The organism is Rhizobium sp. SVR5-2C (assembly GCF_056755115.1).
The window spans coordinates 1-54,808 of the sequence record NZ_JBNDHT010000008.1 but is presented as its reverse complement, the minus strand read 5'-3'; the positions used below and the strand labels follow the sequence as shown (position 1 = coordinate 54,808).

General features: G+C 61.1%; 58 protein-coding genes (1 of these 58 cut by a window edge). 27 read left to right on the top strand and 31 right to left on the bottom strand.

Annotated elements, in window-relative coordinates; genetic code table 11:
- Positions 1-726, bottom strand: partial view of an ABC transporter permease gene (locus tag ACPYOI_RS04080; protein WP_481414677.1) — the 5' end (the start) only. Its footprint begins 969 nt before the window's first position; 726 of the gene's 1,695 nt are visible here — the first part of the coding sequence; it begins with the start codon at positions 724-726; its stop codon lies off the left edge, out of view.
- Positions 727-733: 7 nt separating this feature from the next.
- Positions 734-1,711, bottom strand: coding sequence for an ABC transporter substrate-binding protein (locus ACPYOI_RS04075; protein ID WP_481414678.1), 978 nt, complete (start codon positions 1,709-1,711; stop codon positions 734-736).
- 183 nt (positions 1,712-1,894) lie between these two features.
- On the opposite strand from ACPYOI_RS04075, the gene ACPYOI_RS04070 reads away from it, so the two are divergent.
- Positions 1,895-2,950, top strand: coding sequence for an aldo/keto reductase (locus ACPYOI_RS04070; protein ID WP_481414679.1), 1,056 nt, complete (start codon positions 1,895-1,897; stop codon positions 2,948-2,950).
- Between the two features lie 25 nt (positions 2,951-2,975).
- Here the strand turns inward: ACPYOI_RS04070 and ACPYOI_RS04065 are convergent, their stop codons facing one another.
- A complete protein-coding gene (locus ACPYOI_RS04065; protein WP_481414680.1) occupies positions 2,976-4,196 on the bottom strand; it encodes an aminotransferase-like domain-containing protein in 1,221 nt (406 codons plus the stop codon).
- Positions 4,197-4,413: 217 nt separating this feature from the next.
- On the opposite strand from ACPYOI_RS04065, the gene ACPYOI_RS04060 reads away from it, so the two are divergent.
- The 3 genes from ACPYOI_RS04060 to ACPYOI_RS04050 are packed head-to-tail and all read left to right on the top strand — an operon-like array spanning position 4,414 to position 5,572.
- On the top strand, positions 4,414-4,623 hold the full coding sequence (locus ACPYOI_RS04060) for an AbrB/MazE/SpoVT family DNA-binding domain-containing protein (protein WP_481414681.1): 210 nt from the start codon (positions 4,414-4,416) through the stop codon (positions 4,621-4,623).
- On the top strand, positions 4,623-5,000 hold the full coding sequence (locus ACPYOI_RS04055; protein ID WP_481414682.1) for a PIN domain-containing protein: 378 nt from the start codon (positions 4,623-4,625) through the stop codon (positions 4,998-5,000). Before ACPYOI_RS04060 ends, ACPYOI_RS04055 begins: the two co-directional genes overlap by 1 nt.
- Positions 4,997-5,572: a class I SAM-dependent methyltransferase gene (locus tag ACPYOI_RS04050; RefSeq protein ID WP_481414683.1), complete on the top strand. Its 576-nt coding sequence runs from the start codon at positions 4,997-4,999 to the stop codon at positions 5,570-5,572. The genes ACPYOI_RS04055 and ACPYOI_RS04050 overlap by 4 nt, the downstream gene beginning before the upstream one ends.
- A gap of 37 nt (positions 5,573-5,609) precedes the next feature.
- Here ACPYOI_RS04050 and ACPYOI_RS04045 read toward each other — a convergent pair whose 3' ends face one another.
- The 6 genes from ACPYOI_RS04045 to ACPYOI_RS04020 form a co-directional block, all read right to left on the bottom strand.
- Positions 5,610-5,921 carry a hypothetical protein gene (locus tag ACPYOI_RS04045; RefSeq protein WP_481414684.1) on the bottom strand — a complete coding sequence of 104 codons (312 nt, stop codon included), beginning with the start codon at positions 5,919-5,921 and terminating at the stop codon, positions 5,610-5,612.
- A gap of 70 nt (positions 5,922-5,991) precedes the next feature.
- Positions 5,992-6,690 carry a L,D-transpeptidase gene (locus tag ACPYOI_RS04040; protein WP_481414685.1) on the bottom strand — a complete coding sequence of 233 codons (699 nt, stop codon included), beginning with the start codon at positions 6,688-6,690 and terminating at the stop codon, positions 5,992-5,994.
- Positions 6,687-7,613, bottom strand: a complete 927-nt coding sequence (locus ACPYOI_RS04035; protein WP_481422566.1) for an ABC transporter substrate-binding protein — start codon at positions 7,611-7,613, stop codon at positions 6,687-6,689. Before ACPYOI_RS04035 ends, ACPYOI_RS04040 begins: the two co-directional genes overlap by 4 nt.
- 393 nt (positions 7,614-8,006) lie before the next feature.
- Positions 8,007-9,026 (bottom strand): ketol-acid reductoisomerase, encoded by a 1,020-nt coding sequence (ilvC, locus tag ACPYOI_RS04030; RefSeq protein ID WP_168830791.1) that lies wholly within the window; start codon positions 9,024-9,026, stop codon positions 8,007-8,009.
- A 48-nt stretch (positions 9,027-9,074) separates the two neighbouring features.
- Complete coding sequence (locus ACPYOI_RS04025; RefSeq protein WP_481414687.1) at positions 9,075-9,725, bottom strand: TetR/AcrR family transcriptional regulator; 651 nt, start codon at positions 9,723-9,725, stop codon at positions 9,075-9,077.
- A gap of 124 nt (positions 9,726-9,849) precedes the next feature.
- Complete coding sequence (locus ACPYOI_RS04020; RefSeq protein WP_481414688.1) at positions 9,850-10,752, bottom strand: AraC family transcriptional regulator; 903 nt, start codon at positions 10,750-10,752, stop codon at positions 9,850-9,852.
- 200 nt (positions 10,753-10,952) lie between these two features.
- On the opposite strand from ACPYOI_RS04020, the gene ACPYOI_RS04015 reads away from it, so the two are divergent.
- Positions 10,953-11,999 carry an NAD(P)-dependent alcohol dehydrogenase gene (locus tag ACPYOI_RS04015; RefSeq protein WP_168830788.1) on the top strand — a complete coding sequence of 349 codons (1,047 nt, stop codon included), beginning with the start codon at positions 10,953-10,955 and terminating at the stop codon, positions 11,997-11,999.
- A gap of 154 nt (positions 12,000-12,153) precedes the next feature.
- Here the strand turns inward: ACPYOI_RS04015 and ACPYOI_RS04010 are convergent, their stop codons facing one another.
- Both ACPYOI_RS04010 and ACPYOI_RS04005 read right to left on the bottom strand, forming a co-directional pair.
- Complete coding sequence (locus ACPYOI_RS04010) at positions 12,154-13,419, bottom strand: NAD(P)/FAD-dependent oxidoreductase (RefSeq protein WP_481414689.1); 1,266 nt, start codon at positions 13,417-13,419, stop codon at positions 12,154-12,156.
- 89 nt (positions 13,420-13,508) lie between these two features.
- A complete protein-coding gene (locus ACPYOI_RS04005) occupies positions 13,509-13,973 on the bottom strand; it encodes an Lrp/AsnC family transcriptional regulator (protein WP_481414690.1) in 465 nt (154 codons plus the stop codon).
- A 158-nt stretch (positions 13,974-14,131) separates the two neighbouring features.
- Here ACPYOI_RS04005 and ACPYOI_RS04000 point away from each other — a divergent pair, with 158 nt between their 5' ends.
- From ACPYOI_RS04000 to ACPYOI_RS03985, 4 genes are all read left to right on the top strand, one after another.
- Complete coding sequence (locus ACPYOI_RS04000; protein WP_481414691.1) at positions 14,132-14,851, top strand: aspartate/glutamate racemase family protein; 720 nt, start codon at positions 14,132-14,134, stop codon at positions 14,849-14,851.
- 60 nt (positions 14,852-14,911) lie between these two features.
- Positions 14,912-15,829, top strand: a complete 918-nt coding sequence (locus tag ACPYOI_RS03995) for a bifunctional helix-turn-helix transcriptional regulator/GNAT family N-acetyltransferase (RefSeq protein ID WP_481414692.1) — start codon at positions 14,912-14,914, stop codon at positions 15,827-15,829.
- A gap of 60 nt (positions 15,830-15,889) precedes the next feature.
- Complete coding sequence (locus ACPYOI_RS03990) at positions 15,890-16,510, top strand: TetR/AcrR family transcriptional regulator (protein WP_481414693.1); 621 nt, start codon at positions 15,890-15,892, stop codon at positions 16,508-16,510.
- 73 nt (positions 16,511-16,583) lie between these two features.
- Positions 16,584-17,792: an MFS transporter gene (locus ACPYOI_RS03985; RefSeq protein WP_481414694.1), complete on the top strand. Its 1,209-nt coding sequence runs from the start codon at positions 16,584-16,586 to the stop codon at positions 17,790-17,792.
- Between the two features lie 8 nt (positions 17,793-17,800).
- Here ACPYOI_RS03985 and ACPYOI_RS03980 read toward each other — a convergent pair whose 3' ends face one another.
- Positions 17,801-18,220, bottom strand: a complete 420-nt coding sequence (locus ACPYOI_RS03980; RefSeq protein ID WP_168830780.1) for a winged helix-turn-helix transcriptional regulator — start codon at positions 18,218-18,220, stop codon at positions 17,801-17,803.
- Between the two features lie 113 nt (positions 18,221-18,333).
- Here ACPYOI_RS03980 and ACPYOI_RS03975 point away from each other — a divergent pair, with 113 nt between their 5' ends.
- Positions 18,334-19,221 (top strand): SDR family oxidoreductase, encoded by an 888-nt coding sequence (locus tag ACPYOI_RS03975; protein WP_481414695.1) that lies wholly within the window; start codon positions 18,334-18,336, stop codon positions 19,219-19,221.
- Positions 19,222-19,298: 77 nt separating this feature from the next.
- Here ACPYOI_RS03975 and ACPYOI_RS03970 read toward each other — a convergent pair whose 3' ends face one another.
- Entirely contained in the window at positions 19,299-20,051 is a 753-nt protein-coding gene (locus ACPYOI_RS03970) for a pyridoxine 5'-phosphate synthase (RefSeq protein ID WP_481422565.1), read from the bottom strand.
- Between the two features lie 418 nt (positions 20,052-20,469).
- On the opposite strand from ACPYOI_RS03970, the gene ACPYOI_RS03965 reads away from it, so the two are divergent.
- Positions 20,470-21,156, top strand: a complete 687-nt coding sequence (locus ACPYOI_RS03965; protein ID WP_481414696.1) for a MerR family transcriptional regulator — start codon at positions 20,470-20,472, stop codon at positions 21,154-21,156.
- 33 nt (positions 21,157-21,189) lie between these two features.
- Here the strand turns inward: ACPYOI_RS03965 and ACPYOI_RS03960 are convergent, their stop codons facing one another.
- The gene (locus ACPYOI_RS03960) at positions 21,190-22,317 is read right to left on the bottom strand and encodes an ATP-dependent DNA helicase (RefSeq protein WP_481414697.1); all 1,128 of its coding nucleotides are present in this window, start codon (positions 22,315-22,317) and stop codon (positions 21,190-21,192) included.
- Between the two features lie 176 nt (positions 22,318-22,493).
- Between ACPYOI_RS03960 and ACPYOI_RS03955 the strand changes: the two genes are divergently transcribed.
- Positions 22,494-23,060, top strand: a complete 567-nt coding sequence (locus tag ACPYOI_RS03955) for a DUF922 domain-containing Zn-dependent protease (protein WP_481414836.1) — start codon at positions 22,494-22,496, stop codon at positions 23,058-23,060.
- Between the two features lie 13 nt (positions 23,061-23,073).
- Here ACPYOI_RS03955 and ACPYOI_RS03950 read toward each other — a convergent pair whose 3' ends face one another.
- Complete coding sequence (locus ACPYOI_RS03950) at positions 23,074-24,690, bottom strand: ABC-F family ATP-binding cassette domain-containing protein (RefSeq protein WP_481422560.1); 1,617 nt, start codon at positions 24,688-24,690, stop codon at positions 23,074-23,076.
- 267 nt (positions 24,691-24,957) lie between these two features.
- Here ACPYOI_RS03950 and ACPYOI_RS03945 point away from each other — a divergent pair, with 267 nt between their 5' ends.
- Genes ACPYOI_RS03945 through ACPYOI_RS03935 form a run of 3 tightly spaced genes read left to right on the top strand, consistent with a single transcriptional unit; the run spans position 24,958 to position 26,643 of the window.
- On the top strand, positions 24,958-25,338 hold the full coding sequence (locus ACPYOI_RS03945) for a COG4315 family predicted lipoprotein (RefSeq protein WP_481414699.1): 381 nt from the start codon (positions 24,958-24,960) through the stop codon (positions 25,336-25,338).
- A 10-nt stretch (positions 25,339-25,348) separates the two neighbouring features.
- Positions 25,349-25,864 (top strand): RNA polymerase sigma factor, encoded by a 516-nt coding sequence (locus ACPYOI_RS03940; RefSeq protein WP_481414700.1) that lies wholly within the window; start codon positions 25,349-25,351, stop codon positions 25,862-25,864.
- Positions 25,861-26,643, top strand: a complete 783-nt coding sequence (locus ACPYOI_RS03935) for an anti-sigma factor family protein (protein WP_481422559.1) — start codon at positions 25,861-25,863, stop codon at positions 26,641-26,643. The genes ACPYOI_RS03940 and ACPYOI_RS03935 overlap by 4 nt, the downstream gene beginning before the upstream one ends.
- Positions 26,644-26,646: 3 nt before the next feature.
- On the opposite strand, the gene ACPYOI_RS03930 is transcribed toward ACPYOI_RS03935, so the two are convergent.
- The 3 genes from ACPYOI_RS03930 to nthA are packed head-to-tail and all read right to left on the bottom strand — an operon-like array spanning position 26,647 to position 28,236.
- Positions 26,647-27,018: a nitrile hydratase accessory protein gene (locus ACPYOI_RS03930; protein ID WP_481414702.1), complete on the bottom strand. Its 372-nt coding sequence runs from the start codon at positions 27,016-27,018 to the stop codon at positions 26,647-26,649.
- Positions 27,005-27,664, bottom strand: a complete 660-nt coding sequence (gene nthB, locus ACPYOI_RS03925) for a nitrile hydratase subunit beta (protein ID WP_481414703.1) — start codon at positions 27,662-27,664, stop codon at positions 27,005-27,007. The genes ACPYOI_RS03930 and nthB overlap by 14 nt, the downstream gene beginning before the upstream one ends.
- Entirely contained in the window at positions 27,661-28,236 is a 576-nt protein-coding gene (gene nthA, locus ACPYOI_RS03920) for a nitrile hydratase subunit alpha (protein WP_481414837.1), read from the bottom strand. The genes nthB and nthA overlap by 4 nt, the downstream gene beginning before the upstream one ends.
- Positions 28,237-28,506: 270 nt before the next feature.
- On the opposite strand from nthA, the gene ACPYOI_RS03915 reads away from it, so the two are divergent.
- Positions 28,507-28,749 (top strand): hypothetical protein, encoded by a 243-nt coding sequence (locus ACPYOI_RS03915; RefSeq protein WP_481414704.1) that lies wholly within the window; start codon positions 28,507-28,509, stop codon positions 28,747-28,749.
- Between the two features lie 41 nt (positions 28,750-28,790).
- Here the strand turns inward: ACPYOI_RS03915 and ACPYOI_RS03910 are convergent, their stop codons facing one another.
- Entirely contained in the window at positions 28,791-29,387 is a 597-nt protein-coding gene (locus tag ACPYOI_RS03910) for a LysE family translocator (RefSeq protein WP_481414705.1), read from the bottom strand.
- Between the two features lie 161 nt (positions 29,388-29,548).
- Between ACPYOI_RS03910 and ACPYOI_RS03905 the strand changes: the two genes are divergently transcribed.
- Positions 29,549-30,397 (top strand): aldo/keto reductase, encoded by an 849-nt coding sequence (locus tag ACPYOI_RS03905; RefSeq protein ID WP_481414706.1) that lies wholly within the window; start codon positions 29,549-29,551, stop codon positions 30,395-30,397.
- 144 nt (positions 30,398-30,541) lie between these two features.
- On the opposite strand, the gene ilvN is transcribed toward ACPYOI_RS03905, so the two are convergent.
- Together ilvN and ACPYOI_RS03895 are read right to left on the bottom strand one after the other, a co-directional pair.
- A complete protein-coding gene (ilvN, locus tag ACPYOI_RS03900; protein WP_168830767.1) occupies positions 30,542-31,114 on the bottom strand; it encodes an acetolactate synthase small subunit in 573 nt (190 codons plus the stop codon).
- A gap of 25 nt (positions 31,115-31,139) precedes the next feature.
- On the bottom strand, positions 31,140-32,933 hold the full coding sequence (locus ACPYOI_RS03895; protein WP_481414707.1) for an acetolactate synthase 3 large subunit: 1,794 nt from the start codon (positions 32,931-32,933) through the stop codon (positions 31,140-31,142).
- 346 nt (positions 32,934-33,279) lie between these two features.
- Here ACPYOI_RS03895 and ACPYOI_RS03890 point away from each other — a divergent pair, with 346 nt between their 5' ends.
- Positions 33,280-35,319 (top strand): ATP-binding protein, encoded by a 2,040-nt coding sequence (locus ACPYOI_RS03890; RefSeq protein WP_481414708.1) that lies wholly within the window; start codon positions 33,280-33,282, stop codon positions 35,317-35,319.
- Positions 35,320-35,326: 7 nt separating this feature from the next.
- Here the strand turns inward: ACPYOI_RS03890 and miaA are convergent, their stop codons facing one another.
- On the bottom strand, positions 35,327-36,217 hold the full coding sequence (miaA, locus tag ACPYOI_RS03885) for a tRNA (adenosine(37)-N6)-dimethylallyltransferase MiaA (RefSeq protein WP_481414709.1): 891 nt from the start codon (positions 36,215-36,217) through the stop codon (positions 35,327-35,329).
- On the opposite strand from miaA, the gene serB reads away from it, so the two are divergent.
- Positions 36,218-37,108 (top strand): phosphoserine phosphatase SerB, encoded by an 891-nt coding sequence (serB, locus tag ACPYOI_RS03880; protein ID WP_481414710.1) that lies wholly within the window; start codon positions 36,218-36,220, stop codon positions 37,106-37,108.
- A gap of 33 nt (positions 37,109-37,141) precedes the next feature.
- Here serB and ACPYOI_RS03875 read toward each other — a convergent pair whose 3' ends face one another.
- The 5 genes from ACPYOI_RS03875 to ACPYOI_RS03855 form a co-directional block, all read right to left on the bottom strand.
- Entirely contained in the window at positions 37,142-38,749 is a 1,608-nt protein-coding gene (locus ACPYOI_RS03875) for a Do family serine endopeptidase (RefSeq protein WP_481414711.1), read from the bottom strand.
- Between the two features lie 101 nt (positions 38,750-38,850).
- Positions 38,851-39,036, bottom strand: a complete 186-nt coding sequence (locus ACPYOI_RS03870; RefSeq protein ID WP_481414712.1) for a DUF2065 domain-containing protein — start codon at positions 39,034-39,036, stop codon at positions 38,851-38,853.
- A gap of 10 nt (positions 39,037-39,046) precedes the next feature.
- Positions 39,047-39,979 carry a protease modulator HflC gene (gene hflC / locus ACPYOI_RS03865; protein ID WP_481414713.1) on the bottom strand — a complete coding sequence of 311 codons (933 nt, stop codon included), beginning with the start codon at positions 39,977-39,979 and terminating at the stop codon, positions 39,047-39,049.
- 3 nt (positions 39,980-39,982) lie between these two features.
- Positions 39,983-41,059: an FtsH protease activity modulator HflK gene (gene hflK, locus ACPYOI_RS03860; RefSeq protein ID WP_168830757.1), complete on the bottom strand. Its 1,077-nt coding sequence runs from the start codon at positions 41,057-41,059 to the stop codon at positions 39,983-39,985.
- Between the two features lie 144 nt (positions 41,060-41,203).
- A complete protein-coding gene (locus ACPYOI_RS03855; RefSeq protein ID WP_481414714.1) occupies positions 41,204-41,725 on the bottom strand; it encodes a dihydrofolate reductase in 522 nt (173 codons plus the stop codon).
- 452 nt (positions 41,726-42,177) lie between these two features.
- Between ACPYOI_RS03855 and ACPYOI_RS03850 the strand changes: the two genes are divergently transcribed.
- Positions 42,178-42,390 (top strand): hypothetical protein, encoded by a 213-nt coding sequence (locus tag ACPYOI_RS03850; RefSeq protein WP_481414715.1) that lies wholly within the window; start codon positions 42,178-42,180, stop codon positions 42,388-42,390.
- 9 nt (positions 42,391-42,399) lie between these two features.
- On the opposite strand, the gene ACPYOI_RS03845 is transcribed toward ACPYOI_RS03850, so the two are convergent.
- The 4 genes from ACPYOI_RS03845 to ACPYOI_RS03830 all read right to left on the bottom strand — a co-directional run bounded on the left by ACPYOI_RS03845 (position 42,400) and on the right by ACPYOI_RS03830 (position 47,357).
- Positions 42,400-43,479, bottom strand: a complete 1,080-nt coding sequence (locus ACPYOI_RS03845) for a lipocalin-like domain-containing protein (protein ID WP_481422558.1) — start codon at positions 43,477-43,479, stop codon at positions 42,400-42,402.
- Positions 43,469-45,877: an FtsX-like permease family protein gene (locus tag ACPYOI_RS03840; RefSeq protein WP_481414717.1), complete on the bottom strand. Its 2,409-nt coding sequence runs from the start codon at positions 45,875-45,877 to the stop codon at positions 43,469-43,471. The genes ACPYOI_RS03845 and ACPYOI_RS03840 overlap by 11 nt, the downstream gene beginning before the upstream one ends.
- Entirely contained in the window at positions 45,877-46,533 is a 657-nt protein-coding gene (locus ACPYOI_RS03835; protein WP_481422557.1) for an ABC transporter ATP-binding protein, read from the bottom strand. Before ACPYOI_RS03835 ends, ACPYOI_RS03840 begins: the two co-directional genes overlap by 1 nt.
- 119 nt (positions 46,534-46,652) lie before the next feature.
- The gene (locus ACPYOI_RS03830) at positions 46,653-47,357 is read right to left on the bottom strand and encodes a transcriptional regulator NanR (RefSeq protein ID WP_168830751.1); all 705 of its coding nucleotides are present in this window, start codon (positions 47,355-47,357) and stop codon (positions 46,653-46,655) included.
- A 180-nt stretch (positions 47,358-47,537) separates the two neighbouring features.
- Here ACPYOI_RS03830 and oiaX point away from each other — a divergent pair, with 180 nt between their 5' ends.
- From oiaX to ACPYOI_RS03795, 7 genes are all read left to right on the top strand, one after another.
- Positions 47,538-48,794, top strand: coding sequence for a 3-oxo-isoapionate-4-phosphate decarboxylase OiaX (gene oiaX, locus ACPYOI_RS03825; protein ID WP_481414838.1), 1,257 nt, complete (start codon positions 47,538-47,540; stop codon positions 48,792-48,794).
- A gap of 5 nt (positions 48,795-48,799) precedes the next feature.
- Positions 48,800-50,134 carry a four-carbon acid sugar kinase family protein gene (locus ACPYOI_RS03820; RefSeq protein WP_481414719.1) on the top strand — a complete coding sequence of 445 codons (1,335 nt, stop codon included), beginning with the start codon at positions 48,800-48,802 and terminating at the stop codon, positions 50,132-50,134.
- Between the two features lie 91 nt (positions 50,135-50,225).
- Entirely contained in the window at positions 50,226-51,053 is an 828-nt protein-coding gene (locus ACPYOI_RS03815) for a phosphogluconate dehydrogenase C-terminal domain-containing protein (RefSeq protein ID WP_481414720.1), read from the top strand.
- Positions 51,054-51,132: 79 nt separating this feature from the next.
- Positions 51,133-52,074 carry a substrate-binding domain-containing protein gene (locus ACPYOI_RS03810; protein WP_481414721.1) on the top strand — a complete coding sequence of 314 codons (942 nt, stop codon included), beginning with the start codon at positions 51,133-51,135 and terminating at the stop codon, positions 52,072-52,074.
- Between the two features lie 74 nt (positions 52,075-52,148).
- Entirely contained in the window at positions 52,149-52,793 is a 645-nt protein-coding gene (locus ACPYOI_RS03805) for a DUF2291 family protein (RefSeq protein WP_481414722.1), read from the top strand.
- The gene (locus ACPYOI_RS03800; RefSeq protein ID WP_481414723.1) at positions 52,790-54,340 is read left to right on the top strand and encodes a sugar ABC transporter ATP-binding protein; all 1,551 of its coding nucleotides are present in this window, start codon (positions 52,790-52,792) and stop codon (positions 54,338-54,340) included. The genes ACPYOI_RS03805 and ACPYOI_RS03800 overlap by 4 nt, the downstream gene beginning before the upstream one ends.
- On the top strand, positions 54,337-54,808 hold a 472-nt coding region (locus ACPYOI_RS03795; protein WP_481422556.1), incomplete at its 3' end, for an ABC transporter permease. The genes ACPYOI_RS03800 and ACPYOI_RS03795, both read left to right, overlap by 4 nt.

Sequence of the window (54,808 nt, the reverse complement as noted above, 5' to 3'; positions counted from 1 at the left end):
GAAAGCGGTGAACTTGGAAAAGATCAGCGTCGGCAGCGTGAAGATCGAGGCGGGGATGCCGAGGATCGCCGGAATTCCGAAATTGCCGGTACAGGAGACGAAGGAGATCGCCGCACCGGCAATGACACCGGGCAGTGACAGCGGCAGGATGACGTCACGAAAGACCTGCAGGCTCGAGGCGCCGGAAAGCCGCGCGGCTTCGACGCCGTCGCGCGGTAGCGCCATCAACCCTGCCCTCAGCGCCAGATAGACGAGCGGCGCATGCTGCACGCCGTAAAGCAACGCGATGCCGCCCACCGAATAGAGCGGCTGTGGAGAGCCGAGTGGTGGGGCGATATGCAGCGCTTTCAGAAGCGGGCTCGACGGACCGGACATCTGCACCCAGGCAAGCGCGGTGACCTGCGGCGGAATCATCATCGGCAGCACGAAGAAGAAGCTGAGCGGCCCTTTGGCGGGGATGTCGGTGAGGGTCAGCAAATAGGCGAAACCGCAGCCGATGATGAGGGAAATAATGGTTCCGAGGATTGCCGTGACAATGGTGTAATAAACCGCCGACCAGACCATGGGATCGGACAGAACCACCATCACGCCGCCATTGGCAAAGGCCGAGATGCCGACGATTGCGAGCCGCGCCAAGGGCAGCACGCTCAGGAAAAGAACCACACTGACAATAAAAGGAAACAGCCAGGCGGGCTGGCTGTTTCCTGGACGTACGTATCCTTGCATGGACCGATCAGTTCGAACCGAACATGCCGGAGAAGGTCTTCAGGTCCTGGTCCGTGTTCTTCAGCGCTTCGGCGGCGTTGACCGGCAGAACCTTGATGGTGTCGCGTGCCGGGAAGCCTTCCGGCAGCTTCATGCCGTTGCGAGCCGGAATGTAGCCAAGCTTCAAGAAACCTTCCTGGCCCTTTTCGGAGAGAACGTAGTCGACGAACTTCTTGGCGGCGTCGACGTTCTTCGCGCTGGCGAGAATGCCGACCGGCTCGGTGACGGTCGAAACGCCTTCGCTCGGGAAGACGAACTCGACCGGAGCGCCCTTGGCCTTTTCGCGGATCGGCAGGTAGTCGACGACCATGCCGTAAGCCTTCTCGCCCGAAGCGACGGACTTCAGGACGACGCCGTTGCCGCCGGAAGCGCTCGCGCCGTTCTCGGCGAGCGCCTTGTAGTAGTCCCAGCCAAGGCCCGGAACGGCGGCCAGCGTCTGTGCGTGGATCAGGGCTGCACCCGAAGCGAGCGGGCTCGGCATGGTGACGAGGCCCTTGGCCTCCGGCTTCGTGAGATCTTTCCAGCTCGTCGGCTTCATCGAAGCGGACGTGTTGTACATGATGCCGGTGGTGATCAGCTTGGTGGAGTAGTAATAGCCGTCGGCGTCGTAGAGCCCGGCGTCGTAGTTGGCGGCCTCCGGCGACTTGTAAGCCATCAGCTTGCCGTCTTCCTTGAGGCGCTCCAGCGTCACGACGTCGGCGATCAGCAGGACGTCGGCAACCGGGTTGCCGGCCTGGATTTCGGCCTGAAGCTTGGCCATGATCTTCGGCGTGCCGTCGCGAACCCAATCGACCTTTATGTCGGGATTGGCGGCCATGAAACCATCAACCGTCGCCTGCGCATCTTCGTTCGGCTGGCTGGTATAAAGCACGAGATTTGCGGCCTGGGCCGAAACGGAGACGAGACCGGCCGCCAGCAGCGCGGCAAAGGCGGAGAGCTTCTTCATGGCTATTTCCCTCATGATGAACATGAGGCGTTCCATAGACAGGCCGAATAACATGATTGTGACACTCGGCTAACGGCCACCGTGAATACATGGGCGTGAGAGGCTGTACTTGACCGTGACGGTATCCCGCTATTTTCTAACCCACGTTTCGATTTTTCGATTTTTAAGGTGAGGAGAGCGACTATGGAATATCGCCAGCTGGGCCGCTCCGGTCTCAGGATTTCGACCATGACGATGGGCACGATGACCTTCGGCGGCAAGACCTGGGCGAAAGCCGTCGGCGAGCTCGGCGTTTCCGACGCCCGCCGCCTCGTCGATATATGCCTCGATGCCGGCGTCAATCTGATCGACACCGCCGATGTCTATTCGGCCGGTCTCTCCGAGGAAATCCTTGGCGAAATTCTCGGCGGGCAGCGCAAGAACGGCGTGCTGATCGCCACCAAGGCCCGCTTCCCGATGGGCGATGGGCCGAACGACGCCGGTTCGTCGCGGCAGCACCTCATCGCCGCCTGTGAAGCCAGCCTGAAGCGCATGAAGACTGATGTCATCGATCTCTACCAACTCCACGAGTGGGACGGCCAGACGCCGCTGGAAGAAACGATGGAGGCCCTGGACACGCTCGTGCGGCATGGCAAGGTCCGTTACATTGGCTGCTCGAATTTCTCGGGCTGGCACATCATGAAGGCGCTCGGCGTCTCCAGGGAATACAAATACCAGCGCTTCGTCAGCCAGCAGATCCACTATACGCTCGAAGCCCGCGATGCCGAATACGAGCTGCTTCCGATTGCCGTCGATCAGGGTCTTGGCGTCCTGGTCTGGAGCCCGCTTGCCGGTGGCCTGCTTTCCGGAAAGCATCGCCGCAATCAGGCGACGCCCGAGGGCACGCGCCAGTTCGCCGGCTGGACCGAACCACCGATCCGCGACGAAAACCGCCTCTGGAATATCGTGGAAACGCTGGTCTCGATTGCCGAAAGCCGCGGCGTGTCGGCGGCGCAGGTCGCGCTCGCGTGGCTGATCGGTCGCAAGGCCGTGACTTCGGTCATCATCGGCGGCCGAACCGAGGCGCAGTTCAAGGACAACCTCGCTGCCGCCGACCTGAAGCTGACAGACGACGAACGCAAGCGCCTCGACGACGTCAGTGTGCCGCCGGTAATCTATCCTTACTGGCACCAGCTCAATACGGCGAAAGACCGTTTGGGCGAGGCGGACATGGAATTGTTCGCCCCGCACCTGAAATAATAGGCTTCGAAGAGATCGGCGCCGTTCAGGCGCCGATTTCCTTTGCGATCAGCCGGCCGAGACGGCCGATGCCTTCCTCGATCATCTGATCGTTGGCGCACGAGAAGCTGACGCGGATCGTGTTCTCGCCCGAGCCGTCGGCAAAAAACGCCTTGCCCGGAACGAATGCAACCTTGGCGGTCTCGATCGATTTCGCGAGCAGCGCCGCGCCATCCATGCCCTTCGGCAGCGTGATCCAGATGAACATGCCGCCTTCCGGCTTCGTCCAGCGGATACCTTCAGGCATGTGCTTTTCGAGCGCGGCTAGCGTGCAATTGCGCCGATGGCTATAGGCGGCCTTGATCTTGGCGACTTGCGCATCGAAACCGCGCTCTGCAACCTGGGCAATCGCCATCTGGTTGATCGTCGAGGAATGCAGATCGGCGGCCTGCTTCATAAGTACGAGCTTACGGATGACCGGCGCGTTGGCGACAATGAAGCCGACGCGAAGGCCGGGCGCCAGCGTCTTGGAGAAGCTGCCGCAATAGATCGTGCGCGTATCGTTGATATGGCCCTTCTTGGCAATTTCCAGCGCCAGGATCGGCGGGATCGCCTCGCCATCATAGCGCAGCGACTGGTAGGCGGCGTCCTCGATAACAGCGATGTCGAGTTCTTCTGCAAGCTCCAGAACTTTTTCGCGGCCTGCGCGATCGACCGTTTCGCCGGTCGGATTCGAAAAATCGGCGGACAGATAGGCGAACTTCACCTTGCCGCCATTCTGGGCCGCCGTCGCACGGTAGGATTCGGGCGTCCGGTTGCCGTTCGGCGTCAACTGGTCGTAAGACGGCTCATAGGCGTTGAAGGCCTGCAGCGCTCCGAGATAGGTCGGCCAGGTTACGAGTGCGGTATCTTTCGGCGACAGGAAAAGCTTGCCGAGATAATCGAGACCCTGCTGTGAGCCAGAAACGATGAAGACATTGTCGAGGCCGCAGGGGATGCCCAGCGCCGCCATCTGCTTGACCAGCCATTCGCGGAGCGGCTTGTAGCCTTCGCTCACCGAGTATTGCAGCGCCGAGTTGACGGCAGCGCTCTCGAAAATATCGGCATAGGCGGCCTTGAATTCCTTGTCGGGAAACAGCGCCGGATCCGGAATGCCGCCGGCGAAGGATATGATGTCCGGCTGCTCGAGAAGCTTCAGAAGCTCACGGATTTCCGATGCACGCATGCGCGACGAACGGGTCGCAAAGATATTGTCCCAATTCAACATGGGAGTTTCCTCGTAATTTTTTGTCGTTTGCGGACCAAATCACGCAACAAAAATTAAGTCAAGAATGCTGACCTATTTTCTTGTAACAGTGACAAGTTTCAGGTCTTGTATTCGAAAGCGGCATTGACAGGAATAGCGAGGCGCTGGAAATCGAGCGGGTCTTGACCGACTAACGTTATTTTCTTACCTTTTTTCTATCGATAAGGATCGGGTAAGAATGGCGACGGCAACACTATCTGCGAAATTTCAGATTTCCATCCCCAAGGAAGTCCGCGACCGGCAGCACTGGTCGGCGGGGCAGGAATTCGTCTTTGTCCCCAAAGGCAAGGGCGTCCTGCTGATGCCGGTCCCAGAATTGAATGATCTTCGTGGGCTTGCAAAGGGAGCAAACCCCGAGAATTACCGCGACAGAAACGATCGCTTTTGATGCGTGTGGTCGATAGCTCCGCCTGGATCGAATGGCTGGTTCACGGCAAGTTGGCCAAACGCCTTCAAGACGAGATGCCTGATCGAAGCCAATGCATCGTTCCGACGATCGTGCAGTTCGAACTCGCAAAATGGCTTGAGCGGGAACGCGGCGAAGAGGCTGTCGATAGTTTCTTCGCCTACACGACCACATGCATCGTTGTACCGCTAGAAACGATGCTCGCCCGGCGCGCAGCGGAGATTTCGGCCGCTCACAGGCTGGCTATGGCCGATGCTATCATCTATGCGACCGCAGAGCTTCACGATGCCGATATCTTGACACTGGACGCACACTTCAAGGACCTCGATCACGTCGTATATTTCGAGAAGAACGTATGACCTCTTCATTCTACGACGAAAACGCCGAGACTTATGCCTCGCGAAACCGGAAGCTGCCGAGGGCGAGGCTCGATGCGTTTCTCACGGCCCTCACCGACGGCGCCAGGATCTTGGAGCTCGGCTGCGGCGGCGGGCAGGACAGCGCCTACATGCTCTCCAAAGGATTCGACGTGACTCCAACGGACGGCTCGGCGGAACTGGCCAAGCAGGCGGAGAAGCTGCTCGCCAGACCGGTGAAAGTCATGCGCTTCGAAACGCTCGATGCCGAAAGCGAATTCGACGGTGTGTGGGCCGAGGCCAGCCTGCTGCACGTGCCGCGCGCGGATTTGCCAGCCACACTCGCCCGCATCTGCCGTGCGCTGAGCGATGGCGGCGTCTTCCATGCAAGCTTCAAGGCGGGAACGGCAGAGGGTCATGACAGCTTCGGCCGCTATTACAACTATCCTTCCGCGGCCTGGCTTTCGGGATTGCTGTCTGCCGGCGGCTGGCAGAACATCAGCATCGACGAAGCCGATGGTAGCGGCTACGACAACAAGCCGACGCGCTGGCTTTTCGTGAGGGCTCGCAAATAGCAAGGGCCGGGAGCGTTTTCCGCTCCGCAAAACCGCCTTACGCTGGAGTGATGGAACGTACCGTCCCGTTGTTGTCCACGACACAGGCGAACTTGCGGCCACCCGCGTCGAGATCGACGCCATATGTGACCGCGTCGAGCTGCCGCGAGCTGACAGGGAGAACCTTGCTGCCAGTCGTACCGGCGCTACCTGCGGCAGCATTGGCGCACATCAGTTGCAGATCCGCCGGCGCCGTCTGCAAGCTGGTTCGCGACATGTCCGTCGGTGGCGGTGACGACGATTGGCAGGCACCAAGAAGTGCCGCCGCAACCGAAATGAATGCCATCGTCCAGTTCAAACGCCCGCTCATAGGTGCCCCCAACACGTCCGCCTCCGTTCATTCCTCAAAACGCGCCCTCGCCGGCCTTGCCGTCCAGTCGTCAGATTCCCCTGTAGAGCGCCGCCCCTTGCATCAAGACGATGACCTTCGCGCCAACCGAGACCCGTGAGTACAGGTCGACAACATCGTCGTTGTTCAGCCGGATGCAGCCGGAGGAAACGTCGAGCCCGATCGTCCACGGTTCAATCGTTCCGTGAATGCGGTAGATCGTGTCGTTGTCGCCTTCGTAGAGATACATCGCACGGGGACCGAGCGGATTGTCGGGCCGGCCGCCTGGCATCCCGGCTGCCCATTTGGCCGCATTCGGGTCGCGCGCCACCATTTCCGGCGGCGGTGTCCAGGTCGGATTTTCCGCCATTCGACCGACCCGCACGATGCCGGCCCAACCGAACCCTTCCCGCCCGACGCCGATGCCATAGCGTATCGCCTGTCCTCCCGGCTGCACCAGATAGAGAAAGTGCTGGTTGCCGTCGATGATGATCGTCCCCGGCTCCTCGGCCGTGCGGAATGTTACGAGCTGCCTTCGGAACGCCTCGGGCAACTGCTTGTTGCGGGCATAGAGCTGCCTGGCCTTCTTCTTGTCGTAGTCGACCCACTTGCCCGCTCTGGCGTCGTAAATCTGCGTCTGGGCAAGAGCAGCAACAGACGCCAGGCAAAGGCCGGCGGCAAGAAGCGCAAACCCGAATTTCCGTGCCCTGGAAGCAGTCGCAAGGCGTGAGGTGCCAGAGATCGCCGTCATTGTTTTGCCCACCCCTCGACGCGCGCGGCATTTTGCTCGACCCATTTTTTCGCATAGTCGAGCGGCGCCTGGCGCTCGACCCCGAGCGCATAACTCATCCCTGTCACCTCGTCGGAGGAGAAATCTACCTTATCGAGGAATTGCGCGATCTCGGGACGCTTCTTCGCAAAAGTCGACGCGTAGGCGATCTGGAAGTGCGCCGCGTCCCAGGCGGTGGTAGCGCTCGACTTGCTGATCCAGAGCGGGTCTTGCGCGGAGACCAGTTTCCACTTCGCCGGATCATGCGCAGGCTCCTCGAGCCTGGTCAGTTCGTGTAGCTGGAAAACGTGGTGCGGTGCGTAGCAATAGAACACCATCGGCCGGTCGGTCGCCACGGCCGCATCGACGGCCGCCATCGCAACCTCTTCCTCCGCCTCGACGAGGGTCAGGTTCGACGCGTAGCCGTAGCTGTTCGCCCTCACCCGCTCGATCCCGGTCGAAAGCCAGGTGGGAGCGCCGATCCACATCTCGCCCCGGCCATCGCCGTCGGTATCCAGTACCTTCGTCTTTTCGGGATCGGTGAGATCGGCGACCGACTTGATGGTCTTCGCCGCCGCTGCAGTCGCGCACAGTCCCTGCCAGGCGGCGACGCTCTTGCTCAGCGTCACTTCGCCCTTCTCATCCACGTACTTCTTGACGAGGTCGTCGAAATTCGGCCGCCACACCTCCGGCTGGACATCGACTTTGCCGGTCTCCATCCCGACGAACGACGTCATCGTCCCCATGGCCTGCACGTCCACCTGCAGCCCGAAGGTCTTTTCGATGCCGACCTTAAGGATGTTGGCTGTCGCCTGTCCCGAAGGCCAGTTCGGCGCGGAGATTGTCAGGTCGGCCGCCACCGACGGAAATGCCGCAAGCAGTGTCGCAACGGCGGCCAACGTCAGAAAATTCGATGCATTTCGCTTCACAGTCCCATCCCCCGGAAATCCAGAACGTACTGCATGCCATGCGATCGATGACTGCCACATGGGGCGTGGGTACGCCCGGGTCCCTCCGCTGAGCCCCCCGCTCAAGGCAAAAGCCAGTCATTTGCCGGCGAGGATGCATCAGCTTGATCACCCGCGTCAACTTGTCGTTGCCCATTTTGTCCGCAGTACAGGCCCAAAACGGCCTTAGATCCCGAAAAATCACACAAAAAAGAAGCCGGGACATGCCCGGCTTCCTCTCATTCAGTAGACGTTAAGGCCTTAGTTGACCGACTTGTCGACCACCTTGTTCTTCCCGATGCCCGCATCGCCAAAGGCGTGCAGAGCGACAAACGGGGATCGGCAAGCTCCTTAGTTGACCGACTTGTCGACCAGCTTGTTCTTGCCGATCCACGGCATCATGCCACGGAGCTTGGCGCCGACTTCTTCGATCTGGTGGCTGTCGTTGTTGCGGCGGATGCCCTTGAAGCGGGCCATGCCCGAACGGTATTCCTGCATCCATTCGGAGGTGAACTTGCCGGTCTGGATGTCCTTCAGGACGCGCTTCATCTCGGCTTTGGTCTCTTCGGTGATGATGCGCGGACCGGTGACGTATTCGCCCCACTCGGCCGTGTTCGAGATCGAGTAGTTCATGTTGGCGATGCCGCCTTCGTAGATCAGGTCGACGATGAGCTTCACTTCGTGCAGGCACTCGAAATAGGCCATTTCCGGAGCATAACCGGCCTCGACCAGCGTTTCGAAGCCAGCGCGGATGAGCTCCACGAGACCGCCGCAGAGAACGACCTGCTCGCCGAAGAGGTCGGTTTCGCATTCTTCGCGGAAGTTGGTCTCGATGATGCCGGAGCGGCCGCCGCCGACGCCGCAGGCGTAGGAGAGAGCAAGTTCAAGGGCATTGCCGGAAGGGTTCTGGTTAACGGCAACGAGGCAGGGAACGCCGCCGCCCTTCTGGTATTCGCCGCGAACCGTGTGGCCCGGACCCTTCGGGGCGATCATGACGACGTCGACGGAAGCCTTCGGCTCGATGAGGCCGAAGTGGACGTTGAGGCCGTGCGCGAAAGCGATCGCTGCGCCGTCGCGAATGTTGGGAGCGATTTCCGACTTGTAGATGTCGGCCTGCAGTTCGTCCGGCGTTGCCATCATCATCAGATCGGCCCACTTGGCGGCTTCGGCAACGGTCATGACCTTGAAGCCGTCAGCTTCGGCCTTCTTGACGGTCGGCGAACCGGCCTTGAGCGCAATGACGACGTTCTGGGCGCCGCTGTCCTTCAGGTTCAGCGCATGCGCGCGGCCCTGCGAACCGTAGCCGATGACGGCGACCTTCTTGGACTTGATGAGATTGAGATCGGCATCACGATCATAATAGACGCGCATTGATTTTTCCTTCCCTTTGCTTGTCTTGTTGATTGGAAACAGCGGAACTCAGCTCAGAGCCGGCATTTCCGCCAAAACCTTGTCCGTGCCGTAAAGCCGAAGGAAGGCGGTGACTGCCCTCTCCGCCTGCTGCGCGGTATCCTTGAGGCCCGGTTCGCCGAGCAGCATGCGCACATGCAGATCGGAGACGATCAGGCCGTAAAGTGTGCGATATGCCTCATCGGCATCATGAAAACGCAGCAGCCCTGACCGCTTGCCAGCGTCAATCAGCGCCATGGCGCGGCGGTCAATCTGCCGGCGGCCGCGCTCCAGGAGCAATCTTCCAAGTTTCGAGCCGTCGCGGTTCGACTGGCCGATCGCGAGCCGGTTCAATGCAAGTGAAACATCTCCGGCCAGCACGTCCAGCAAATCCCGCGCAAAGATTACAACATGATCATGCAGGCTCGCAGCCGTCAGGCGTTCGCCGCCGCGCTCGAACGTGCGCACCTTGCTGGCCTGATAGGCGATCATGGCCGAAAGAAGACCGTCGCGGTCACCGAACCACTTGTAGAGGCTTTCCTTGGAGCAGTTGGCAGCACGCGCGACCCCGGAAGTCGTCAGGGCTTTCTCCCCGCCATCGACGAGAAGCTGCAACGCCTGCTCCAGAACGGCGTTCTGACGCGGCGAAAATTCGCTGGGCTCCAACGATTCAGCAAACACGATAAGCACTCCCCCATACGTACCGTACGGTACGGTTCACGAGGGTTTATCGCGCAGAAGCGCTCCCCCGTCAATAGTCTCACGGAGACCCGAAGGACAAATTTTTCGCAGGACACGCGCCGTTTTATTCGGCAGCGCTCAGCACGGCATCGACATCGCGTGCCGGCGACAGGCCGTAGAGACGGCTGTACTCCCGGCTGAACTGCGACGGGCTCTGGTAGCCGACGCGGTGACCGGCGGTCCCGGCATCCAGTCTCTCGATCAGCATCAGCCGCCGCGCCTCGTGCAGGCGAAGCTGCTTCTGGTATTGCACAGGCGTCATCGCCGTTATCGCCTTGAAGTGATGATGGAAGGACGAGACGCTCATATTGACGTGCTCGGCGAGGTCCTCGATGCGCAGCGTCCTTGCAAAGTTCTCCCGGAGCCAGCCGATGGCACGCGCGATCCGGTTGCCGTGACTGTCGGCCATGGCGAGGTTGATCAGCTGATCACCGGCCGGTCCGATCAAGATGCGGTAAAGGATTTCCTGTTCGATCAGCGGCGCCATCGCCGGGATATCGTCCGGACTATCGAGCAAGCGAAGCAGCCGTACAGCAGCGTCGAGAAGCTGCGGCGTCGCGTCATTCACGACGATCCCGCGCTGACCAGGGGTGGTCGCTGCCGGCCGCTGGATGTTCGCACGGCTGAGCAGATCAAGCAGTTTCTCGCTGTTGATGGCAAAGGTCAGGCAGAAGTGCGGGACCTCCGGGCTGGCCTCGACCACCCTCCACACGACGGGCAGGTAGAGCGACGTCAGGAGGTAGGAGCCGGGGCCGTAGTTGATCGTGTCCGTGCCAAGCTGCACGCTCTTTGCACCTTGAACCACCATCGCAAAACACGGGCGATAGCTGCCGTGGCATGGCGCGCTCGGTGTCGTGCGACGGCTAATCCCGAGCCCTTCGATGCCCGTCTGGAACTCGCCCTCGCCGGATGCGAACCGGGCTGCGATCGATGCGATCTCCTGATATCGGTTGAACGGCAGTGTCATGCGGATAGCTCTCTGATGAAGGACGGCCGGGCGGCGCGGCTGCTCCCTATCTAGAATGCATTCAGCCTTTGGCAAATACCCCGCGCCTTCACTTTTGCAGGATCGGGCAAAAAGGCTGGAGGATCGCTCTAACGCCCGCGACGGCTTGTAGGGCATAACTGCGCCATCCTCTCCACCCCCGCGAAAAGAAGGATTTTTCCATGCCTATTGCTAGAGGCTATGCCGCTACTGACGCATCCAAGCCGCTGACGCCCTTTACCTTCGAGCGCCGCGACCCCAACCCCGACGACGTCGTCATCGACATCAAGTTCGCCGGCATCTGCCATTCGGACATTCATACCGTCCGCAACGAATGGAAGAATGCCGTCTATCCGATCGTCCCGGGCCATGAAATCGCCGGTGTCGTATCGGCCGTCGGTTCGGCCGTGACCAAGTTCAAGGTCGGCGACCGTGTCGGCGTCGGCTGCTTCGTCGATTCCTGCGTCGGCTGTGCTACCCGCGACGTCGACAACGAGCATTACATGCCGGGCCTCGTCCAGACCTACAACAGCGTCGAAGTCGACGGCAAAACCGCCACGCAGGGCGGCTACTCCGACTCGATCGTCGTCAAGGAAGGCTACGTCCTGTCGATTCCGGACAACCTGCCGCTCGACGCTTCCGCACCGCTGCTTTGCGCCGGTATCACCCTCTACTCGCCGCTGCGTCACTGGAATGCCGGCCCGGGCAAGAAGGTCGCGATCGTCGGCATGGGTGGTCTCGGCCATATGGGCGTGAAGCTCGGCGCCGCCATGGGTGCCCATATCACGGTTCTCTCCCAGACGCTGTCGAAGAAGGAAGACGGCCTGAAGCTCGGCGCCAAGGAATACTACGCCACGAACGACGCCTCGACCTTCGAGAAGCTCGCAGGCACCTTCGACCTGATCATCTGCACGGCCGGCGTCGCGATCGACTGGAATGCCTACCTCGGCCTGCTCAAGGTCAATGGCTCGATGGTCATCGTTGGCGCCCCGGAACATCCGATCCCGGTTCACGCCTTCGCCCTGATCCCCGGCCGCAAGAGCCTGTCCGGCTCGATGATCGGCTCGATCAAGGAAACCCAGGAAATGCTGGACTTCTGCGGCGAGCACAACATCGTCTCGGAGATCGAGAAGATCAACATTCAGCAGGTCAACGAAGCCTACGAGCGCGTACTCAAGAGCGACGTCCGCTACCGCTTCGTCATCGATATCGCCTCACTGGCAGCATGATACTCGCTTTAGTCATGCTCGGGCCTGTCCCGAGCATCTGCAAACGCCGAATTTATTGAGAGCTAGCAGATCATCGGCACAAGGCCGAGGATGACGTCGACTAAAGCAAGCGCTCTATCTCGACAGGCAAAGGCGGCTCTTGGAGCCGCCTTTTCTACTTCTCCTCCCGCATGGTTTCCTTCTGGGTAATCAGCCGGGCGCTGTGCTTGCCGCTCAGAAAGATCCAGAGCCAGTTCCAGGCGACGGCGAAGCGCGACCGCGTGCCGATGAGGAAGTAGATATGGGCGATGCCCCATACCCACCAGGCAAGCCACCCCTTCAATTTGATGCTGCCGAAATCGATGATCGCCGCACTCTTGCCGATGGTCGCGAGACTGCCCTGATGGCTGTAGCGGAACGGCGCTGCCATGGTTCTCCCCGCAATCCGCGCCCGGATAACCCTTGCCACATAGGTGCCCTGCTGCTTTGCGGCAGGCGCAATCCCAGGTACCGGCGAGCCATCCTCCCGCTTCACCGAGGCCGTATCGCCGATGACGAAGACATCGGGAAAGCCCGGCGCCGTCAGGTTCTTCTCGACCACCACGCGCCCCGCCCGGTCAGCCGGAACATCAAGCCACTTCGCGGCGGGCGACGCCTGGACGCCGGCGGCCCATACGATCGTCCGGCTGGCGATGAACCGCTCGCCGATCATCACGCCTTCAGCCGTGCAGTTCGTCACCATCTCTCCGAGATGAACCTCGACGCCGAGTTTTTCCAGCGCATGCTGGGCGTAAGCGGAAAGCTCCTCGGCAAAACTCGGCAAGACGCGCGGCCCGGCTTCCGCCAACACGACCCTGGTCTTGCGCGTATCGATGTTGCGGAACTCCTCCGGCAGGATGTGATGCGCAAGCTCGGCGATGATGCCTGCCAGTTCGACCCCGGTCGGGCCGGCGCCCACGATCGTGAAGGTCAGCAGCGCATCCCTGACGGCCGGATCGCTTTCCAGTTCGGCCCGCTCGAAGGCGAGCAGCATGCGACGGCGGATCGTCGTTGCGTCCTCGAGCGTCTTCAGCCCCGGCGCGACGGGCTCCCATTCGTCATGTCCGAAATAGGCGTGCGTTGCGCCGGTCGCAAGCACCAGCGTGTCGTAAGGTAAGGTCACGCCATTCCGTAAGGTAATGACCTTGGCAGCCGTGTCGACCCCAGTCACCTCGCCGAGCAGCGTCGTCACATCGGATCGATCGCTGTAAAGCTGCCGGATCGGCCAGGCGATTTCGGAGGTCGAAAGGATCGTCGTTGCGACCTGATAGAGCAGCGGCTGAAAAAGATGGTGATTGCGGCGATCGACCAAGGTGATCTTCGCTCCCGCACCCCTGAGCTCGTTGACGAGTTGCAGCCCGCCGAAGCCGCCGCCGACAACGACGACACGATATTCGCTCATGACATACCTACCCTTTCGCGATTTCGCTGCGGAAGATGTCGGCTTTCGTAAAAGGGCTTTCAACCGCTGGGCCGGAATAGCTGCCCGCCTCAGCCGGCATAGCTGACCGGGATCGCTGTACCGCCCTTCAACAGCTCCATGGAGATCGACGCCGAGACGTCGAACAGTTCGATCTTGCGGACGATCTGCTTGTAGATGATGTCGTAATGCTCGACGCGCGGCAGGACGATCTTCAGGATGTAATCCTGATTTCCGGTCAGCCGGTGGGCTTCGACGATTTCAGGAATGCCGCTGATCGCCCTGCGGAAGCTCTCGATCCATTCGTCGGAATGATGCGCCGTCTTGATCAAAGCAAAGACCGTCGTCGGCACGCCCATCTTCTCACGGTTGAGCACAACGATGCGCCTGGCGATATGGCCGCTCTCCTCAAGGCGCTGGATACGCCGCGAGCAGGCAGAAACCGAAAGCGCAACCCGTTCCGCGAGAACACTCACGGAAATACCGGCATCCGTCTGCAGAAGGTCGAGAATCTTTCGGTCGCGATCATCAAGCATTGCTAAAGTTTACGTTGGCGCTGATTTTTTGCACGATATGATAAAAATGCACAAAGTCATAGAGCCCGGTTATAAAGACGATCAAAGAATGCAAACATTCGGCGCAAGGACTGATGCATGCTTTGGGCAATCGAATCCGGGGGATGGGAGCAAGGAATATGCAGACAATCGGCCTGATCGGCGGCATGAGCTTTGAAAGCTCGGCGGTCTATTATCGTCTGGTCAACGAGATGGTTCGCGAACGCCTGGGCGGCCTGGCCTCGGCCGAACTTGTCATGCATTCCGTCAACTTCGAAGAAATCGTCGAAATGCAGAAGGCAGGGGATTGGGATGCCGCCGCCGCCCGCCTCGGCGATGCCGCGCTTCGCCTGCAGATTGCCGGCGCCCGCTGCATCCTCATCTGCACCAACACCATGCATCTCATCGCCGACCAGGTGGCTTCACGGATCTCTGTTCCGCTCATCCACATCATCGATGAGACCGCACGCTCGTTGAAGGTTGCGGGACGCAAACGTCCCCTGCTCCTCGCAACGCGCTACACGATGGAGCACGGCTTCTATTCGGGTCGCATGAAGCGCCTGGGTGTCGACGTCATGGTCCCGGAGGCCGCTGACCGCACCACCGTTCACGACATCATCTTCAACGAGCTGTGCTCCGGAAAGGTCCTCGACAGATCACGGGCGAAGCTGATGGAGATCATCGAACGCGAGCGCGCCAAGGGCGCAGACAGCATCATTCTCGGCTGCACCGAGATCTGCCTGATCCTCGATCCAAACAAGCTGCCCCTGCCCGGCTTCGACACGACTGCGATCCATGCCAAGGCTGCCGTCGATTTTTCGATCGGCGAAGAGCAGAGCGACGAAACCGAAGCAGCCTGAGCAATTACTTGACTCAGTCAATTAATTAGAGGACAAAGTCTCTTATCGGGAGACTTTGTCATGCACGATTCCGCCCTTATCGAAGCGGCGCGAGACTTCAGCCGTTTCTATACGAATTTCCTCGGTGTCCTGAACAAGGCCTATCTCGACACGCCCTTCACCCTGACGGATGCACGGGTGCTGTTCGAGATCGGCTCGCATGACGGCATAAGCGCCGTGACGCTCGCCCGCGACCTTCATCTCGATCCGGCCTATCTCAGCCGTATCCTGAAGCGCTTTCGTGCGGATGGCCTCATCGAGACCCAGGCCGATCCTGCCGATCTGCGCAGCCAGATCATCAAAGTCACCGTTAAGGGACATCAGCAATTTCAGGAGCTTGGGCGCCGCTCGAATGCGCAGATTGCCGAACGCTTCGACGTGCTTGCCCTCGGCGAGCCGCAACGCGTCGTCAACGCCATGCAGACCATCCGCTCGCTGCTCGACCCGAACGGCAGGCCGAACCCTGCGATCATTCGCGCACACCGGCCCGGCGACATCGGCTGGATCGTGCAGAGCCAGGGCAAGGCCTATGCCGAGGAATACGGCTGGGACATGCGGTTCGAAGGCCTCGTCGCCGAAGTGGCCGGCCGTTTCCTCGCCAATTTCGACCCGGAGATGGAGTATTGCTGGATCGCCGAGCGCGACGGCATCAATGTCGGTTCGGTGCTCGTAACGAATGGCCGCGATGGGATCGCCAAGCTGCGATTGCTCTATGTCGACAAGGCCGCACGCGGTCTCGGCCTCGGCAAACTGCTCGTCGATGAATGCATCCGCTTTGCCAGGGCGAAGGGATATCGCCAGCTTTCGCTCTGGACCAACGACGTACTGGAGGCTGCTCGCGGCATCTACGTGAAGGCTGGCTTCCGGCTTGTTTCCGAAGAGAGACATAAGATGTTCGGCCCGGAGGAAAACGGTCAAACCTGGGTTCTGGATCTCTAGATTGCTGCATCGCAAAAAATTGACTTGATTTGGAAACGGTCATTTCCTAATCCGACGAACATGACCACAGCAACCATCAGCGAGCAGAGTCGATCGCGCGGCAGGCCGCGGGAATTCGACATGGAGGCAGCGCTCGATAAGGCGCTTGGCGTCTTTTCCGAGCGCGGCTATCACGCCGCCTCGATCAGCGAATTGACGGACGCAATGGGGCTCGCCTCGGGCAGCGTCTACAAGGCCTTCAAGGACAAGCACGGCATTTTCCTAGCCGCCTTCGACCGCTACCGCGCCGTACGCCGCGCTTTGCTGGATGCCCGCATGGCAACGGCGGCGACCGGTCGCGAGAAGGTCCGTGAAGTTCTGACCTTCTACGCCATCTCGTCCCACGGAGAATCCGGCAAGCGGGGTTGCCTTGTCGTCAGCAGCGCCAAAGAGCTTGCGATCTTCGATGAGGAGGCTGCAGAGCGGGTCGCCGGTGCCTTTGCTGCAAACGAGAAATTGCTGCTGGACCTCATCCGCCTCGGCCAGTCCGATGGCTCGATTCCCAAGACGCTCGATGCGGCGACGGCTGCGCGGACGCTCCTCTGCTTGATCAAGGGCATGCGCGTCGTGGGCAAGACCGGCCGCACCGAGGAAGATATGAACGTCGTGGCGCAAGCCGCCATGAAACTTCTCACCCCATAGAGACCGCCGCAAAAGCGGGTGGCGACCAAAGACTTTTAGACCGATCCTCCATATTCGCATGCCGGAGTTTTTTATGAGCGTTTCAACCGCCACGAACGAGACCGCGGTTCCCCGGACGATCTCGCCTTTGATGACATTCCTTTTCGCCGCCGCCTGCGGCCTTGTCGCCGCCAATCTCTATTACAGTCAGCCGCTGGCAGGTTTGATAAGCGCCGACCTCGGCTTCACGCCGGCGGCCACGGGCCTGATCGTGACGCTGACGCAGATCGGCTACGGCCTTGGCTTGCTCCTCATCGCACCGCTCGGCGACCTCCTTGAAAACCGCCGCCTCGTGCTGGTGCTGACCCTTGCGTCGGCCGCAGCGCTCATCGGCGCCGCATTCTCATCGACGCCAAGCCTGTTCCTCTTTGCCTCGCTGTGCATCGGCCTGTCTTCCGTTGCGGTCCAGGTCTTGGTGCCCTTCGCCGCCCACATGGCGCCGGATGCAATACGCGGCCGCGTCGTCGGCAACGTCATGAGCGGTCTTCTCTGCGGCATCATGCTTTCCCGCCCCGTGGCCAGCTTCATCGCCGAGGCCTCATCCTGGCACATGGTCTACTACGTCACCGCGGCTATCATGGTCGGGCTGGTCGCCATCCTGCATACAAGCCTGCCGGTTCGTGTGCCGCATACGAGGCTCGGCTACGGCAAGCTGCTCGCCTCGATGCTCCACCTTGCCACGACCTCCCGCGTCCTTCAGCGCCGCGCGCTCTATCAAGCCGGGATGTTCGGCGCCTTCAGCCTGTTCTGGACCACAACGCCGCTGCTGCTGGCCAGCCCGACATTCTGTTTCACCCAGAACGGCATCGCGCTCTTTGCGCTCGCCGGTGCTGCCGGCGCGATCGCTTCGCCGATTGCCGGGCGTCTTGCCGATCGCGGCCTGACGAGAGCCGCCTCGACGCTCGCCATGCTGCTCGGCATGTCAGCTTTCCTGATCGGCCATTTCGCGACGGACGGCTCAACGCTGGCCATTGCCCTCCTGACGGCCGCCGCAATCCTTCTCGATTTCGGCGTAACGACCAACCTCGTCTGCGGCCAGCGGGCGATCTTCGCGATCAGCGCCGACCATCGCAGCCGCCTGAACGGCCTCTACATGGCAACCTTCTTTGCCGGCGGCGCTCTCGGCTCGGCGATCGGCGGCTGGGCCTATGCGACTGGCGGATGGACGATGGCAGCGTGGATCGGCTTCTGCTTCCCTACCTTCGCCTTCCTGCTCTTCCTCACCGAGGGACGCGGCAAGTAAGCCGCATCTCAGCCCTCGGCGGCATCGAAACGAACTCGGGCGGCGCGAACCGCGTCATGGTTGGCTTCCGCCCAGTTCAAGAGCAGTGCCAGCGTGCCGTAAAGCGAGCGGCCGAGTTCGGTGATACGATACTCGACGCTCGGCGGCTTGGTGGGAAACACCTCCCGCTCGATGTAGCCTTCGCGCTGCAGGTCGCGCAGCGTCTGCGTCAGCATTCTCTGGGAGATATCGGGGATCTTCCGCCGCAACTCGCCAAAGCGATAAGGGCGTGCGGCAAGCGCTTCCAGCATTAGCGTCGACCACTTGCCGCCGATCTGCTGCATCATGTCCCTGACTGGGCAATTGTTGAAATCGAGATCGCCGAGATCGATCTCGCGACGAATGCCGGGAGCCGGGTTGCTCTTCAGATTTCGCACAGCGCCGTTCATGTCGGGTGGTTCCTCTTTGGTAACCTAGAGCGGAAAAACTGCCTTCTTTACAGCCCCAGGTCAATTCCTATTTTAGTGCTGCTCTCTTTTTGAGACCACATAGAGGAAGACCTATGAGCGAAACAATTCTTGTTACCGGCGCGGCCGGCCAGCTCGGCCAGCGCGTCATTCATCACCTGCTCGAAACCTACAAGGTTCCCGCCGCCAACATCCTCGCAGCAACCCGCGATCCGGCGAAACTTGCCTCGCTTGCCGCCAGGGGCGTGGGCATCCGCAAGGCCGATTTCGACGATGCGGCAAGCCTCGAAACCGCCTTCAAGGGTGTCGATCGCCTGCTGATCATCAGCACCGACGCGCTCGCCGTCCCCGGCCAGCGCCTCAAGCAGCACAAGGCGGCCGTCGAGGCTGCGGCAAAAGCCGGCGTGAAGCACATCGCCTACACATCCATGCCCTCGCCCGACAGGTCGGTCGTCACCTTCGCGCCGGATCACCTTGGCACCGAGAACGCCATCAAGGCGACCGGCATCCCCTACACCATCTTCCGCAATGCCTGGTATCACGACAACTACCTGATGGGCATGCCGCATAACCTGCATGCCGGCAAATGGTATACGTCGGCTGGCGATGGCAAGATCTCGACAATTGCGCGCGACGACTGCGCGCGGGCGATAGCAGCAGCACTCGCATCCGCCTCGACAGAGAGCGTCACCTATACGCTGACCGGCGCGCGGTCCCTGGCCGCAAAGGAGATCGCAAACATCGTCGCCGAAGCAGCCGGAAAGCCGCTTGAGGCCATCCCGGTCAACGACGAGCAACTCGGCCACGGCATGCGCAGTGCGGGCCTGCCGGACTTCGTTGCCGACATGCTGGTGTTAGCCGATGCGAACATCCGTGCCGGCAACTTCGATATCGTCACGGAAGACTTCAAGACGCTGACCGGCAAGGAGCCGCAGCCGCTGAAGGATTTCTTCGTGGCCCATAAGGCGGCACTCGCCGCCTAACCCGGACAAGGCCAGCAATGAGATGGCGCGCCCTCATCCCTGTGCTTGTCATAGGGATGAGGGAAGTGAGGTGGATCTCAGATCTTCTGGCCGCAAGCCCGGCAGAAGCGGCGAACGGTTTCCGCCATGCCATATTCCAGCGCATCAGCCGTGAGGCCATGGCCGATCGATACTTCGGCGAGCTTCGGAATGCGCTTCACGAGCGGCGGCAGGTTGGCGACTGTCAGGTCGTGCCCCGCATTGACCCCGAGGCCGATGGCAAGCGCCGCATCCGCCGTTTTGCCGAGCGCTTCAAGAATGGGCGCAGCGCGCTCCGGTGCGTCATAGCAGCCGCCATACGGACCCGTATAAAGCTCGATCCGGTCGGCACCCGTTGCCTTGGCGAACTTCATCGCCTCGGCATCGCCGTCGCCATCGGCAAACAGCGAAACACGGGTTCCCTTCTTTTTGAGCTTTGCAACGACGTCCGTCAGGAAGGCCTGGTGCTTGCGGAAATCCCAACCGTGGTCGGAGGTCGCCTGCGATGGATCGTCGGGCACGAGCGTGACCTGTTCGGGTGCCGCCTCTTTGCAGAGCTCCAGGAATTCCTCGGTGGGATAGCCTTCGATATTGAACTCGGCCTCCGGAAATTCATCGTCGATCAGGTTGCGAATCACCGCCAGGTCGGTGAAGCGGATATGCCGCTGGTCCGGCCGCGGGTGGACGGTCAGCCCGCTGGCGCCCGATTGCAAGGCGATACGCCCCAACCCCTCCACGCTCGGCCATGGCAGATCCCGCCGGTTGCGCAGCATGGCGATGGCATTGAGATTGACGGAAAGCGTTGTCGGCATGTCGGTGATCCATTCGATGCGGAATGCGTGGGCTGCTTTGTAAGCCAATGAACCTGCTCAGGCCAACGAGATTCGCTCATGGCTGCATGCGAATCTTTGATAGGCGGCGTTCCGGCGCGAAAGGGTGTACCACCGGAAGTATTACCAGTTTTGTTTGAAGAGTTTGCCGGCATTTCAGTCAATCCAGTCCAATGGCGTAGATTCCAGCAATCGCAACTGCGTTGCTATCGCGTTTAAAACCGATTATTTTTAGCACTTTCAAAAATGAGCGTTCGCGCATACCGTGAACGATAGGTATCGAGTCAGTACGCCGCGTACTGCTTCTCCTCGACGACTGTAATTGAGGACGACCACTCCACAGCGCTTTCGAAGCAACTGGCAAACCGCATTGAGGTGCAACTTTATGCCAGGGGGGTCCATGCCAGATGGTACCAAACGTGCCGCCAACGGTGAAACGTCGGGGGGCCGGGCGAAATACCGGTTCCTGCCGTCTACCGCTCTGCCTGCGGATTTGCCTGAGGGACCAGTGCCGATCGCCGAGATGGCGAATGCATTCGGGGTGACGCACAGGACACTGCATTTCTACGAAGAGAAGGGCCTGCTTTCCGCAAACCGAATCGGCTTGATGCGCGTTTACGGCGAGGACGATGTGATGCGGATGGCCGTCATCAACCTCTGCCGCGAATCCGGCATGCCGGTCGCCGTCATCCAGGAATTGATGGAGGAACTGCGCCGCGCTTCCTCGCAGGACGAAGCCGAAACGATGTTTCGCGAGGCGCTGAGTATCCGTAAGCGCGAGCTAACGGCGGAAATGTCGACGCTGCACCGCCAGTTGCAGCAGGTCAGCGACCTGCTCGATGCCGATGCCAACGGCGAGATGCCGCCGCTGAACGACAACGAGGACCACAGCAGCCTTTCGGATGAGGAGATGCGTTGTCTCTCCCTGATGGCAGAAGGCTTCTCGACCCAGCGCATCGCCCGCACGCTCGATCTCAAGCACGACGAAGCACAGGCGCTCGAATCGGCGATCATCCTGAAGTTTCGCGCAAACAACCGCTTCCAGGCGATCGCCAAGGCGGTACTTCTCGGGCTGGTCAACGTCTGACGTTTGGGCGGCGGCGGTTGCCGTTCGGCAACGTTACCGCACGATCGTCAGCGTTTCCGCCGCACGCGTGATAGCGGTGTAAAGCCAGCGTTCGCGCGTATCGCGGAAGGCCCAGCTTTCGTCGAAGAGCACGACATTGTTCCACTGCGAGCCCTGCGCCTTGTGAACGGTCAATGCGTAGCCGTAGTCGAACTCGTCGTAGCGCTTTCGCGTGTTCCACGGGATTTCGCCTTCGACATCCTCGAACGCCTGTTTCAGGAGCTTGATCTTGGCCGCGCCGCGATCCATGTCGTCGTCTTCCGGTCGCACGAGCAGGTTGATGCCCGGTTTCGTCGTCTCCTTCGACGATGTCATCACCTGCCAGAGCGAGCCGTTGAGCAGCCCCTTGGCAGGATCGTTGCGCAGGCAGACGAGCTTGTCGCCCGTCTGCGGATAGTCCGCGCTGAAGCCCTTCAACTCGCGCAGGCGCTGGTTATAGCGCCGCCGGGTGCGGTTGGTGCCGACGAGCACCTGGTCGGCATCGAGAACTAGCGCCTGGTTGACCTCGTTCTTCGAAATCACCTGCGCGGTGCCGTAGTCGCCATGCATGATCTCGTTGCCTTCGCGCACCTGCATCGCCAACTGGATGATCGGATTGTCGCGCGCCTGCCGGTGAATGTCCGTCAGCAGATAATCCGGCTCCTGATTGGTGAAGTAGCCGCCGCCCGAGACCGGCGGCAGCTGGCCGGGATCGCCGAGGACGAGGATCGGGGTACCGAAGCTCATCAGGTCCTTGCCGAGCGCCTCATCCACCATCGAGCATTCGTCGACGATGATCAGCGCTGCCTTGGCAACGGGGCTCTGCCGGTTGATGGCAAACATCGGGGCGATCGAGGTCTTGCCGGTTTCTTCGTCCTCGACGGCCTCTTCGCCGCGCGGGCGATAGATCAGCGAATGGATGGTCTTGGCATTGCTGGCGCCGCGCGAGCGCAGCACCTGGGCCGCCTTGCCGGTGAAAGCCGCAAACAGCACGTCGCCATCGACATTCTCCGCAAAATGCTTGGCAAGCGTCGTCTTGCCCGTCCCGGCATAGCCGAACAAGCGGAAGAGCGGTGACCTGCCCTCCTTCAGCCATTTCGAAACGGCCTTCAGGGCTTCATCCTGTTGCGGAGCGAATTGCATGGCAGCGACTTGGCAGGATTCGCAGCCGCGAAGCAAGACGTAAAAGCGCGCGCGGCGGGCGTTGCCCGTTAACGTGCTGATCTCCGGCCGCTTGAACGCGGATTTTGCGCCCGTTAGTGTCGCCCGGCCATTCGAAGGGGATTCGTGTGAGAAAAGGCATTCAGGTTTGTCTGTTGATGGGGGCGCTCTCGCTGCCGGGAGCTGCAAAGGCCGAATGGCAAGCCGTCGAACAGATCAAGCCCTATGCAATCAACGGAGCCACCGGCGCCGAGCTTTACGCCTCGATCGGCGAACACGGACCGAAGGCGGGCATCGGACGGGCGATCGCCCATACGACCTTCAAGCTTACTTGGACCAGGAAATACGAGCCGCAGCCGGACAGGTCCTGCAAGCTGACGACGGCGCGGCCGAAGCTGATCATAAGCTACACGCTGCCGAAGCCCGCCGGACAGCTATCGCCTGCAACAAAGGCGAGCTGGGAAAGCTTCGTCGCGGGCGTTGAAACCCATGAGCGGTGGCACGGCGAAACCATCAAGCAGATGGTCAAGGAGATCGAAGCCTACAGCGTCGGTCTCACCGCCGCTGATGATCCTGATTGCCGCAAGATCCGCACCGTGCTCACGAAGCGCCTCGGCGAGCTGTCCGGTTACCAGCGCCAGCAGGGCCGGGATTTCGACCGCGTCGAGATGGGTCAAGGCGGCAATATCCAGCAGCTCATTCTCAAGCTGGTCAATGGACCGTAGCAGTCGGCGCCGGTCATGACGCCTCGCCTCCTTCGATGCCTTGCGGCAGCAAAGGCAATTGCAGCCTGCGCGATATCCCGATCCCGTCCAGAAACACTTCATCGTGGCTGACGGCCAGCAATGCACCGTCATAGGCACGCAGCCCGCTCTCCACGGCAGCGATCGAGTCGATGTCGAGATGGTTTGTCGGCTCGTCGAGGATCAGCAGCGAAGGCGGGTTCGGTCCGCCGAGGACGCAGGCCAGTCCCGCACGCAACAACTGGCCGCCACTAAGCGTCGATACCGTCTGGAGCGCCGCATCGGCCCGGAACACGAAGCGGGCGAGTGCCGCCCGGCAGGCGTTTTCCGCCGCTTGCGGGTTTATCCGCAGGAAGTTGTCTCGGATCGAGATCGATGGATCAAGAACGCTCACCCGCTGGTCAAGCATCGCGAACCTCGTCATCACTGAGACCGTGCCGGTCCAGGGCCTCAACTCTCCGGTGATGAGCGCCAGCAACGTCGTCTTGCCCGAGCCGTTGGGGCCGGTGACGGCAATGCGCTCCGGCCCCGTGATATCGAAGGACAGATTGCTGAGGATCGGCTGGCCGGACCGGTAACCCGCGGTCACCGAGTCCATCTTCAGGACGACCTTGTTGGCCGGTAGTCCGGTCGGCGGAAGCTTCACCGATAAGGGCTGCAGGACTTCGATCTTCTCGCGCGCCGAGGCTGCCTCTTCCAATGCATGAGCACGCCGGCGTTCGGCAAGCCGCGCATTGTCGCCACTCGTGCCCTCGCTGCGCTGCTTCAATCCGCCGGCGACGATACGCGGCATGTCGCCCCTGGCGGCCTTCTTCCTGCCGGCGCGATCTCTTCGTGCCTGCCGTTCGGCTGTCGCCTGCGCGCTCCGGGCAACCTCGGCCAGGCGCTTATCGGCATCGGCAAGGTCGTGTTGCGTAGCCGCCAGCTCGAGAGCCTTGCGCTCCTGATATTGGCTCCAATTGCCGCCGTAACGGGTAGCGCCCAACGTGGTCAACTCAACGATCGCATCCACGGTTTCGAGCAGTTCCCGGTCGTGGCTGATGACAATGGCGCCTTTCTGCCAGTCTGCGAGCAGATCGATCACCGCCCACCGCCCGTCACGATCAAGATTGTTGGTCGGCTCGTCCAGTATCAGAAAATCAGGCTCGGCAAAGATGAGCGCGGCAAGCCCGGCCCGCGTGTGCTGCCCGCCAGACAGCGCGGCAAGGCTCGTCTCCGGTTGTGCATCGAGGCAGGCGCGATCCAGAGCAGCAGCGATGCGTGTCTCCAGCGTCCAGTCCGCCGATGCCAGCTCCTCGACCGTCGCCGTGCCAGCCTCGGCCCGGCGGAGAACGGCCAGGGCTCCGGCCGCACCGAAGAGATCGGCAACCGTTTCGCCGGCTTCCACCTGGACGTGCTGGCGCAGCACGCCCAGCGTGCCGCCGAGCGCGATCGCCCCGGACTGAGGCTGGAGTTCGCTGGAAATCAGCTTGAGGAGCGTGGTCTTGCCAACGCCGTTGCGGCCGACCAGACCTGTGCGGTCTGTGCCGAAACTCAGATCGAGATTTGAGAAAAGTGGCCGGCCGTCAGGCGTGGACCACGATAGATTGGAAAGCGTGATGGATGCAGGCATGGATACGAAGTTCCCCGGTGGCAAGGCGAATTGGCATTGCGATCGGGTTGAACTCCATTGCTGCACACATCCTGTTGGAATGATTGGTCGCCGGCAATCTAGGCGACAAATACTTCCGATTCAAGGCAAAGGCGCAAATCTGACAGCAGCACCCGTATCCATCATTGCTTTTCAAGAATCTCTCGCTCGACATGGAATAAAAACGCCGCCTTCCGTGTCTCATGTCCGGCAAGCAAGAAAGCCTGTCGAACGTGAGGAGACACCCGCATGAAACTCGTAAAATCTGTGATCGCATTCGCCGTTGCATCTGCTGCGGCAACGGCTGCATTTGCGGCAGAGCCGGTGATGACCGTGGAATCCGCCAAGGGCAAGGTACTTGCCGGTGAAAACGGCATGACGCTCTATACCTTCAAGAAGGACGCCAAGGGCGTTTCCAATTGCTACGACCAATGCGCCAAGAATTGGCCGCCGCTGATGGCTGCTAGCGGAGCCAAGGCCGAAGGTGCATATTCGATCGTCGATCGCAAGGACGGTACGAAGCAATGGGCCAAGGACGGAATGCCGCTGTATTTCTGGGTGAAAGATACCAAGAAGGGCGATATCACCGGCGATGGCGTCGGCGGCAACTGGGACCTTGCCAAACCCTGAGTAAACCGGCGTGAAGACACCTGCACCTGAAACATTCGAGGGCCAGATCCTGGCCCTCCTTCCTTCGCTCCGGCGCTATTCGCGAAGCCTCACACGCTCCGACGCCGATGGCGAGGACTTGCTGCAGGATTGTGTCGAGAAAGTACTTGCCCGCCGTTCGCAATGGCGCGGCCTGAACTTGCGCGGTTGGGCGCTGACCATCATGACCAATCTGTATCGCAACACGCGCCGCCAGAATCCTCCCAGCATGATGGTCGAACTCGATAGTGCCGAACAGCTGCCCTCGCCGGAGGTACCCGCCGATCCACTGGAGCGCGTGCGGCTGGAGGACGCGCTGAACAGCCTTTCGGAAGAAAACCGCGCCGTGCTGATGCTCGTCGTTATCGAAGGCTACACCTACAGCGAGGTCGCGGCTGCCCTCGACATTCCGATCGGCACCGTGATGTCGCGCCTGTCGCGCGCCCGTCAACGGCTTGGACAGAGAATGACCGCCGACAATGTGATTACGCTTCGGAGACCGAAATGAACGAGCCCAACCAGACCGTGCCCGAAGCGGAGCTCCACGCCTATGCCGACGGGCAGCTGCCCGACAGCGACCGCACCCGTATCGAGGCATGGCTGCAGGACCATCCGGAAGACGCCGCAAAGGTTGCCGCATGGCAAGCGCAGAACGCCGAAATCCGGTCGATGTTCGCGCCGTACGAAAGATCCAAGGAAAGCGATATCCTGCTGATCGATCCGGAGAACGGACCTTCCGACTGGCTGAGGCGTTTAAGACTTGCCGCGGCCGCCGTCGTGCTCTTTGCGCTTGGCGCCGTTGCCGGTCATTACGGCCCGCCGCTTCTCGAAAGACCGGAAGTTCAACTCGCGTCGTCAGAGACGCTCCCGAAAGAGGCGCAGAACGCCTTTCTGGTCTATGCAGGCGAGGTCCGCCACCCGGTCGAAGTCTTCGCCAATGAGGAAGCGCATTTGGCGACCTGGCTCGGGAAACGGCTTTCGATCCCGAACCTGAAGGTGCCGGACCTGCAGTCGCTCGGCTTCAAGCTCGTCGGTGGCCGCCTGCTGCCGGTGGATGGAAAGCCGGGCGCGATGTTCATGTATGAGAACCAGGCAGGGGAACGCCTAACCGTGCTTGTCGGCCGCAACAAGGAAAATAGGACGACGAGCTTCCGCTTCGCCTCCGCCGACAGCGTCGAGACTTTCTACTGGATTGACGGCGAGCTCGGCTATGCCGTCACCGGCGAGATTTCGCGCGACATGCTGCGGCAGGTTGCCGAGGAGTGCTACAAGCAGTTGCCGTCGTGATGCTCAGCGCAGCGGATCGTTCGACAGCTCGATCGGCTTTCCGTGGGGCGTCGCTTCGGCCGCACGCTGCCAGCTTTCCTGCAGCGAAAGGACGGTGCCGGCATCGGCAATGCCCTTGCTGACGAGGAGCGAAAAAAGGGCTGCAACCCAGCAGTCGAAATAGTCGCTGCCATCGACCGCCCGTCCGGGCTTATGCAATTCGTTCGAAAGCGTCTCCGCCCATTCGCTCCACGCGAAAAGCCCCCGCTCATGCAGATGCACCGTCATAGCAAAAGCCTCGGCCGCCCATGGCTCGGGAAAGACCGGCTCGCCATCACTGGATTTCGGCAGCTGCGGTGATTGGGTCAACGGCGATACCGTTTCACACAGGCTCAAGATAGCTCTCCCATGCGTCGATGGACACCGTCAGCGACGGATCGGCACCCTCACCCCAGATCTCGCCGCCGTCGAAGACGACGGTGTAGACCCATTGCGGGTTTTCACCCTTTCCATGCGCGTTGTCGTCCGGGAACACGAACGACCCTTGCACCGCCTCGATTGTACCGGTCTTTGCCCGGGCATAGCGCGGCAGCCGCGTATGCGTCTCGGGATTGAAATTCTTGGTGCGGACTTGCTGACCGGCGGAGAACTTCGCCGGAGCCTCGGATGGCCGGTCGCAGGGGCCGCCTTTCGCCAGTACGCCCGCCACCATGTCGGCCTTCAGCACACGCTTCGGCACGGCACCGTCGTTCAGCTTGTGGCCTTGAGCGATCTCTTCCTGCGTCGCAAAGCCGTGACGCTCCAGAAGCACTTCGAGCGCTCGCGTCCAGATCTCGTAGTAGCTCGCAGAAAGATACTCGGCAGGCGGAATGCTCTCGCGCGCATGCCGGCTCTCGTCGATCGTCCAGGCGCCAAAGGCGCCGCAGGACAGCACGACGCCGAGTGCTCGCTTCTCCCACTCGGCGTGAAAATACGGCTCGTTCTTTTCGGGAGCCACAGGGCCAAACCCCATCTGCCCGCCGAGATCGTGAGGGCCGTTCACGCTGCCGCTCCCGGGGCGCCAACGATCGCCGTCCCGATCATCGCATCGCGGCTGACGAGCTCTGCGAGCGCCTCCTCGCTCATCCCATCAGTGCCCGCCGGACGTTCCGGAATGACGAGGTAGCGGAGTTCTGCCGTCGAATCCCACACCCGGATTTTCTTGCCTTCGGGCAACTCGACACCGAATTCCGCAAGCACACCGCGCGGATCGATGACCGCCCGCGAACGGTAGGCTGGCGCCTTGTACCAGACCGGCGGCAGGCCGAGAACGGCCCACGGATAGCAGGAGCAGAGCGTGCAGACGACGAGATTATGGGTCTCCGGTGTATTGAACACCGCCCGCATGTGCTCGCCCTGCCGCCCGGTATAGCCGAGACTGGCGATGGCTGCCGTCGCGTCTCTCTTCAGCCATTCGGAAAACTCCGGATCGCTCCACGCCGTGGCCACCACATGTGCCCCGTTCCGCGGGCCGATCTTCGTCTCGTAGGTCTCCACAATCGCATCGATCGCCGCCGGATCGATCAGCCCCTTCTCCGTCAGCACCGTCTCCAGCGCCTTCACGCGCGCCTGCATATCCGAGTAGCGGTTGTCGTGATGATGATCGTGGTCGTGATCATGGTGATCGTTCAAGGTGAAGCCCTCCGCAGCACATTGATCTTAAGGGCTTCAATGCATTCCGCCAAGCCATCCATAGGCTCGCCCTAACCCGTCGCTCTGCACACCCGACGTCACGGCAGAGATATGCCGTTAGGTAAAGAAACTGGGCTAATCCCTTTGTTCCCAAGGTCCAACGGGGCCTGCGTGATAGTCTCGGTGATCTCGCAACCACGGAGGGGCACTGCGATGAATAGGCTTGTCATCCTTGCATTCGCCTTGAGCACTGCATTCGCCGCCTGCGCAAGCGCGGGCGATTATCACATTCTGAAAGAGGGCGAGTATCAGATCCCGGGACATCCCTATAAATCCGCGAAGAACTGCCCGCGCACGGCACCAATCGGCAAGTTCGATGCCCGATGCGACATTCCTCTCCTGGGCTACCGCAACTTCGCCGACCCGACGATCATCGTTCAGTCGGGCGGGTTCTAGGTTTTGGGCGGACGTCCGTTGGATGGTCCGCTTTCCTTCCGCTATTTCAACATCATCGGCCAAAGGCTCAGCACCAAGAGCACTGCCATGGTGATGTTGAACCATTTCAAACGAACCGGATCAGATAACCACTCGCGAAGCGCGGAACCGAAGCCCGCCCAGGTTGAGACGCTCGGCAAGTTGACGACCGCAAAGGCAAGGCCGACGAGCAGGACGCTGAACAGATAGAGGTCGGGATTCGTATAGGTCGCCATCGCCGTCACCGCCATGACCCAGGCCTTTGGATTCACCCATTGGAAGGCGGCGGCGGCAAGGAATGACATCGGCTTGACGCTTCCCTTGGCTTCGCTCAGCGACCGCGAGGTTGCGATTTTCCACGCGATCCAAACGAGATAAGCGCCGCCCGCAAATTTCAGCGCCGTGTAGAGGGCAGGCGCAGTATGCAGCACGGCGCCGAGCCCGAAACCGACGCCGAGAAGAAGCGTCAGGAATCCCGCGCCGATTCCCAACATATGCGGGATCGTTCGCCGGAAACCGAAGTTCACCCCGGATGCAAAGAGCATCATGTTGTTCGGCCCTGGTGTGATCGAGGTCGTGAAAGCAAAGAGAACGAGTGCCAGAAACCTTTCCAGCGGCATGGAACCTCCCTGGGACCGTCATCGACTTCGACGCGCCATCTTTGATGATCAGCTAGCCGACGACTATTCTCTAAGCCAGATAATCATTGTCACCGTGACAGGATTGCTTGAAAGATCACGTCTCTGCTCAATCTTTGGCAGAAAACGGAAGAGATTCAGCGATGCAAAGCGACCCGATCCCCACCATCACCCTCCCGAACGGCGTCGAAGTCCCGGCTCTCGGCCAGGGCACCTGGAACATGGGCGAGCGGCCGTCGGAAGCCGAGCGGGAAATCGCCAGCCTTAGGGCCGGCATCGATCTCGGCATGACATTGATCGATACGGCCGAAATGTACGGCGAAGGCGACTCCGAGCGCGTCGTCGGCCGCGCGATCAAAGGCCGGCGAGACGGCCTGTTCATCGTCACCAAGGTCTATCCTTGGAATGCCAGCCGCAGGGGCACGGTCGAAGCCTGCGAACGGAGCCTCGTCCGGCTCGGGATCGACCGGATCGACCTCTATTTGCTGCATTGGCGCGGCGAACATCCGCTCGCCGACACCGTCGAGGCCTTCGAGGACCTGAAGGATGCCGGAAAGATCCGCGCCTGGGGCGTTTCGAATTTCGACCTCGGCGACATGGAGGAATTGCTTGCCGTTCCCGGCGGCAGACATGTCGCTGCCAATCAGGTTCTCTACAATCTTGCGCGCCGCGGCATCGAATATGATCTCCTGCCGTGGTGCCAGCAGCACGATATCCCGGTCATGGCCTATTCGCCGATCGAACAGGGCCGCATCCTGCACAATCCTGAACTGATCCGCATCGCCAAGGCCAATCAGGCGACCCCGGCGCAGGTCGCCCTCGCCTTTCTTCTCGAACGCGATGGCGTGATCGCCATTCCGAAGACGTCGAATGCCGACCGCGCTGCCGAAAACCGCGATTGCGTTTCACTGGATATCAGTGATGAGGACTGGGCGTCCCTCGACCGCGCCTTCCCGCCGCCTGCGCAGAAATCGGCCCTCGAGATGCTTTGATTTTCTCAGAGCACGGCACGCTGTCCGGCCAGGATCAAGTCGATCGCTCCGAACACATCGATCTGCCGCCAGTCGGAGCACCTCCGGTGCGCCGCGCAACCTACGCGACGCTACGCTGAGGGTCAACGCAAGCCAGGCTTCCGTTCACATGCCCTGCGGGCCGCGGTTCATCGCGGCAACGCCGGTCCGGCAAACCTCAATCAGGCCCAGCGGCTTCATGATCGCCACGAACTGGTCGATCTTCGAGGACTTGCCGGTGATTTCGAGAATGAAGTGCTCAACCGTCGCGTCGACCACTTTGGCTTGGAAAGCATCGGCAAGGCGCAGCGTCTCGGCACGGGCTTCGCCGCTTCCCGCCACCTTGACCAGCGCTACTTCTCTCTCGATCGGAGGCTCCTGCCCGAGTTCGCGGGCGCGAACCGACAGGTCCACCACCCGGTACACCGGCACAATGCGCTCAAGCTGCGCCTTGATCTGTTCGAGGACATGCGGCGTACCGCGCGTCACGATCGTAATGCGAGACAGATGGGCCTGATGTTCGGTTTCGGAGACCGTGAGACTTTCGATGTTGTAGCCGCGGCCGGAGAAAAGGCCGATCACACGGGCAAGGACGCCCGGCTCGTTGGCGACGAGAATGGAAAGCGTATGGTTCTCGATGGCTGCCGTCTCGGGCGAGATGAAGTAGGCGGAGCCTGTCGGCTGTAGATGTGCATTCATTGTCTTGGCTTCCTCACCTTCGATTTCAAACGAGCTGGCGGCCCTTGGCGTCGATCGCGTTGGCGACCGCTTCGTCCGTGGCCTCATCCGGCAAAAGCATTTCGTTGTGGGCCTTGCCCGACGGGATCATCGGGAAGCAGTTGGCGAGATTGGCAACGCGGCAATCGAAAATGACCGGCTTCTTGACATCGATCATCTCCTGGATCGCGCCGTCGAGATCCCCAGGCTTTTCGCAGCGCAGACCGACGGCGCCATAGGCTTCGGCAAGCTTCACGAAGTCCGGCATCGCTTCCGTATAGGAGTGCGACAGGCGGTTACCGTGGAGCAGCTGCTGCCACTGGCGAACCATGCCCATGTATTGGTTGTTCATGATGAAGATCTTGATCGGCGCATCATGCTGGATTGCCGCCGACATTTCCTGGATGCACATCTGGATCGATGCGTCGCCGGCAATGTCGATGACCAGGCTCTCGGGATGAGCAATCTGGACGCCGAGGGCTGCCGGCAGACCATAGCCCATCGTGCCGAGGCCTCCCGAGGTCATCCAGCGGTTCGGCTGTTCGAAACCGAAGAACTGCGCGGCCCACATCTGGTGCTGGCCGACTTCCGTCGTGATGTAGGTGTCGCGGTCCTTCGTCAGTTCGTACAGTCGCTCGAGCGCGTATTGCGGCATGATGACGTCGCTGCTTTTCGTGTAGGCGAACGAGTTGCGCGCACGCCAGCGCGCAACATTCGCCCACCAGTCGTCGAGACGGCCCTTCTCCGGCTTTTTCGGCAGCGCACGCCACAAGCGGACCATGTCTTCCAGCACGAAGGCGACGTCCCCGCGGATCGGGATGTCGACGCGAACGTTCTTGTTGATCGATGACGGGTCGATGTCGATGTGGATCTTCTTGGAATTCGGCGAGAAGGCATTGATGCGGCCGGTGATGCGGTCATCGAAGCGTGCGCCAATGCAGACCATGACGTCGCAATCGTGCATCGCCATGTTGGCTTCGTAGGAGCCATGCATGCCGAGCATCTTCAGCCAGTTCTTGCCCGACGCCGGATAGGCGCCGAGGCCCATCAGTGTGGAGGTGATCGGGAAGTCGGTCAGTTCCACCAGCTCGCGCAGCAGCTTGCAGGCTTCCGGACCCGAATTGACGACGCCGCCGCCGGAATAGATGACCGGACGGCGCGCATTCGCCATCAGCTCGATTGCCGCATGAATCTGGTTGAGGTCGCCCTGAACCTTCGGCTGATAGCTTTTCTGGATCGAATGATCGGCGGGCGGCGTATAGGTGCCGGTGGCAAACTGGATATCCTTCGGGATGTCGACGACGACGGGGCCAGGACGGCCGGACTGGGCGATACGGAAGGCTTCATGAATGACGGATGCGAGTTCGTTGACGTCCTTGACCAGCCAGTTGTGCTTGGTGCAGGGGCGCGTGATGCCGACCGTATCACACTCCTGGAACGCGTCCGAACCGATGAGCGACGTCGGAACCTGGCCGGTCAGGCAGACGAGTGGGATCGAGTCCATCAGTGCGTCCTGCAGCGGCGTGACGGCATTCGTGGCACCCGGACCCGAGGTGACCAGCATGACGCCGACCTTGCCGGTCGAGCGGGCGTAACCTTCGGCCGCATGCCCGGCGCCCTGCTCGTGGCGCACGAGGATATGCTTGATCTCGTCCTGCTGGAAAATCTCGTCATAGATCGGCAGCACAGCACCGCCCGGATAGCCGAAGAGGTGCTCGACGCCGTTATCCTTCAGCGCCTGGAGAACGATCTCCGCACCTGTCATCTGATTGTCTGCCTTCTTGGTGTCCGTGCCCGTCATGTTGCTATTCCGCTTTGACTACTAGGATTGAGATTTATGGTCCGGAAGCCTGATTTTCAGGCATAAAAAAAGGCCCCGAAGGAGCCTATCGTCTAGCGCATGGGTGGCTATCGCCGGATGGTTACACCATCCTGCCCATGCGCTTTCCCACCACAATAAGACCTGTTGCGATTTTCATGGGGGCAAGTGATAGACAGAAAATTGCGCAGCGTCAACGCTTTCTGAAACAAAAAATCGATGTAGTCCGAGAGGCGTAGGAGCTGACTATCCCATTAAAAACAATGGGCGGAAGGATTTTGTTAAAGGATGGATCATATGATGACCTGCTAACGCAGGGAGTAGGCCGTTGCCCGACAACGACTTGCAGACGACAGGGAATGACCGCGAGCATGAACGCCGCGACAATCTAACGCCCGGGAATCGCTTCCTCGGTCGAGTCGTCGCATGCAGCGGCTCCCGCGCAACCATCGCCGCCACCGCAGAGGCCGGAGGCACCGATCTCACCGAACTCTGGTCCGTCGGCCGCCTGATCTCGATCAGCGTCGGCAGGAACCGGGTCGTTGCGCTCGCCTATGCCATGAATACCGGCGAGCACTCCTGGGGCGAAGGGCAGGACAACTATTTCAAGATCGAGACCGAACTGCTCGGCGAGGTCCGCGTCGAGGACGACGGCCGAGAGGAATTCTCGACCGGCATCTCCCAGTATCCATATCTCGGGGCGATCGCCCACCGCATCCGCGCCGCCGACCTGATGCGCATCTACGACGCAGGCAGCGGAACGACGGCGGTCATCGGCAAGCTGACCCAGGACGAAAGCATCGACGCGGCGATCCATATCCCCTCGATGCTCTCCAGGCACTTCGCCATCGTCGGCTCCACCGGCGTCGGCAAGTCCACGGCGGTCTCGCTGCTTTTGCACAAGGCGATCGAAGCCGATCCAAAGCTTCGGGTTCTGATCCTCGATCCGCACAACGAATTCGCCGCCGCCTTCCCGAAGCATTCGGTCGTGATCGATACGGACACGCTCGACCTGCCCTTCTGGCTGATGCGCCTTGAAGAATTCGCGGAAGTCGTTTTCCGCGGTCGGACACCGGTGCCGGAAGAACTCGACATGCTCCGCGACATCATGCCGGAGGCCAAGCGCGCCTTTCGCGGGAGCGACAGTTCGCTTGTCCGCCGCCAAACGGAAAAGAGCTCGATCACCGCTGACACGCCGGTTCCATACCGCATGGCCGATCTGCTGGCGCTGATCGACGAGCGCATCGGCCGCCTCGAAGGACGCGCCGAAAAACCGTTCCTGCGCTCGTTGAAGATGCGCATCATCGCTGCCATCAACGATCCGCGCTACCATTTCATGTTCTCCAACAATACGATCAGCGACACGATCATGGAGACCGTAGCGCAGATCTTCCGCATTCCCGGCGATAACCGGCCGATCTGTACGTTCCAGCTATCCGGCATCCCATCGGAAGTGGTGAACTCCGTCGCGTCTGTTCTTTGCCGGATGGCTTTCGAAATCGGCCTCTGGAGCGACGGCGCCATCCATATGCTCGTCGTCTGCGAGGAAGCCCACCGCTATGTTCCAGCCGACCCGAATCTTGGTTTCATCCCGACGCGCCAGGCTATCGCCCGCATCGCCAAGGAGGGCCGTAAATATGGCGTCTCTCTTGGCATAGTCACGCAGCGTCCCGGCGAACTCGATCAGACGATCCTCTCCCAGTGTTCGACGCTGTTTGCGATGCGCCTCGCCAACGAAAGCGACCAGGAGATCATCCGCTCGGCAATTCCGAACTCGTCGATCTCGACGACGAGCTTCATTTCCTCAATCGGCAATGGCGAAGCGATCGCCTTCGGCGAGGCGATCAAGGTTCCGATGCGTATGCGCTTTTCGCGCGTCGACCAGCATCTGCTGCCGAAGGCGAATGGAGCGAACGTCAAACAATCCGACGAAGATCCCGATTCCGTCGATCTACGCAAGATCGTGACGCGCATGCGGGCCGTCAGCGGCGGGCCGGATATTTCGTCGTTCCAGCAAAGTTATAATGCCGCCCAGAGCGACATGCTGTTCGACGATGAAGAGCCACCGGAGGACACCCTCTATCCTGCGCCAATCTCCGCACCGCCGCTCGCGCCTTCTGAATCCTATAGACCGGACATGCTGCCACGCAGCTATACGCCACGGGAGCCAGCGCCCGCGGCTCCGCCGTCGACCTCGATTGACAGCCGTCTGGAAGCTCTACGCCGCGAGATGCGCCGCGACGAGGCAGCGGCCCAAAGACCAGCGTTTTCGCCAGATAGCGCTGCAGCTCCGCGCCGCGAGCCCGGCAGATCACTTCGCGAGAGCATTCTCAAGAAGCCGCTGAGCAGCCTCTACGATAAGGATTGAGCCGCGGTTATGTCAGCCGCTTCCAGCTCTCGTCCATCTGATTGCGGAACCATGTCATCTGACGCTTGGCATATTGCCGCGTGGCGGCCGCGCTCTTTTCGATCACTTCGCCCCGCGCCATCTCGCCCCTTAGCATGGCTGCGATCTGCGAAACGCCGATCGCCTTCATGACCGGCATTTCCGGCGGCAAGCCGAGCGCCAGCAGCTCTCTGACTTCATCTTCCGCTCCCTGCTCCAGCATCTTCTCGAAGCGTCCGTTGATGCGCTGGTGGAGCACAGTTCGCTCCGGCAGAACAATGATCTTTTCGACGGTCGCCGGATCGACGAGCATCGGCCCCGCCTGCCCTTGAAAGCGCAAGATCGACTGCCCCGTTGCCGCCACGACCTCCAAAGCACGGACGATGCGTTGCCCGTCCTGTACGCTGAGACCACCGGCAGCCGCAGGATCGACTTGGGCGAGTTCGGAGTGCAGCACTTCCGCGCCTTCATCCAGCAAGCGCGCCCGCAGGCGATTGCGAATATCATCCGGTATTGCCGGCATATCCGACAGACCGCCTGTCAAAGCCTTGAAGTAAAGTCCCGTGCCGCCGACGAAAACCGGCAACTGCCCCTTGGCGCACAGCTCGGGCAGCAACGCCGTAACGTCTCGCAGCCAAGCGCCTGTGGAGTAGGCTTCTCCTGCGGGCACATGCCCGTAAAGATGATGCGGCACGCCCTCCATCTCCTCCTCGGACGGCCGCGCCGTCAGAATGCGGAGCGTGTCGTAGACCTGCATGCTATCGGCGTTGACAACCGCCCCGCCATGGCGTTTCGCCAGTTCAACAGCAAGCGCGGACTTGCCGCTGGCGGTGGGCCCGGTTATCAGGATTGCACTTGTTGCGCTCAAAAGGTTTTCCATATGGCTCTCGTTGCCACGCTTGTCGCCAATCCGTCAAATCCCGTTCTTACCCCGGCACTCGCCGAACAGGCTGCCGAAAGCGTGAAGGCACCGGGGCTCTATTGGCTGGCGGACGGCATCGCCTGCGATATCGCCCTTCGTGACGATACGGACGCTGAGGCGGTCGAGGCGAACATTCTCGCCGTCATCGCCGGTGCCCCGATCGATCTCGTGGTCCAGGAGGCCGAAACGCGCCGCAAGAAGTTGCTGATCGCCGATATGGATTCGACGATGATCGGGCAGGAATGCATTGACGAGCTTGCCGCCGAAGTTGGCCTGAAGGACAAGGTCGCCGCAATCACCGCACGCGCGATGAACGGCGAGATTGCCTTCGAACCTGCACTTCGGGAACGCGTGGCGCTGCTGAAGGGCCTGCCGGTCTCGGTCATCGATGAGGTCATCGCCAAGCGCATTACGCTGACGCCTGGCGGTCCCGAGCTAATCGCAACGATGAAATCGAAGGGCTATTATAGCGCCCTCGTCTCCGGCGGCTTCACGGTCTTCACCAGCCGGATCGCCGCGACGCTCGGCTTCGATGAAAATCGCGCCAACGTCCTCCTCGCAGAAGGCGGCAGGCTCGCCGGTTTCGTCGCCGAGCCTATCCTCGGCAAACAGGCGAAGGTGGACGCTCTCATCGACATCTCCGCCAAGCTCGGCATCTCCACCGAAGAGGCGATCGCCGTCGGCGACGGTGCCAACGACCTAGGCATGCTTCACCTCGCCGGCTCCGGTGTCGCTCTCCACGCCAAGCCCGCCGTCGCGGCCGAAGCGAAGATGCGCATCAATCACGGCGACCTCACCGCACTGCTTTATATCCAGGGTTATCGGAAGACGGATTTCGTCAAACCATAAAGCGAGGCCGCCCGCGAGACGGCCCCAAACGGGCTATTCCATCGGGACGGCGATAAACCGCAGATCGCCATTGGCCGAGGCGATCATCAGTTGGGCGTTGCGACGGCCTTCCTTCTTCAGCGACTGCACTTTCGCGGCCACCGCATCCGGCGACTTCATGAATTCCTGGGCGACCTCGACGATCACGTCGCCAGCCTTGAGGCCCTTCTCGGCAGCCGCCGAGCCTGGAGCCACCTCGGTGACCACTACTCCGTCGACACTTTCCGCAATGCCGAACGTCTTGCGGATTTCGGGGCTGAGCAGGGAAAGGGAAAGCCCGAGCACATTCTTCGGCGTCTTGGCATCCGGCGTCACCTGCCCCTGCTGATCCGTCTGGCCATTGCCATTGGGCGCCGGCGGCGCCTGACCCGAATCCGGCTCATCCATATCCTGGTTCTCGTCCGGATCCGGGTTGATCACCCCATCCGGAGAGCCGTCGGCATCGGCGTCGGCGGCGGCAGCCTCGTCGCTGTCTTCCAGACGACCGAGCGTCACCTTGACAGTCTGCTCCTTGCCATCGCGCAAGACGACGACGTCCACTTCCTTGCCGACCGGGCTTTCCGCCACGACGCGCGGCAGGTCACGCATCTCGTTGACGGGCTTGCCGTCGAATTTCAGAATGACATCGCCGGCCTTGATCGAACCATTATCGACCGGGCCGCCCTTGATGACGCCGGCGACGAGCGCTCCCTTGGCGGTATCGAGGCCCAGGCTGTCGGCCACATCATCGGTTACCGGCTGGATGCGCACGCCGAGCCAACCGCGGCGCGTTTCTCCGAACTCACGAAGCTGACCGACCACGCCTGCGGCAAGTTCCGACGGCACCGAGAAACCAATGCCGATCGAGCCGCCGCTGGGCGAAATGATCGCCGTATTGATGCCGATCACCTCGCCCTTCATGTTGAAGAGCGGACCGCCCGAATTGCCCTTGTTGATGGCCGCATCCGTCTGGATGAAGTTGTCGTAAGGACCGGCGTTGATGTTGCGGCCGCGGCCGGAAATGACGCCGACGGTCACCGAACCGCCGAAGCCGAACGGATTGCCGATCGCCATCACCCAGTCGCCGATGCGCATGACGCTGGAATCACCGAATTTGACGGCAGTCAGCGGCGCTTTCGGCTCAACCTTCAGCACCGAAAGATCGGTCTTCGTATCGGTTCCGATCAGTTTCGCCTTCAACTTGGTACCATTGGCGAAATTGACCTCGATATCGTCCGCGCCCTCGATCACGTGGTTGTTGGTGACGATGTAACCCGAGGGATCGATTACGAAACCGGAACCCAGCGAGCTGACATTGTGATTGGCCCCTTTGCCGCCCTGCTGCTTGTTGAAGAAGTCGTTGAAGAATTCCTGAAATGGAGAACCATCCGGGGCGCGTGGCGCGGGACCAACGCCCTCGTCATCCTTGACGTTCTGCGACGTGGAAATGTTCACCACCGCATCGAGAAGCCCCTGAGCCAGATCAGCGACCGAAGCCGGACCGTTCGTCGGCGGCGTGTTCTGCGCTTCCGCGGCGCCACCAAGACCAATGCTAGTCAGAAGGGCAACCCCGGCCAGGAGAGCGAGTGATCGTCTGAAGGTCGGGCGTGTCGTGGGGGCCATCAAGCTTCCTCTTTTAGGTCAAAGCTGCAGTCTCACCACCAACATAGGGCGGAATGATGGAGGGTGAAATCACCTTTTCGCGAATTCCCGCGCATTCTGCGTCAGCCTCTAACGAGCCAGACGAGCACGACGCCCAGCGCAATGGCGGCAAGTCCGAAGACGCGAAGCTGGCGCTCTGGTATCGACGGAAGCAGCCGGGCCATGTCGACAAGAAAACGAGGGGCCAGTGCGTAGACCAGCCCCTCGATGATGAGAAGAAACGCGATTCCGGTCAGGAAATCCTGCATCCGGAGTGCGTCAGTTTGTCGGAGCCGCAAGTGTCGGCGCGGGCGGCGCAGCCGGAGGTGTCCTACCTTGGGCATTGTCGAAGTAACGGAAGAATTCCATATTGGGCGACAGCACCAGCGTCGTATCCTGAGAAGACAGGGCAGACGAATAGGCCGCCATCGAGCGGTAGAACTCGAAGAACGACGGGTCCTTGCTGAAGGCTGCTGCGAAGATGCGGTTCCGCTCCGCGTCGCCCTGACCGCGGAGAATTTCAGCATCGCGCTGGGCTTCCGCGGTAATTTCGACGACCTGACGGTCGGCGATGGCACGGCGGCGCTGGCCTTCTTCGGTGCCTTGTGCCCGAAGCAGCTCGGCCTCCGCCAGACGTTCTGCACGCATGCGTCCATAAGTCTGCGGCGCCACCTGCTGGGTCAGGTCGGTCCTGCGGATACGCACGTCCTGGATGTTGATCCCGAGATTTTCGGCATCTGAATGCAGGTCATCCCGCACTTCAAGCATCATCGCCACGCGCTCTTCCGAAAGAGCCGCATCGAAATCACGCAGACCGTAGACCCGGCGCAGCGACGAGTCGAGCTGGGTCCGAAGACGCGCTTCGGCAGCCTCGCGGTCGCCCGAGACGGTCTCGCGGAATTTGCGCAGGTCCTTGATGTTGTAGATCACGAAGGCATCGACGTCGAAAGTCGACCCGCCGCGAACCTGGACGCGGATATTGTCGAGGTCGAAACGCATCGCCTGCTTTTCGACGAGCTGAACGCGATCGGCATCCATGAACGCGAAGGGCAGCTTGAAGTAGATGCCAGGCTCGGTCTTTACCGACTGGATCTGTCCGAAGCGGACGACGATTGCCTGCTCGCGTGCATTGACCACGAAGACCGAGGAATAAGCGATCAGCAGCACAACGGCGAGCAGAATGATAATCAAGGGAAGTCTGTTCGATGGCATGGTTCAACCTCCCTGCTGTGCCGGTTTGCCGAGTTCGTTGAGCGGCAGGTACGGAACAACCCCCTGCTTCTCGTCGATCACGACCTTCTTGGAATTCTTCAGCACCTGCTCCATGGTTTCGAGGAACAGCCGCTTGCGGGTCACGTCGGGAGCCTTTGTATACTCTTCGTTGATGGCCAAGAACCGCTGGGCCTCACCGTCCGCTTCCTTGACGACACGGTCCTTGTAGGCAGCCGCCGCTTCGCGGATCTGGGCGGCGTCACCGCGCGCCTGACCGAGCTTCTGGTTGGCATACTGGTTCGCTTCTTCGACCAGACGCTGCTTGTCCTGTTCGGCACGCTGCACTTCTTCGAAGGCGTCGGCGACATCGCGCGGCGGTGCCACGTCCTGAATGGTGACTGCCGTCACGGCAATGCCCGCCTTGTAGCGGTCCATCGTATTCTGGACGATGGCAGCGACCTCGGTCTCAATCGGCTGACGGTTGTTGCGGAATGCATCCTGCGCCGGACGACGGCCGATGATTTCGCGCATGGCGCTTTCAGCGACCTGCTGCAGCGTTTCGGCCGGATTTTCAACGTTGAAAAGATAGGCCTTGGGGTCGACGACGGTAAAGAAAACCGAGAACTGAACGTTCAGGATGTTCTGGTCGCCGGACAACATGAGGCCGGAAGAAGACGAAGCGGATGTCGCGCCGATATTCTGCTGCTGCACCGTCACCTTGACGAACTCGACCGTTTCCATCGGCCAGAGGTGGAAATGCAGGCCCGGGGTCGAAATTTCTTCCTTCGGCTGACCGAAGCGAAGCTCGACCCCACGCTCATCCGGCTGGACGATATAGATGCATTGGAAAAGCCAGAAGATCACCAGGATCGCGGCGATGATCACCGCCACGCCGCCATTGAACCCGCCGGGGACAATATTGCGCAGCTGATCTTGGCCACGCCGAATGATGTCTTCAAGATCGGGTGGGCCACCCCTGCCACCGCCGCGCGGACGGTTCGGCCCCTGCCCCCATGGTCCCTGATTACCGCCGCCGCCGCCCCATGGGCCGCCGCCGCCATTCTGATTACTCCAGGGCATCAAAACCTCTTATTCGTTGACTCTCGATCATTTTGCCCGCGGGGGCAGCGGGCTTGAGCGATTGTGACCGTTATAGGTGTCGGCGCCGCCGCTTTCAACGCGGCGTGAAGAACTTGGCGATGATTATTGATAAATATTTTGTTTTTAGGACCTGCGGCGCTCATAGACGACAAAGCGCGTCGGATAATTGTCCTTTTCCCCGGCGGGCACCTCGAGTGTTTCAACCACCGTCCAGACGGCGGGGTCTATCGAGGGGAAAGAGGTATCACCTGCCACATGCGTTTGCACATGCGTCACGCACATGCGATCCGTGAGTTCCATTGCCTGCGCATAGATTTCGCCGCCGCCGCCGATGATGATTTCGGTCTGGCCGGACTCGCGTGCCAGCCTTTCGGCAATGTCGATTGCCTCGGAAAGGGAGTGGGCCATCGTCACGTCCGGGTGCTCGATCGTCGCACTCCGGGAGATCACGACATGAGGACGCCCAGGCAATGGTTTGCCGCCGAGACTTTGATAGGTCTTGCGTCCGATAACCAGCGGCTTCCCAAACGTTATTGCCTTGAAACGCTTGAGATCAGTCGAAAGCCGCCATGGCATGTCGCCGTCGCGCCCTATGATGCCGTTTTCAGACACGGCAACTACGATGGTCTTTCTGATGCCGGACATGGATCCCCGATACAGCGAGCAGTGGCTTTTGACCACTTCGCGCCGGTTTACCGGCTGGCAGTTCAACAAGCAAGATGACTGCCGCGTTTCGAAATGGAATGGCGCCCCGTCGGAGAGGGAAATTCGTAAACCAAGCCGTTCACTTGAGTTTTACTCCAAAAAATTCGACGGTAAGTTGTGAATCATGCGAGAGCAATCAGATCCCAACCGCCGCCGGCCGAGGCGAATTGACCTCGTCATCATTGCCGTGGCAGCTGCCCTTTTCGCCTGGATCGTCACCGGCGACAAGGCGGCTCCGGTAACAACCGGACTAGGCACTGCGCTCGCCTGGTACTTTCTCGGTTATCCGATCATTCCTATAAAAACTAAGGGACATACAGTCGCGTGGTTCGGAAAGCGCCTGTTAACGGTTGTGACCCTATTCCGAAGGGAGTGACCGAAGGCTGATGTGAATGACGAATGCAATGCCTCAATTCGACGTGATCTGCGATCCAATGGATCGGTGGATCGTCTGGGATCACGCTGCGGAATCGCCCGCATCGTTCGGCGGACAGATCCTGGAGGGACTCGACGAGCGGGAGGCTCACCGGCTCGCACAAATTATGAATGAGATTCACGGACGGCGAACGGCAGACACCCACGTCCCGGCGCGTGCGGCCGGTTAGAAAGTCTCTCTAATAACCAGTCATTTCTAGGTAGCCCCGGCCGCCCGTCGTGCCTTCGAACGTAATCGGCCCCTCCCAGTAAGGTGTCCTGGTCGCCATCCACGCTGATGGATTAAGCGGCGTCGTCGTGACCGAAAAGCCGTGTTCGGGAATCTCCACCCGCCATTTGATGGGAATGTCTCGGTCGGTGACCTTTGCTGTTGCCAATGGTGTGACCTTCAGGGCGGTAGGCTTCAGCGGCGTGGGCCGGCCGTCCTTCGATATCCAGGTCCCCGACGTATAGCCCGGTCCTTGGTCGCGAAGCCGGAAGCCCATTATCTTTTCGCCCGTATCGAGATGAAGCGAAAACCAGTCCCACCCGGTCTGCTCGGCGGAAAGAGGCTGTGAAGACCATTCGTGATCCAGCCAGGCCAGACCCGTGACTTCGACACTCCCCTTGGGTAGCGCCAGCCTTCCGCTCACCTTGTAGAAGGGTTGCGAATAGTAAAAGCTCGCCTGCCCTGCCGCGGACTTGACGGAATAGCCGTTCTCGCCTTGCAAGACAGGCGGTTCGCTGGCCTGGAGTTTCAGGCTGTACCCGAAATCCTTCCCGGTCGCGCTGATCTCAAGGTTGGAGAGCTCGTCGTCGCCGGGGCGCGGGCCGCCGATGTTCTTCATGTGCCAATTGTCGATCCATGCCGCAAATGGAGTCGTCGTCACACCCGCCTGTCCGATGCCGCCGCGGGCAAGCCGCTCCGCCACATGCTGCGCCTCTGATGTGGTTATCGCCGCGTGCGCCAGCCATACCTGCGGACTTGCCCAGCCGGATTTCTCGCCCGGCGCCATCGCCGAACGGAAGAGCGTCCATTGCGCGCCGTAAGCCTTCCCGTCCGCCCCTTTGAGATTGGCCGTCACATACCACCACTCGATCCGAAAATCCGGGTGAGGTCCATGATCGGCCGGAAATCGAACCTCAGTGCCCGGCTTCGGTATGGCGAAGCCCTCGGCGCTCGTCCCCAGTCCCGCAAAGCCTTGCGGTGATGCTTCTCCGGCTGTCGAGAAGAGGAAGACCAGGCCCAAAGCGGCTGCGAGCATCGATTTAGCGTTCATTGGCGAATACCTTGAGCAGATCGGAAGGCGTAACCTTTGACAAACGGCTGAGCGGAATCAGGACCGACAGAAGTGCTGCGGCCAAGGCAATCACGCCGAGCCGCAGCCAGTCGGCCGGGAACACCTGCATCGGCAGCCGCCAACCGAAGGCTTCGACGTTGACGATCGCAAGCAATACCCAGGCGAGCCCCAGGCCGACGGGCAATGCCGCGAGCAGCGTCATCACGCAGAGCGCCATGGTCCGCGCCAGTTCGAGCAGAACCAGCTTACGCCTCGTCACCCCCAGCGCCCAAACCGGAGCGAGCTGTGGTAGACGAATGCCTGACAGGGTGAGCAGGCTTGCGAACATCGCAAGACCCGCAACTATGAGCGTCAGCATGTTCAATGCGGCCGTGACAGAGAATGTCCGCTCGAAAATCGCAACGGAAGCCCGCTTGAGGCTCGCCTGGTCCACTATATTCCCGGGCGGCAGACCGAACTCGCTGACCAGCCTGTCTCGAACCTGTTCGACACCGTCGGGTGCAATCCGCAATCCGTATCGAAGGCGCGGCACATCGGGGTGGTGCGACACCAACTGATCGATGCCGACGATCACCTGTCCCATCGGATTCCCGTAGTCCGAATACACGCCGGCAATTTCTGTCTTCCACCCAGCGCCGAGCGAAATTGTATCGCCGATCGCCAGCCGCTCGCGTCGCCAAAGCTGCTCGTTGATCAAGACCCCGCTCCCTTGAGCGACGCGATCCCAAACATCCGGCGTGCCGTCGAGAAGCGGCCAGTGATCGCGATAGGTCCTGTCGTTGGCGACGCCATATATCTGCACGCGCTGGCCGAGAACCTCGCCGTCCACATTCCAGATCGGAAGAATGGCATCGACGTGCTGCGGAAGCCACATTCGCAGCCTTGCCGCCTCGTCTTCGCTCCGCGCCGTCACGTAAAGCTCGGCAGCGAGCCGCTGGTCGAGCCATCCGACAAAGGTCGCCCGGAAGCTCGATACCATGGTTCCGACACCGATATTCGCCGACAGCGCAAGCAGCAGCGCCATGAGCGCGAGCGCCAGGCCCGGGAGCTGCTGGCGCGTATCCGCCCAGAACCAGACTGTCAGCGCCTGTTTCGAGGCGCGCTGCAAGGCAAGCAGGATAAGGCCGAGCAAGACGGGCAGGAGCAGCGCTGCGCCAAGCAGGAGGCCACCCAGAACACCGAACCCCGCCGGCAGACCGCGGCCCCAATGGGCGAGCGCCGTCGACAGGACCAACAGCGCCAGCGCGAGGGCCGCCTGCCAGCGCAACCCTGCCTCCGAAGCCCTCGCCCAAGCCCTCGGCTGCGCCGGTGCGAGAAGTGGCATGCGCCACACGCGCCAGAGGCTTTGCGCCGATGACAGCAACGCACCTGCTATGGCGATCCCCAAGCCGGCCGCAGACCACTCGGGACGCAAGGACAATGTTCCGGGAACGGCTGCGCCGTAGAGACCCTGCAGCGTCGCGGCGACGCCCGGAAGAAGAACGGCGGCGACGACATAGCCGAGCGCGACGCCGGCCAGACCCGCGACCGTCGAAAGTACAAGAAGTTCTCCCAACAACAAGAGGGTCAAGGCGGTGGCTGAAACGCCGAGGGATCTCAACGTCCGGAACGTGGATCGTCGCTGCTCGAAGGCGAGGCCGATCGCGGAATAGACGATGAACAGGCCGACCGCGAACGCAAGGAATCCGAACGCCGTCAGGTTGAGGTGGAAGCTGTCGGTCAGCCGTCCAATGTCGCCTTGCGCATCCGGCTGCTTCAGGACCAGTTCGGGTGCTATTTGGTCGATCGGAGGCAGGCCTTCAGACTGATCACGCGCCACGATGAGCTTGCTCAGCTGGTCCGGCTTGCCGAGAAGTGTTTGGGCTATCCCGATGTCGGTTATCGCTGTATTCGGCAGCATCTGCCCGGCGACCCGCAGTGGAGGCAGCGGCAGGCTCCGGAGCCGATCTGCCGTTTCGGTCGAGACGATCAGCTGGCCAGGCGGCGTCGCAAAATCGCGCAGGTTCCCCGTTCCGCCCAAATCCACCTGCTGGGCTTCATCCGGAATGCTGAGCGGATCGATGCCGATGACGTGAAGCCGAACGCCGCCGATGCGAGTATCGCCTTCCAGCACGGGCGAGACCAGCCATCCCGCGCGCCGCAGCGCGATAAAGGCCTGCTGGGAAAACGGCGCGCCGTCAGCCGAGACGAGCTGTTCAAGCCGATCCTGACCGAGCATGGAGGCGGCACGCGCATAGCTGGCGCGAGCCTCTGCGTTGATGGCCTGCACCCCCGACCAAAGCGCAGTGGCGAGTGAAAGCCCCAGCATCAGCATTGCCAGCTGGAACGGCCGGCGACGCCAATGCGAAAGAAGGGCGCCGAGCGCCGTCAGAAACATCAGTCGACCCGCCCCGCGCTGAGATTGACATGGACATCCAGCTTCGCGGCGAGCCTCAGCGAGTGCGTCACCATCAGCAATGCCGCATCGGTATCCGCGACCAGCGACAGCATGGCTGATACCACCGCGTCGCCCGTCGCCTCGTCAAGATTTCCGGTCGGCTCGTCGGCGAGCACAAGCCTGGGACGGGCCGCAAGCGTGCGTCCGATCGCCACCCTTTGCTGCTGTCCGCCGGAAAGCTGCTCGGGATATCGCTTGAGCAGCCCCTTTAGTCCTAGACGATCGGTGAGCTCATCCACCCATTCCGGCTCATGGCGACCAGCGAGCCGGCTGTGGAAGGCCAGATTGGCAGCGACATCCAAGGAGGGAATGAGGTTGAATTGCTGAAAGACGAGGCCAACAGTCTTGCGGCGGTAGGCGGCGCGACCGCTTTCATCAAGGGTGGTGATATCAGTCCCGTCAACGACGATCTTGCCAGCATCGGGTTGGTCCAAGGCCGCAACGAGGTGCAACAGCGTACTCTTTCCGCTTCCGGACTCCCCGGTAAGGGCCATCGTCCGGCCGGCATCGAGATCGAGATCTACGCCGCGCAGCACGTTCAGCACCCCCTCCGCCGTCGAATAGGATCTGCTGACATTTCGGAGGGCAACGATCATTGGATTCCCGAGCGAGGGCCGTGACAAGGCATATGTAAGCGGCGCCCAAACGGATTAAAAGTGCCATTCGCCCGGCTCGAAGCCAGAACGCGCAGGTCAGTGGCCTCAGCGCGCGCTGCTCATTTTCCGTACAAAGCTCTGGATCGTTCAAGATGCTTGAGCATCGCCATCTCCGAGCCGTCGGCGTCATTGGCCGCCAATCGGTCGACGATCTCCTCATGCTCGACCAGCGTGAATTTTTCCTTGCCGGTCCAGATCAACATCTCGGTGTGATATTCCTTCAGCCACGCGAGCATCGCTTCGCTGACGGCGACGTAGATCGGATTGCCTGAAATCTGCGCGATGCGGGTGTGGAATTCCATGTCCGCGCTGATGAACTCTTCGGCCTGCCCAAGGGACTCCCGTTGGCGCTCGATGATCTCCCTGAGATCGCCGATATCCTTCTCGGAGGCCCGCTGCGCAGCCTCGCGCGCCATGCCGCGCTCGAAGAATATGCGCGCACTCTTGAGATGCTCCAGCGAGTCGGCCGACTGCGACAACATGATCTTCGCGGTCAGATCGACCTGGCGAAATATCGACTTTGCCGTCAACCTGAGGACCTTCGCCCGCTCGCCATGTGAAATACTCACCAGGCCTTTGTTGGCAAGCGATTGCATGGCTTCGCGAATGGCAGGCCGGCCCACGCCGAAGCGCTCCATGAGGACACGCTCGGATGGCATCTCATCGCCAGGCCGAAGTTCACCGGAGGTGATCATCCGCTCTAGCCGATCAAACACTTCGTCGGACAATTTTCGACGCACAATCTGTTCGACGGGTTGGGTCATAACGTCTCGCTGGCTCAAAATGTCTCCTCCCCTACCACCTTCCGGGCTGACGACAAAGCGCGCTAGCAAAATTCACGCTGCCGAAAATTTTCCTTCCCATCGGTTGGGATACTCATTATACCAGATCACGAGTTGACGCCATGACAATCTTTCGTGGCCAGAGGAGCAACCGGCATTTCCATGATGATTACCGTGACCTACCGCATCGAAACGCCCGGCAGCGTCGAAGCGATGGCGGGCAAAATCGCCAGCGACCAGTCGACGGGCACCTTCGTGCCGGTTCCCGGTGAGACGGAGGAGCTGAAGTCACGTGTAGCGGCTCGTGTTGTTGGAATTCGACACCTTGATGACGCGAGTTACCCGACCTGGCCAGAGGTTACGCCGGGCACGCGGTTGCGGCGCGCCGACGTTGACATCGCCTTTCCGCTGGACGCGATCGGCGCGGACCTCTCGGCGCTGATGACCATCGCGATCGGTGGCGTTTATTCCATCAAGGGCATGACCGGCATCCGCATCGTCGACATGAAACTGCCGAACGCCTTCAAGGGCGCGCATCCCGGACCGCAGTTCGGGATTCCCGGTAGCCGCCGCCTGACAGGCGTTGAGGGCCGCCCCATTATCGGAACGATCGTCAAGCCGGCGCTCGGGCTGCGGCCACACGAGACGGCGGAACTCGTCGGCGAACTGATCGAGTCGGGCGTCGACTTCATCAAAGACGACGAGAAGCTGATGAGCCCGGTCTATTCGCCGCTCAAGGAGCGCGTTGCAGCGATCATGCCGCGCATTCTCGATCACGAGCAGAAGACCGGCAAGAAGGTCATGTATGCCTTCGGGATCTCGCATGCCGACCCCGACGAGATGATGCGCAACCACGACGTTGTTGCGAAAGCGGGCGGCAACTGCGCCGTCGTCAACATCAACTCTATCGGCTTCGGCGGCATGAGCTTTCTCCGCAAGCGCTCCAATCTGGTGCTACATGCGCACCGAAACGGTTGGGACGTGCTGACGCGCCATCCAGGCGCTGGGATGGACTTCACGGTCTACCAGCAATTCTGGCGGCTGCTCGGCGTCGATCAGTTTCAGATCAACGGCATCAGGGTCAAGTATTGGGAACCGGACGAAAGCTTCGTCTCCTCCTTCAAGGCTGTCAGCACGCCGCTGTTCGATACCTCGGACTGCCCGCTTCCTGTCGCCGGCTCCGGACAGTGGGGAGGACAAGCCCCGGAGACCTACCGGCGGACGGGTCGCACCACTGATCTTCTCTACCTCTGCGGCGGCGGCATCGTCAGCCACCCTGGCGGACCGGCGGCCGGCGTTCGCGCCGTGCAGCAGGCATGGCAGGCCGCCGTCGCCGACATCCCGTTGGAGACCTACGCCAAGGATCATCCGGAACTTGCCGCCTCGATTGCCAAGTTCGCCGACGGCAAAGGCGCGTAACGGCGATGGACGAGCTTCTCATCAGCTACTACGGCGACGACTTCACGGGCTCCACTGATGTCATGGAGGCCCTGGCGTCGAATGGCGTTCCGACTGTGCTCTTTCTCGACATCCCCTCGCCTGAGCTCCTCGCGCGTTTCAAGGACTGTCGCGCGATCGGCATCGCCAGTACAAGCCGCAGCGAGACGCCTGACTGGATGCAACGGCACCTGACACCCGCGTTCGAGTGGCTGAAATCGCTGGGTGCGAATACCTGCCACTACAAGGTCTGTTCAACCTTCGACTCCAGTCCTGCCATCGGCAGCATCGGCAAGGCGATCGAGATCGGCGGCGCGACGTTCGGTCAATCCATCGTGCCGGTGATCGTCGGTGCGCCGCAACTGAAGCGCTACACCGCATTCGGCAACCTGTTTGCCGCCTACCAGGGCCGCACGTATCGCATCGACCGCCATCCGGTGATGAGTCGCCATCCGGTGACTCCGATGGATGAAGCCGACCTGACCCTCCATCTCGCAAAGCAGACCGACATTCCGGTTGCCCTCGCCGATCTCGTGACGATCACCGCACCTGATGCCGACAGTCATGTCGATGAACTGGTTGCCGGCGAGGCCGGCATTCTGCTGATCGACGTCGATTCTCCGGCGACCCAGCAAGCTGCAGGCCGCCAGTTGATGCGTATCACAAGCCGGGCCGGCGCCTTCGTCATTGGCTCGTCGGGCGTCGAGTATGCTCTTCTCAATGCGTGGCGACAGCAGGGGCTGCTGAAGGGAAGCGCCGAGTTCCCCGATGTCGGCGCTGTGGACCGGCTCGCCGTCGTCTCCGGCAGTGTGTCGCCAACAACCGAACGGCAGATCCGCGCCGCTATCGATGACGGTTTCGAGGCGATCCCGATCGATCCTGTCGCGCTGGTGTCGGATGATGGCGAGCGTGCGATCGAGGCCGCTGTGGCCACCGGCGTAGAGAAGCTGAAGAACGGCAGCAGCGTCATCCTGTACACCGCCCTCGGACCCTCGGCGGACGTTGGCGCCGACATCGACAAAGTCCCGGGTGCACGCCACAAGCTGGGGCGCGCGCTCGGGATAATCCTGCGTAGCCTGGTTACGAGTGAGGGACTGAAGCGCGCCGTCATTGCGGGCGGCGACACCTCGAGCCATGCGCTCAAAGAACTGCGGGTCGATGCCCTGACCACTCTTCTGCCTCTGCCTCAGACGCCCGGCTCTCCCCTCTGTGTTGCGCATGGCACCTACGCGCCCACCAATGGCCTGCAGATCGCGTTGAAGGGCGGCCAGATCGGCACCGATGGTTATTTCTCGCAGATCCGCGACGGAAGGCGGGGCTGACCACCGTCGGAAGTAAGAATTTTAGTGTTATGGTGATTGACTCATCATACCAGTTTATGATCCTATCCAAACATCGAAAAGGTGAGGAAACATGACTACAATTGCCCTCTTCGGCGCCGGCGGAAAAATGGGATACCGCCTTGCCAAGAATCTCAAAGGCTCGCGTTTTGACGTCCGCCATGTCGAAGTCAGCGACGCTGGAAAAGCGCGCCTGAAGAACGATCTTGCTATCGATTGTGTGCCGTCGGACGCGGCGCTGAATGCCGCTGAGGTCGTGATCCTGGCGGTTCCGGACACGGCAATCGGCAAGGTTGCTGCCGGCATCGTTGACAAGCTGAAGCCCGGCACCATGGTCATCGCGCTCGACGCTGCGGCTCCCTTCGCCGGGCACCTGCCGAAGCGCGATGATCTTACCTACTTCGTCACCCATCCCTGCCATCCGCCGATCTTCAACGACGAGACGGAGATGCAGGCGAAGAAGGATCACTTCGGCGGCCTGTTTGCCAAGCAGCACATCGTTTCGGCTCTCATTCAGGGTCCGGACGGTGCCTACGCACTCGGCGAGGAAATCGCCAAGGTGATCTGGGCTCCGGTCATGCGCTCACACCGCGTCACCGTCGAGCAGATGGCGATGCTGGAGCCTGGACTGTCGGAAACCGTCTGCGCATCGCTGCTCGTCGTCATGCGCCAGGCCATGGACGAATGCGTTGCCCGCGGCGTGCCCGCAGAGGCGGCCCGCGATTTTCTACTCGGCCATATGAATGTGCTCGGCGCGGTCATCTTCAAGGAAGTGGATGGCGTGTTCTCGGACGCCTGCAACAAGGCGATCGAGTTCGGCATCCCTGCGCTGATGCGCGACGACTGGAAGAAGGTATTCGAACCCCAGGAGATCGCCGAAAGCATCCGGCGCATCACCTGAAAAGGCTTGGGGAGGCCAAAAGCCTCCCCCTCTACCGCCCCAAGGGAGACGGGGCTTCATTCACACTCGGGAGGACAATATGAAACTAACGCGTAGACTGACACTTGCGGCCTTTGCCGGCGCATTGGCACTGGGGACGGCCATTCCGGCCTATTCGGCGGACCTGATCGCCATCATCACGCCAGCCCATGACAACCCCTTCTTCAAGGCCGAGGCGGTCGGTGCGGAAGCCAAGGCGAAAGAGCTTGGTTACGAAGCCCTCGTCATGACGCATGACGACGACGCCAACAAGCAGTCGGAGATGATCGACACGGCCATCGGCCGCGGCGCAAAGGCCATCATCCTCGACAACGCCGGCGCGGATGCGTCGGTTGCAGCCGTCAAGAAGGCAAAGGATGCAGGCATCCCCTCATTCCTGATCGACCGCGAAATCAACGCGAGCGGCGTTGCCATGGCCCAGATCGTCTCCAACAATTACCAGGGTGCCCAGCTGGGCGCGCAGGAGTTCGTCAGGCTGATGGGCGAAAAGGGCAACTATGTCGAGCTGGTCGGCAAGGAATCCGATACCAATGCCGGCATTCGCTCGCAGGGCTATCACGACGTCATCGACGACTATCCGGACCTGCAGCTGGTCGCCAAGCAATCGGCCAACTGGAGCCAGACGGAAGCCTACTCGAAGATGGAAACCATCCTCCAGGCCAATCCCGACATCAAGGGGGTGATCTCCGGCAACGACACGATGGCGATGGGCGCGATCGCAGCGCTGCAGGCCGCCGGCCGCAAGGACGTGATCGTTGTCGGCTTTGACGGCTCCAATGACGTCCGGGACTCCATCAAGGCTGGCGGCATCAAGGCGACTGTCCTGCAGCCGGCCTACGCGCAGGCACAGCTGGCCGTCGAACAGGCCGACGCCTACATCAAGAACAAGACGACGCCCAAGGAAGAGAAGCAGTTGATGGACTGCGTCCTCGTCAATTCTGACAACGCCGGCAAGCTCGAGACCTTCGCGCTCACGAACTAACCGCACCTGGATCAATGCAGAGGGCGGCAGACCGCGCCCTCTGTTGTTCATTTGATGACGTCGAGGCCTGTCGCATGTGGAGAATGAAGGGCGTTTTGCTCGCTGCTATCGTGGCCGCGGCCTTGCCCGGTTGCAAGATCATCAAGACTCCGACCGCGGAGGAAAAGGCGGCGGCTGCGGCGAAGAACGCATTTGACCCGAATGCAAGGGTCGAGGCGATCTGGCAGCCACAGGTCGTGCCCTATTTCGAGAAGCGCGCAGGCGAACTCAAAGACGTCGCGCAACTGGCGGCCACCAGCCCTGACCAGGCGGGGGAGAAATACGGCAATCCGCGCAAGCAGAGCAGTTCGCCCTGGACTTATGCGGTGAAAGTCACCGGCAAGGTCGTCGCGGCGGATACGGCCTCGCGCGCGGCAACGCTCGAAGTCGACGCAGATGGCGACGGCAAGGCTGACGCGAAGGTGCAGATCGGCCCGGCCCTGCGCGGTACGGCGCTGCGCGACACGCTGGACTTCGTCAATTTCAACGAATTCAAGAACCAGATCGAGTGGGCGCAGTTCGGCAAGGCGTTCAACGAGAAAGCCAATACGGCTTTCCTGTCCGCCGTCCCGCGCGACGGTCTCGTCGGCAAGACAGTGAGCGTGACCGGCGCCTTTCCGCTGCCGAACAGCGGACAGCTTCCGCTTGTCACGCCTTCCGAACTAACGGTGGGATCATGACCGCGAGCGAGACACCGAAGGACGACATCATCCTGCACCTCGCAGACGTGTCGAAGGTCTATTCCGGCATCGTCGCGGTCAAGCGCGCCAATCTCGCATTGCGCCGCGGGGCGGTAAACGTTCTGGTCGGCGAAAATGGCGCAGGCAAATCGACGCTTATGAAGATCATCGCCGGCGTCGAGCGCCCGACGATGGGACGCATCATTCTGGATGGAGAGCCCGTATCCTTCCACAGCCCGGCCGATGCGCAGGCGCATGGCATCGGCATGATCTTCCAGGAACTCAATCTCTTCGCCAACATGTCGGTCGCGGAGAACATCTTTGCCACCCGCGAGATCACCCGCGGCCCGCTCGGCATCGATCACAAGGCGCAGGTCGAAAAGGCCAATGCGTTTCTGAAACGATTGGATGCCGGAATCGACGCGGAAACGATGGTCGAAGATCTGCCGATCGGCCAGCAGCAGCTCGTCGAAATCGCCAAGGCGATGTCGCTGAATGCGCGCATCCTGATCATGGATGAGCCGACGTCCGCTCTTTCAGCAGCCGAAGTCGAAATCCTCTTCAAAGTCATTGCGGACCTCAAGGCCCAGGGTGTGGCGATCGTCTACATCTCGCACCGGCTGGAAGAGCTGATGCGCATCGGCGACTATATCACCGTTCTGCGTGACGGCCAGATCACCGGCCAAGCCATGGTGCGCGACATCGATACCCGTTGGATCGTGCGCTCGATGATCGGCTCCGACGCCAAGGATTTCGCCAAGTCGGTCGATCACGCCGTCGGCAAGGAGATGTTCCGCGCCGAGGATATCAGCCTGCCGCGGCCAACCGGCGGGCTTGCGGTCGACCACGTCTCATTGTCGGTGAAAGCCGGCGAAATCCTCGGCATCTATGGTCTGATGGGTGCCGGCCGCAGCGAATTCTTCGAATGCGTGATCGGACGGCACATGCACTCGACGGGCAAGATCTTCATCGATGGCAAGGAAGTCCGCGCCCGCGACACCACGAGGCGCATCCGCCGCGGTCTTGCGCTCATTCCGGAAGACCGGCAGCGGGAGGGACTGGTCCAGGTTCTGTCGATCGCCTCCAACCTGACGCTGGCGAGCCTTGGCCGCTTCACCCGCCTCTTTCATATCAACAGCAGCGCCGAGAAGAGCGCCATTCGCGATGCGATCAGCGACCTCTCGATCAAGGCGCCGAACCCGGATTTCGAAGTCACCTCGATGTCCGGCGGCAATCAGCAGAAGGTGGTGATCGGCAAGGCGTTGATGACCAACCCGAAGGTGCTTCTGATGGACGAGCCGAGCCGCGGCATCGATGTCGGCGCCAAGGCGGATGTCTTCCGCACAATGCGCCGGCTGGCGGCAAACGGGCTTGCCATCCTGTTTTCGACTTCAGACCTCGAAGAGGTCATGGCGCTTTCCGATCGCATCGCGGTGTTGAGCAACGGCCAGCTGGTGGCTGTTTTCGACCGGAGCGAGGCCACGGAAGACGCCATCATTGCGGATTCGGCCAAGGGACACGGACATCAAGGGAAACTCGCATCATGACGGCGGCCACACCAACCACTTCCTCGCCGGCGAGCGCGAACGGCTCTATCCTCCTGACGCTGATGAAGCTCAGGACCTTCATCGCACTCTTCGCGGTCATCATTTTCTTCGCAATCTTCGCACCGAATTTCACCTCGACGGCGAACATGATCCTGATGTCGAAGCATGTGGCGCTGAACGCCTTCCTGGCGATGGGCATGACGTTCGTCATCATCACCGGCGGCATCGACTTGTCAGTGGGATCGATCGTCGGTCTCTGCGGCATGGTGGCCGGCGGCCTCATCCTCTACGGCATCGAACTGCCGATCGGCTATACGATCTACTTCAACCTCTTCGAAATCGTGCTCATCACACTTTCGATCGGGTTGCTGATTGGCCTCATCAACGGCCTGCTGATTACCAAGCTCAATGTCGCGCCCTTCATCGCGACGCTCGGTACGCTCTATATCGCCCGCGGTCTCGCGCTGC

Coding starts and splice junctions, on each gene's coding strand:
- ACPYOI_RS03935 (WP_481422559.1), top strand. CDS start 25,861: ATGAACGAGCCCAACCAGACCGTGCCCGAAGCGGAGCTCCACGCCTAT.
- ACPYOI_RS03945 (WP_481414699.1), top strand. CDS start 24,958: ATGAAACTCGTAAAATCTGTGATCGCATTCGCCGTTGCATCTGCTGCG.
- ACPYOI_RS04075 (WP_481414678.1), bottom strand. CDS start 1,711: ATGAAGAAGCTCTCCGCCTTTGCCGCGCTGCTGGCGGCCGGTCTCGTC.
- ACPYOI_RS03905 (WP_481414706.1), top strand. CDS start 29,549: ATGCAAAGCGACCCGATCCCCACCATCACCCTCCCGAACGGCGTCGAA.
- ACPYOI_RS03910 (WP_481414705.1), bottom strand. CDS start 29,387: ATGCCGCTGGAAAGGTTTCTGGCACTCGTTCTCTTTGCTTTCACGACC.
- nthA (WP_481414837.1), bottom strand. CDS start 28,236: ATGCAGGCGCGCGTGAAGGCGCTGGAGACGGTGCTGACGGAGAAGGGG.
- ACPYOI_RS04045 (WP_481414684.1), bottom strand. CDS start 5,921: ATGAGCGGGCGTTTGAACTGGACGATGGCATTCATTTCGGTTGCGGCG.
- ACPYOI_RS03895 (WP_481414707.1), bottom strand. CDS start 32,933: ATGACGGGCACGGACACCAAGAAGGCAGACAATCAGATGACAGGTGCG.
- hflC (WP_481414713.1), bottom strand. CDS start 39,979: ATGCCATCGAACAGACTTCCCTTGATTATCATTCTGCTCGCCGTTGTG.
- miaA (WP_481414709.1), bottom strand. CDS start 36,217: ATGGAAAACCTTTTGAGCGCAACAAGTGCAATCCTGATAACCGGGCCC.
- ACPYOI_RS03840 (WP_481414717.1), bottom strand. CDS start 45,877: ATGTTTCTGACGGCGCTCGGCGCCCTTCTTTCGCATTGGCGTCGCCGG.
- ilvC (WP_168830791.1), bottom strand. CDS start 9,026: ATGCGCGTCTATTATGATCGTGATGCCGATCTCAATCTCATCAAGTCC.
- ACPYOI_RS03855 (WP_481414714.1), bottom strand. CDS start 41,725: ATGTCCGGCATCAGAAAGACCATCGTAGTTGCCGTGTCTGAAAACGGC.
- ACPYOI_RS03820 (WP_481414719.1), top strand. CDS start 48,800: ATGGACGAGCTTCTCATCAGCTACTACGGCGACGACTTCACGGGCTCC.
- serB (WP_481414710.1), top strand. CDS start 36,218: ATGGCTCTCGTTGCCACGCTTGTCGCCAATCCGTCAAATCCCGTTCTT.
- ACPYOI_RS03800 (WP_481414723.1), top strand. CDS start 52,790: ATGACCGCGAGCGAGACACCGAAGGACGACATCATCCTGCACCTCGCA.
- ACPYOI_RS03985 (WP_481414694.1), top strand. CDS start 16,584: ATGAGCGTTTCAACCGCCACGAACGAGACCGCGGTTCCCCGGACGATC.
- ACPYOI_RS03835 (WP_481422557.1), bottom strand. CDS start 46,533: ATGATCGTTGCCCTCCGAAATGTCAGCAGATCCTATTCGACGGCGGAG.
- ACPYOI_RS03970 (WP_481422565.1), bottom strand. CDS start 20,051: ATGCCGACAACGCTTTCCGTCAATCTCAATGCCATCGCCATGCTGCGC.
- ACPYOI_RS04060 (WP_481414681.1), top strand. CDS start 4,414: ATGGCGACGGCAACACTATCTGCGAAATTTCAGATTTCCATCCCCAAG.
- ACPYOI_RS03995 (WP_481414692.1), top strand. CDS start 14,912: ATGCACGATTCCGCCCTTATCGAAGCGGCGCGAGACTTCAGCCGTTTC.
- ACPYOI_RS04010 (WP_481414689.1), bottom strand. CDS start 13,419: ATGAGCGAATATCGTGTCGTCGTTGTCGGCGGCGGCTTCGGCGGGCTG.
- ilvN (WP_168830767.1), bottom strand. CDS start 31,114: ATGAATGCACATCTACAGCCGACAGGCTCCGCCTACTTCATCTCGCCC.
- ACPYOI_RS04005 (WP_481414690.1), bottom strand. CDS start 13,973: ATGCTTGATGATCGCGACCGAAAGATTCTCGACCTTCTGCAGACGGAT.
- ACPYOI_RS03830 (WP_168830751.1), bottom strand. CDS start 47,357: ATGACCCAACCCGTCGAACAGATTGTGCGTCGAAAATTGTCCGACGAA.
- ACPYOI_RS03950 (WP_481422560.1), bottom strand. CDS start 24,690: ATGCCTGCATCCATCACGCTTTCCAATCTATCGTGGTCCACGCCTGAC.
- ACPYOI_RS04065 (WP_481414680.1), bottom strand. CDS start 4,196: ATGTTGAATTGGGACAATATCTTTGCGACCCGTTCGTCGCGCATGCGT.
- ACPYOI_RS04040 (WP_481414685.1), bottom strand. CDS start 6,690: ATGACGGCGATCTCTGGCACCTCACGCCTTGCGACTGCTTCCAGGGCA.
- ACPYOI_RS03810 (WP_481414721.1), top strand. CDS start 51,133: ATGAAACTAACGCGTAGACTGACACTTGCGGCCTTTGCCGGCGCATTG.
- ACPYOI_RS04000 (WP_481414691.1), top strand. CDS start 14,132: ATGCAGACAATCGGCCTGATCGGCGGCATGAGCTTTGAAAGCTCGGCG.
- ACPYOI_RS04050 (WP_481414683.1), top strand. CDS start 4,997: ATGACCTCTTCATTCTACGACGAAAACGCCGAGACTTATGCCTCGCGA.
- oiaX (WP_481414838.1), top strand. CDS start 47,538: ATGATGATTACCGTGACCTACCGCATCGAAACGCCCGGCAGCGTCGAA.
- ACPYOI_RS04020 (WP_481414688.1), bottom strand. CDS start 10,752: ATGACACTGCCGTTCAACCGATATCAGGAGATCGCATCGATCGCAGCC.
- ACPYOI_RS04070 (WP_481414679.1), top strand. CDS start 1,895: ATGGAATATCGCCAGCTGGGCCGCTCCGGTCTCAGGATTTCGACCATG.
- ACPYOI_RS03845 (WP_481422558.1), bottom strand. CDS start 43,479: ATGAACGCTAAATCGATGCTCGCAGCCGCTTTGGGCCTGGTCTTCCTC.
- ACPYOI_RS03875 (WP_481414711.1), bottom strand. CDS start 38,749: ATGGCCCCCACGACACGCCCGACCTTCAGACGATCACTCGCTCTCCTG.
- ACPYOI_RS03805 (WP_481414722.1), top strand. CDS start 52,149: ATGTGGAGAATGAAGGGCGTTTTGCTCGCTGCTATCGTGGCCGCGGCC.
- ACPYOI_RS03815 (WP_481414720.1), top strand. CDS start 50,226: ATGACTACAATTGCCCTCTTCGGCGCCGGCGGAAAAATGGGATACCGC.
- ACPYOI_RS04055 (WP_481414682.1), top strand. CDS start 4,623: ATGCGTGTGGTCGATAGCTCCGCCTGGATCGAATGGCTGGTTCACGGC.
- ACPYOI_RS03975 (WP_481414695.1), top strand. CDS start 18,334: ATGAGCGAAACAATTCTTGTTACCGGCGCGGCCGGCCAGCTCGGCCAG.
- ACPYOI_RS03915 (WP_481414704.1), top strand. CDS start 28,507: ATGAATAGGCTTGTCATCCTTGCATTCGCCTTGAGCACTGCATTCGCC.
- ACPYOI_RS03960 (WP_481414697.1), bottom strand. CDS start 22,317: ATGCAATTCGCTCCGCAACAGGATGAAGCCCTGAAGGCCGTTTCGAAA.
- ACPYOI_RS03965 (WP_481414696.1), top strand. CDS start 20,470: ATGCCAGATGGTACCAAACGTGCCGCCAACGGTGAAACGTCGGGGGGC.
- ACPYOI_RS03980 (WP_168830780.1), bottom strand. CDS start 18,220: ATGAACGGCGCTGTGCGAAATCTGAAGAGCAACCCGGCTCCCGGCATT.
- hflK (WP_168830757.1), bottom strand. CDS start 41,059: ATGCCCTGGAGTAATCAGAATGGCGGCGGCGGCCCATGGGGCGGCGGC.
- ACPYOI_RS04015 (WP_168830788.1), top strand. CDS start 10,953: ATGCCTATTGCTAGAGGCTATGCCGCTACTGACGCATCCAAGCCGCTG.
- ACPYOI_RS03870 (WP_481414712.1), bottom strand. CDS start 39,036: ATGCAGGATTTCCTGACCGGAATCGCGTTTCTTCTCATCATCGAGGGG.
- ACPYOI_RS03955 (WP_481414836.1), top strand. CDS start 22,494: ATGGGGGCGCTCTCGCTGCCGGGAGCTGCAAAGGCCGAATGGCAAGCC.
- ACPYOI_RS03990 (WP_481414693.1), top strand. CDS start 15,890: ATGACCACAGCAACCATCAGCGAGCAGAGTCGATCGCGCGGCAGGCCG.
- ACPYOI_RS03850 (WP_481414715.1), top strand. CDS start 42,178: ATGACGAATGCAATGCCTCAATTCGACGTGATCTGCGATCCAATGGAT.